At 72.5% G+C, this 55,827-nt stretch carries 53 protein-coding genes and 1 pseudogene (1 of these 54 running past the window's edge); 35 read left to right on the top strand and 19 right to left on the bottom strand.

What is annotated here, in order from left to right:
* On the bottom strand, positions 1 to 355 hold the 5' portion of the coding sequence (soxR, locus tag ACPCK6_RS04075) for a redox-sensitive transcriptional activator SoxR (RefSeq protein ID WP_269703510.1). The gene continues 98 nt to the left of window position 1, outside the view; 355 of the gene's 453 nt are visible here — the first part of the coding sequence; its start codon is at positions 353 to 355; the stop codon falls past the left edge of the window.
* Positions 356 to 401: 46 nt separating this feature from the next.
* On the opposite strand from soxR, the gene ACPCK6_RS04080 reads away from it, so the two are divergent.
* The gene (locus ACPCK6_RS04080; RefSeq protein WP_423480378.1) at positions 402 to 1,085 is read left to right on the top strand and encodes a thiamine pyrophosphate-binding protein; all 684 of its coding nucleotides are present in this window, start codon (positions 402 to 404) and stop codon (positions 1,083 to 1,085) included.
* A 14-nt stretch (positions 1,086 to 1,099) separates the two neighbouring features.
* Positions 1,100 to 1,975, top strand: coding sequence for a transketolase family protein (locus ACPCK6_RS04085; RefSeq protein WP_423480418.1), 876 nt, complete (start codon positions 1,100 to 1,102; stop codon positions 1,973 to 1,975).
* Between the two features lie 70 nt (positions 1,976 to 2,045).
* Here the strand turns inward: ACPCK6_RS04085 and ACPCK6_RS04090 are convergent, their stop codons facing one another.
* The 6 genes from ACPCK6_RS04090 to ACPCK6_RS04115 form a co-directional block, all read right to left on the bottom strand.
* Positions 2,046 to 2,756, bottom strand: coding sequence for a glycosyltransferase family 2 protein (locus ACPCK6_RS04090; RefSeq protein ID WP_135242490.1), 711 nt, complete (start codon positions 2,754 to 2,756; stop codon positions 2,046 to 2,048).
* 79 nt (positions 2,757 to 2,835) lie between these two features.
* Positions 2,836 to 3,423, bottom strand: coding sequence for a hypothetical protein (locus tag ACPCK6_RS04095; RefSeq protein ID WP_396881885.1), 588 nt, complete (start codon positions 3,421 to 3,423; stop codon positions 2,836 to 2,838).
* Between the two features lie 57 nt (positions 3,424 to 3,480).
* On the bottom strand, positions 3,481 to 4,923 hold the full coding sequence (locus ACPCK6_RS04100) for a sensor histidine kinase (RefSeq protein ID WP_423480419.1): 1,443 nt from the start codon (positions 4,921 to 4,923) through the stop codon (positions 3,481 to 3,483).
* Positions 4,924 to 4,939: 16 nt separating this feature from the next.
* On the bottom strand, positions 4,940 to 5,623 hold the full coding sequence (locus ACPCK6_RS04105; protein ID WP_030499376.1) for a response regulator transcription factor: 684 nt from the start codon (positions 5,621 to 5,623) through the stop codon (positions 4,940 to 4,942).
* A gap of 68 nt (positions 5,624 to 5,691) precedes the next feature.
* Complete coding sequence (locus tag ACPCK6_RS04110; protein WP_318336134.1) at positions 5,692 to 6,204, bottom strand: hypothetical protein; 513 nt, start codon at positions 6,202 to 6,204, stop codon at positions 5,692 to 5,694.
* Positions 6,205 to 6,312: 108 nt separating this feature from the next.
* Complete coding sequence (locus tag ACPCK6_RS04115) at positions 6,313 to 7,485, bottom strand: thiolase family protein (protein WP_396881884.1); 1,173 nt, start codon at positions 7,483 to 7,485, stop codon at positions 6,313 to 6,315.
* A 99-nt stretch (positions 7,486 to 7,584) separates the two neighbouring features.
* Here ACPCK6_RS04115 and ACPCK6_RS04120 point away from each other — a divergent pair, with 99 nt between their 5' ends.
* Positions 7,585 to 8,016: a PH domain-containing protein gene (locus ACPCK6_RS04120; RefSeq protein ID WP_396881883.1), complete on the top strand. Its 432-nt coding sequence runs from the start codon at positions 7,585 to 7,587 to the stop codon at positions 8,014 to 8,016.
* A 3-nt stretch (positions 8,017 to 8,019) separates the two neighbouring features.
* Here the strand turns inward: ACPCK6_RS04120 and ACPCK6_RS04125 are convergent, their stop codons facing one another.
* Both ACPCK6_RS04125 and ACPCK6_RS04130 read right to left on the bottom strand, forming a co-directional pair.
* On the bottom strand, positions 8,020 to 8,961 hold the full coding sequence (locus tag ACPCK6_RS04125) for a rhomboid family intramembrane serine protease (RefSeq protein ID WP_181726503.1): 942 nt from the start codon (positions 8,959 to 8,961) through the stop codon (positions 8,020 to 8,022).
* Between the two features lie 25 nt (positions 8,962 to 8,986).
* Positions 8,987 to 9,517: a peptidylprolyl isomerase gene (locus tag ACPCK6_RS04130; RefSeq protein WP_013289260.1), complete on the bottom strand. Its 531-nt coding sequence runs from the start codon at positions 9,515 to 9,517 to the stop codon at positions 8,987 to 8,989.
* Positions 9,518 to 9,601: 84 nt separating this feature from the next.
* Between ACPCK6_RS04130 and ACPCK6_RS04135 the strand changes: the two genes are divergently transcribed.
* Positions 9,602 to 10,441, top strand: a complete 840-nt coding sequence (locus ACPCK6_RS04135; protein ID WP_423480379.1) for a hypothetical protein — start codon at positions 9,602 to 9,604, stop codon at positions 10,439 to 10,441.
* A gap of 97 nt (positions 10,442 to 10,538) precedes the next feature.
* Here ACPCK6_RS04135 and corA read toward each other — a convergent pair whose 3' ends face one another.
* Both corA and ACPCK6_RS04145 read right to left on the bottom strand, forming a co-directional pair.
* Positions 10,539 to 11,687, bottom strand: coding sequence for a magnesium/cobalt transporter CorA (corA, locus tag ACPCK6_RS04140; protein WP_194800377.1), 1,149 nt, complete (start codon positions 11,685 to 11,687; stop codon positions 10,539 to 10,541).
* Positions 11,688 to 12,025: 338 nt separating this feature from the next.
* A complete protein-coding gene (locus ACPCK6_RS04145; RefSeq protein ID WP_262013000.1) occupies positions 12,026 to 13,120 on the bottom strand; it encodes an aminotransferase-like domain-containing protein in 1,095 nt (364 codons plus the stop codon).
* 198 nt (positions 13,121 to 13,318) lie between these two features.
* On the opposite strand from ACPCK6_RS04145, the gene ACPCK6_RS04150 reads away from it, so the two are divergent.
* Both ACPCK6_RS04150 and ACPCK6_RS04155 read left to right on the top strand, forming a co-directional pair.
* Positions 13,319 to 14,197: a 3'(2'),5'-bisphosphate nucleotidase CysQ gene (locus ACPCK6_RS04150; protein WP_423480380.1), complete on the top strand. Its 879-nt coding sequence runs from the start codon at positions 13,319 to 13,321 to the stop codon at positions 14,195 to 14,197.
* A gap of 101 nt (positions 14,198 to 14,298) precedes the next feature.
* Positions 14,299 to 15,873, top strand: a complete 1,575-nt coding sequence (locus ACPCK6_RS04155; RefSeq protein WP_423480381.1) for a hypothetical protein — start codon at positions 14,299 to 14,301, stop codon at positions 15,871 to 15,873.
* A gap of 58 nt (positions 15,874 to 15,931) precedes the next feature.
* Here ACPCK6_RS04155 and ACPCK6_RS04160 read toward each other — a convergent pair whose 3' ends face one another.
* Genes ACPCK6_RS04160 through ACPCK6_RS04175 form a run of 4 tightly spaced genes read right to left on the bottom strand, consistent with a single transcriptional unit; the run spans position 15,932 to position 18,889 of the window.
* A complete protein-coding gene (locus ACPCK6_RS04160; RefSeq protein ID WP_396881880.1) occupies positions 15,932 to 16,846 on the bottom strand; it encodes a glycosyltransferase family 2 protein in 915 nt (304 codons plus the stop codon).
* The gene (locus ACPCK6_RS04165; RefSeq protein WP_423480382.1) at positions 16,843 to 17,844 is read right to left on the bottom strand and encodes a sulfotransferase family protein; all 1,002 of its coding nucleotides are present in this window, start codon (positions 17,842 to 17,844) and stop codon (positions 16,843 to 16,845) included. Before ACPCK6_RS04165 ends, ACPCK6_RS04160 begins: the two co-directional genes overlap by 4 nt.
* Complete coding sequence (locus ACPCK6_RS04170; RefSeq protein ID WP_318336142.1) at positions 17,841 to 18,416, bottom strand: glycosyltransferase; 576 nt, start codon at positions 18,414 to 18,416, stop codon at positions 17,841 to 17,843. Before ACPCK6_RS04170 ends, ACPCK6_RS04165 begins: the two co-directional genes overlap by 4 nt.
* The gene (locus ACPCK6_RS04175) at positions 18,413 to 18,889 is read right to left on the bottom strand and encodes a glycosyltransferase family 28 protein (protein WP_013289269.1); all 477 of its coding nucleotides are present in this window, start codon (positions 18,887 to 18,889) and stop codon (positions 18,413 to 18,415) included. Before ACPCK6_RS04175 ends, ACPCK6_RS04170 begins: the two co-directional genes overlap by 4 nt.
* Before the next feature lie 499 nt (positions 18,890 to 19,388).
* Between ACPCK6_RS04175 and ACPCK6_RS04180 the strand changes: the two genes are divergently transcribed.
* From ACPCK6_RS04180 to ACPCK6_RS04220, 9 genes are all read left to right on the top strand, one after another.
* Positions 19,389 to 21,239, top strand: a complete 1,851-nt coding sequence (locus ACPCK6_RS04180; protein ID WP_396881877.1) for a Wzz/FepE/Etk N-terminal domain-containing protein — start codon at positions 19,389 to 19,391, stop codon at positions 21,237 to 21,239.
* Positions 21,236 to 22,243, top strand: a complete 1,008-nt coding sequence (locus ACPCK6_RS04185) for a DUF3048 domain-containing protein (protein WP_396881876.1) — start codon at positions 21,236 to 21,238, stop codon at positions 22,241 to 22,243. Before ACPCK6_RS04180 ends, ACPCK6_RS04185 begins: the two co-directional genes overlap by 4 nt.
* Positions 22,240 to 23,724: an O-antigen ligase family protein gene (locus tag ACPCK6_RS04190; protein WP_318336145.1), complete on the top strand. Its 1,485-nt coding sequence runs from the start codon at positions 22,240 to 22,242 to the stop codon at positions 23,722 to 23,724. The genes ACPCK6_RS04185 and ACPCK6_RS04190 overlap by 4 nt, the downstream gene beginning before the upstream one ends.
* The gene (locus tag ACPCK6_RS04195; RefSeq protein ID WP_423480383.1) at positions 23,724 to 24,929 is read left to right on the top strand and encodes a hypothetical protein; all 1,206 of its coding nucleotides are present in this window, start codon (positions 23,724 to 23,726) and stop codon (positions 24,927 to 24,929) included. Before ACPCK6_RS04190 ends, ACPCK6_RS04195 begins: the two co-directional genes overlap by 1 nt.
* 17 nt (positions 24,930 to 24,946) lie before the next feature.
* Complete coding sequence (locus tag ACPCK6_RS04200) at positions 24,947 to 25,810, top strand: sulfotransferase family protein (protein WP_013289274.1); 864 nt, start codon at positions 24,947 to 24,949, stop codon at positions 25,808 to 25,810.
* The gene (locus ACPCK6_RS04205) at positions 25,777 to 27,390 is read left to right on the top strand and encodes an oligosaccharide flippase family protein (RefSeq protein WP_396881874.1); all 1,614 of its coding nucleotides are present in this window, start codon (positions 25,777 to 25,779) and stop codon (positions 27,388 to 27,390) included. The genes ACPCK6_RS04200 and ACPCK6_RS04205 overlap by 34 nt, the downstream gene beginning before the upstream one ends.
* Before the next feature lie 28 nt (positions 27,391 to 27,418).
* Positions 27,419 to 28,348, top strand: a complete 930-nt coding sequence (locus ACPCK6_RS04210; RefSeq protein ID WP_423480384.1) for a sulfotransferase family protein — start codon at positions 27,419 to 27,421, stop codon at positions 28,346 to 28,348.
* 144 nt (positions 28,349 to 28,492) lie between these two features.
* The gene (locus ACPCK6_RS04215) at positions 28,493 to 29,536 is read left to right on the top strand and encodes a glycoside hydrolase family 26 protein (RefSeq protein ID WP_423480385.1); all 1,044 of its coding nucleotides are present in this window, start codon (positions 28,493 to 28,495) and stop codon (positions 29,534 to 29,536) included.
* Between the two features lie 218 nt (positions 29,537 to 29,754).
* Positions 29,755 to 32,811, top strand: a complete 3,057-nt coding sequence (locus tag ACPCK6_RS04220; protein WP_423480386.1) for a malectin domain-containing carbohydrate-binding protein — start codon at positions 29,755 to 29,757, stop codon at positions 32,809 to 32,811.
* 96 nt (positions 32,812 to 32,907) lie between these two features.
* Here ACPCK6_RS04220 and ACPCK6_RS04225 read toward each other — a convergent pair whose 3' ends face one another.
* Entirely contained in the window at positions 32,908 to 33,300 is a 393-nt protein-coding gene (locus ACPCK6_RS04225) for a CBS domain-containing protein (RefSeq protein WP_013289279.1), read from the bottom strand.
* A 112-nt stretch (positions 33,301 to 33,412) separates the two neighbouring features.
* Here ACPCK6_RS04225 and ACPCK6_RS04230 point away from each other — a divergent pair, with 112 nt between their 5' ends.
* The 4 genes from ACPCK6_RS04230 (at position 33,413) to ACPCK6_RS04245 (ending at position 36,422) form a co-directional block, all read left to right on the top strand.
* Positions 33,413 to 33,868 (top strand): NUDIX domain-containing protein, encoded by a 456-nt coding sequence (locus tag ACPCK6_RS04230; protein ID WP_262012989.1) that lies wholly within the window; start codon positions 33,413 to 33,415, stop codon positions 33,866 to 33,868.
* A gap of 70 nt (positions 33,869 to 33,938) precedes the next feature.
* Positions 33,939 to 34,670 carry a phosphocholine cytidylyltransferase family protein gene (locus tag ACPCK6_RS04235; protein WP_357210239.1) on the top strand — a complete coding sequence of 244 codons (732 nt, stop codon included), beginning with the start codon at positions 33,939 to 33,941 and terminating at the stop codon, positions 34,668 to 34,670.
* Positions 34,658 to 35,725, top strand: a complete 1,068-nt coding sequence (locus tag ACPCK6_RS04240) for an iron-containing alcohol dehydrogenase family protein (protein ID WP_396881871.1) — start codon at positions 34,658 to 34,660, stop codon at positions 35,723 to 35,725. Before ACPCK6_RS04235 ends, ACPCK6_RS04240 begins: the two co-directional genes overlap by 13 nt.
* Positions 35,700 to 36,422 carry a CDP-alcohol phosphatidyltransferase family protein gene (locus ACPCK6_RS04245; RefSeq protein ID WP_355508558.1) on the top strand — a complete coding sequence of 241 codons (723 nt, stop codon included), beginning with the start codon at positions 35,700 to 35,702 and terminating at the stop codon, positions 36,420 to 36,422. The genes ACPCK6_RS04240 and ACPCK6_RS04245 overlap by 26 nt, the downstream gene beginning before the upstream one ends.
* Before the next feature lie 58 nt (positions 36,423 to 36,480).
* On the opposite strand, the gene ACPCK6_RS04250 is transcribed toward ACPCK6_RS04245, so the two are convergent.
* Positions 36,481 to 37,749, bottom strand: a complete 1,269-nt coding sequence (locus tag ACPCK6_RS04250) for a glycosyltransferase family 4 protein (protein WP_423480387.1) — start codon at positions 37,747 to 37,749, stop codon at positions 36,481 to 36,483.
* Between the two features lie 24 nt (positions 37,750 to 37,773).
* Between ACPCK6_RS04250 and ACPCK6_RS04255 the strand changes: the two genes are divergently transcribed.
* The 7 genes from ACPCK6_RS04255 (at position 37,774) to ACPCK6_RS04285 (ending at position 45,469) form a co-directional block, all read left to right on the top strand.
* On the top strand, positions 37,774 to 38,634 hold the full coding sequence (locus ACPCK6_RS04255; protein WP_423480388.1) for an Fpg/Nei family DNA glycosylase: 861 nt from the start codon (positions 37,774 to 37,776) through the stop codon (positions 38,632 to 38,634).
* Positions 38,635 to 38,958: 324 nt separating this feature from the next.
* The gene (locus ACPCK6_RS04260) at positions 38,959 to 40,464 is read left to right on the top strand and encodes a sugar transferase (RefSeq protein ID WP_318336155.1); all 1,506 of its coding nucleotides are present in this window, start codon (positions 38,959 to 38,961) and stop codon (positions 40,462 to 40,464) included.
* A gap of 32 nt (positions 40,465 to 40,496) precedes the next feature.
* Positions 40,497 to 41,720 carry a sensor histidine kinase gene (locus ACPCK6_RS04265; protein WP_318336156.1) on the top strand — a complete coding sequence of 408 codons (1,224 nt, stop codon included), beginning with the start codon at positions 40,497 to 40,499 and terminating at the stop codon, positions 41,718 to 41,720.
* Complete coding sequence (locus tag ACPCK6_RS04270; protein ID WP_013289288.1) at positions 41,717 to 42,484, top strand: LytR/AlgR family response regulator transcription factor; 768 nt, start codon at positions 41,717 to 41,719, stop codon at positions 42,482 to 42,484. Before ACPCK6_RS04265 ends, ACPCK6_RS04270 begins: the two co-directional genes overlap by 4 nt.
* A gap of 66 nt (positions 42,485 to 42,550) precedes the next feature.
* Positions 42,551 to 43,213 carry a DUF5701 family protein gene (locus ACPCK6_RS04275; RefSeq protein WP_396881866.1) on the top strand — a complete coding sequence of 221 codons (663 nt, stop codon included), beginning with the start codon at positions 42,551 to 42,553 and terminating at the stop codon, positions 43,211 to 43,213.
* 265 nt (positions 43,214 to 43,478) lie between these two features.
* Entirely contained in the window at positions 43,479 to 43,829 is a 351-nt protein-coding gene (locus ACPCK6_RS04280) for a hypothetical protein (protein ID WP_396881944.1), read from the top strand.
* On the top strand, positions 43,829 to 45,469 hold the full coding sequence (locus tag ACPCK6_RS04285) for a sodium/solute symporter (protein ID WP_396881865.1): 1,641 nt from the start codon (positions 43,829 to 43,831) through the stop codon (positions 45,467 to 45,469). The genes ACPCK6_RS04280 and ACPCK6_RS04285 overlap by 1 nt, the downstream gene beginning before the upstream one ends.
* Positions 45,470 to 45,521: 52 nt before the next feature.
* On the opposite strand, the pseudogene ACPCK6_RS04290 reads toward ACPCK6_RS04285, so the two are convergent.
* Positions 45,522 to 45,695 (bottom strand): annotated as a pseudogene (locus tag ACPCK6_RS04290) (sigma factor); the annotation flags it as partial.
* A 151-nt stretch (positions 45,696 to 45,846) separates the two neighbouring features.
* Here ACPCK6_RS04290 and ACPCK6_RS04295 point away from each other — a divergent pair.
* From ACPCK6_RS04295 to ACPCK6_RS04305, 3 genes are read left to right on the top strand one after another with little or no spacing between them, the layout of a single operon-like run.
* On the top strand, positions 45,847 to 46,611 hold the full coding sequence (locus tag ACPCK6_RS04295; RefSeq protein WP_135242523.1) for an ABC transporter ATP-binding protein: 765 nt from the start codon (positions 45,847 to 45,849) through the stop codon (positions 46,609 to 46,611).
* Positions 46,596 to 48,290, top strand: a complete 1,695-nt coding sequence (locus ACPCK6_RS04300) for an ABC transporter permease (protein ID WP_423480389.1) — start codon at positions 46,596 to 46,598, stop codon at positions 48,288 to 48,290. Before ACPCK6_RS04295 ends, ACPCK6_RS04300 begins: the two co-directional genes overlap by 16 nt.
* On the top strand, positions 48,290 to 48,781 hold the full coding sequence (locus ACPCK6_RS04305) for an SRPBCC family protein (RefSeq protein WP_423480390.1): 492 nt from the start codon (positions 48,290 to 48,292) through the stop codon (positions 48,779 to 48,781). The genes ACPCK6_RS04300 and ACPCK6_RS04305 overlap by 1 nt, the downstream gene beginning before the upstream one ends.
* A gap of 21 nt (positions 48,782 to 48,802) precedes the next feature.
* Here the strand turns inward: ACPCK6_RS04305 and ACPCK6_RS04310 are convergent, their stop codons facing one another.
* Complete coding sequence (locus tag ACPCK6_RS04310) at positions 48,803 to 49,060, bottom strand: hypothetical protein (RefSeq protein WP_396881862.1); 258 nt, start codon at positions 49,058 to 49,060, stop codon at positions 48,803 to 48,805.
* Between ACPCK6_RS04310 and ACPCK6_RS04315 the strand changes: the two genes are divergently transcribed.
* The 6 genes from ACPCK6_RS04315 (at position 49,059) to ACPCK6_RS04340 (ending at position 55,719) form a co-directional block, all read left to right on the top strand.
* On the top strand, positions 49,059 to 49,646 hold the full coding sequence (locus ACPCK6_RS04315; protein ID WP_423480391.1) for a flavin reductase family protein: 588 nt from the start codon (positions 49,059 to 49,061) through the stop codon (positions 49,644 to 49,646). The two genes, ACPCK6_RS04310 and ACPCK6_RS04315, sit on opposite strands and share 2 nt — an antisense overlap.
* 268 nt (positions 49,647 to 49,914) lie before the next feature.
* Entirely contained in the window at positions 49,915 to 50,283 is a 369-nt protein-coding gene (locus ACPCK6_RS04320) for a DUF485 domain-containing protein (protein WP_396881860.1), read from the top strand.
* On the top strand, positions 50,261 to 51,934 hold the full coding sequence (locus tag ACPCK6_RS04325) for a monocarboxylic acid transporter (RefSeq protein WP_120572582.1): 1,674 nt from the start codon (positions 50,261 to 50,263) through the stop codon (positions 51,932 to 51,934). Before ACPCK6_RS04320 ends, ACPCK6_RS04325 begins: the two co-directional genes overlap by 23 nt.
* 67 nt (positions 51,935 to 52,001) lie before the next feature.
* Positions 52,002 to 52,979, top strand: a complete 978-nt coding sequence (locus ACPCK6_RS04330) for an NAD-dependent epimerase/dehydratase family protein (protein ID WP_318336164.1) — start codon at positions 52,002 to 52,004, stop codon at positions 52,977 to 52,979.
* A 74-nt stretch (positions 52,980 to 53,053) separates the two neighbouring features.
* Positions 53,054 to 54,301 carry an LCP family protein gene (locus ACPCK6_RS04335; protein ID WP_396881858.1) on the top strand — a complete coding sequence of 416 codons (1,248 nt, stop codon included), beginning with the start codon at positions 53,054 to 53,056 and terminating at the stop codon, positions 54,299 to 54,301.
* A gap of 203 nt (positions 54,302 to 54,504) precedes the next feature.
* Positions 54,505 to 55,719: an LCP family protein gene (locus ACPCK6_RS04340; RefSeq protein ID WP_396881857.1), complete on the top strand. Its 1,215-nt coding sequence runs from the start codon at positions 54,505 to 54,507 to the stop codon at positions 55,717 to 55,719.
* Positions 55,720 to 55,827 lie beyond the last annotated feature (108 nt).

Genomic DNA, 55,827 nt, shown 5'->3' on the forward strand with positions numbered 1-55,827 from the left:
GGCAGCCGCAGCCGATACAGCCGTCCAGGTCGTCGCGGAGCTTGCCGAGCAGCCGGATCCGCTCGTCCAGCCGGTCCCGCCAGGCGCGGGACAGCGCGGCCCAATCGTCGGGCGTGGGGGTACGCCCCGACGGCAGCGAGTCGAGCGCCGCCCGGATCTCCTCCAGCGAGACGCCGACCTGCTGGGAGATCCGGATGAACGCGACCCGGCGCAGCTCGGTGCGGGCGTAGCGGCGCTGGTTCCCGCCGGTGCGGGCGGCGTGGATCAGGCCGAGCCGCTCGTAGTAGCGCAGCGCCGAGGGGGCGACGCCGCTGCGGTCGGCGAGTTGCCCGATGGTCAGTGTTGCTTCGTGCATCACACGGCCTTGAGTTGAAGTTCGCTTCAAGTCCGAGGCTATCGGTATGACGACGACCACCGCCACCGACCTGGGCGCGTTCCTGGACCGGGTGCGCGCCGGCCGCGAGTTCGGCGCCAACGTGTACTCGACGCTCGACGTGCTCCAGGTGCTCTACGACCGGGTGCTCCGGATCACCCCGGCCACCCTGGACGACCCGGACCGCGACCGCTTCCTGCTCTCCAAGGGTCACGCGGTCGCCGGGTACTACGCGCTGCTCGCCGCCCGCGGCTTCGTACCGCCCGAGTGGCTGGACGACCAGGGTGGCCCGGAGAGCCGGCTCGGCGACCACCCGGACCGCACGCTCGTGCCGGGCGTGGAGATCGGTTCCGGTTCGCTGGGCCACGGGCTCGGGCTGGGCGTGGGCACCGCGCTCGGGCTGCGGGTCCAGGGCCGCACCGAACCCCGGGTGTACGTGCTGCTCGGCGACGCCGAACTGGACGAGGGCTCCAACCACGAGGCGATCGCGTACGCGGGCGCGACCGGACTGGGCAACCTCACCGCGATCGTGGTGGACAACCGCTCGGCCACGTACGGCTGGCCGGGCGGCGCGGCGAACCGGTTCACGGTGAACGGGTGGAGCGCCGCAACAGTGGACGGGCGCGACCACGACGCCCTGCACACCGCCCTCACCGGGCACGACGATCACCGGCCGCACGTCGTCGTCGCGGTCGTCACGGACGGGGAGTGAGAATGAGCAGCACCATGCGGGACGCGTTCGTCACCAGCACCGAGGAGGTGCTCGCCGATCCGCGGACGACAGTAGTGCTCGCCGACATCTCCGCCGCCGCGTTCGAGCCGGCCGCCGCCCGCTATCCGGACCGGGTCGTGAACGTCGGCATCCGGGAGCAGCTGATGATCGGGGTGGCAGGTGGGCTGGCGCTGACCGGGCAGCGGCCGATCGTGCACAGCTACGCCCCGTTCCTGGTCGAGCGGGCGTACGAGCAGATCAAGCTGGACCTCGACCACCAGGACGTCGGCGCGGTGCTCGTCGGCATCGGCGGCTCATACGACCGCGCGTCAGCGGGACGCACCCACCTCGGGCCGGCGGACGTGGCGTTGCTGGACACGCTCGACGGCTGGACAGTGCACGTGCCGGGGCACCCGGACGAGGTCCGGCCGCTGCTGCGCGACGTGGTGTGCGGGCAGGACTCGGCGTACCTGCGGCTGTCCATCCAGGCCAACGCGCAGGCGTACCCGCAGGCGGGTGACCTGCACGTGGTGCGCGACGCCGGACCGGGCGCGCCGCTGCTGGTGGCCGTCGGTCCGGTGCTCGACGCGGCGGTGGCGGCGACGGCCGACCGGCCGGTCACCGTGGCGTACACCCACCGGCCCCGGCCGTTGGACACCTCCGGGCTGCGGGCGCTCGCCGGGACCGAGGTGATAGTGGTCGAGCCGTACCTGGCGGGAACCTCGACGCGGGTGGTGTCGGAGGCGCTCGCCGACCGGCCGCACCGGCTGCTCGCCCTCGGAGTGGGCCGCAAGGACCTGCGCCGCTACGGCAGCGCCGAGGACCACGAACGCTGGCACGGCCTGGACGCCGCCGGGCTGCGCCGCTCGGTCGACGCGTTCCTCACCTGAGCGTCCCGGACACGGCGGAACCCCGCGACCTCGGCTCGTGCCGGGCTCGCGGGGTTCCGTCGACGCTGGCTCAGTGCGCGGCGGCGGGACCGGCCGGACGGCGGCGGGCGCGCTCGCGGGCCAGGATCCAGATCGCCTCGACGCCGTCCTTCCAGGTGATCTTCTTGCCCTCCTCGCGGCCCCGGGCGCGGTAGCTGATCGGCACCTCGTACGGGCGGATGCGGCGGCGCAGCAGCTTGCCGGTGACCTCCGCCTCCATGCCGAAGCCGCGGGAGCGGACCTGCAGCGAGCGGTACAGCTCCAGCGGCATCAGCTTGAAGCAGGTCTCCAGGTCGCCGATGTAGGAGTTGTAGAGCACGTTCGCGGCGAGCGTGACGCCCTTGTTGCCCATCACGTACCAGAAGCTGTACGAGCTGTGGCTGCCGAAGGTCCGATTGCCGTAGACGACAGTCGCCCGGCCGTCGAGCACCGGCTCCAGCAGGCGCGGGATGTCCTGCGGGTCGTACTCCAGGTCGGCGTCGAGGATGACCATGTACTCGCCCTCGGCGCTGTCGACGGCGGTCTTGATGGCCGCGCCCTTGCCGGCGTTGCGCTGGTGGGTGATCACCCGCAGGCGGGCGTCGTCCACGCGGCCGAGAACCTCGCCGGTGCCGTCCCGGCTGCCGTCGTCCACGACGACGAGCTCGATCTCGCAGGGGTAGTCCACCGCCAATGCCTGCTTGAGGGCATCCGCGATACGTTCTTCCTCGTTGTAGACCGGCATGAGGATCGAGAGCTTCACGGAATCTCCACGGAGGCGATGGCAGGTCGGGGCATAGCGTAGCCTGGCACATTGCTCAGGTCACGACAGCCCGGGCACCCTATTCCTGGCGAAGCGGTACGACCACGAGCCGGGCCACGCTCCGGTCGCCGTCCTTCGCGCCGGCCACCCCGACCGTCGTACCGATCTTGATGTCGCTCGATCGGATCGTGGTCCGGCGCTCGACCACCCGCAGCTTCTCGCCGAACGTCCACGTCACGGTGAAGCCGTCGGTGGACTTGACGGTCATCGTCCTGTCGTCGATCGCCGTCACCTCGCCGCGCTGGACCGTGACGGTCTTCGTGCCGCCGTCCCTGGTCTTCACCACTGCCTCGCCGTGCAGCGTGTTGCGCCGCAGCAGCACCCGGGCCCGGTGCCGCTGGTGTCCCTGCTTCGCCCGCTCGCCCTCGCCGCCCGGCCCGGCCTTCGGGCTGCCGGAGGGCGCCGGCGCGGCCAGCGGATCCACGTCCAGTTCCCCGGCGTCGACGCCGAGCGCGGCGAGCGCCTGACCCTCGGTACCCAGGGCCGCGCTCACCTCGACCGCGTCGTCCGGTGCCGCGCCGGGCCGGGCCGCGCCGCACCCGGCGAGCCCGAGCGCGGCCGCGGCGAGCAGTGCGGTGGCGCCGGTGACGATTCGCTGACGTGCCATCAGTGGTCCTCTCTCGCGGTGACGACCCGAGCGTTCCGCACCGATGCGAGGAGACGGTCAAGCCGATGTTCGAGCCGCGTAAGGATCCGGCGGCACCCGGACGGTGAAGGCGGCCCCGCCCTCCGGGGCGTGCCCGGCGGCGATGTCCCCGCCGAGCCGGCGGACCAGCCCGGCGGCGAGCGCCAGGCCGAGTCCGCTGCCCACCTTGCGCACCCCGCGGTACCGCTCGTGCAGCGCGCCGCGCTCGAACGCCACCCGCAGGTCGTCGTCGGTGAAGCCGGGCCCGCCGTCCCGGACCTCCAGCACCCCGCCGCCCGCCGGACCGTCGGCGCGGACCGCGAGCACCACCGGCGCCCCCGGCGGTACGACCCGCAGCGCGTTCTCCAGCAGCCCGTCCACCACCTGCCGGATCCGGCCCGGATCGGTGTACGCCGGCACCGGCGCACCCGGCGTCTCCAGCCGGAACGGCACCCCGAGCGCCGCGCACCGGCCGGACCAGGCGCGCTCCGCGTCGGCGGCAAGCCCGGTCAGGTCGACCGGCACCGGTTCCAGGGGGAAGTCGACCGCCTCCAGCCGGGCCAGCGCCAGCAGGTCGCGGACCAGCCGGTCGAGGTGTTCGGCCTCGGCGAGCACGGTCCGGCCGGTCGCCGGCACCGCGTCGGCCTCGATCACCCCGTCGGCCAGCGCCTCGGCGTAGCCACGGATGGCGGTGAGCGGGGTCCGCAACTCGTGCGAGACGGAGAGCAGGAACTCCCGCTGCCGCCCCTCGCTCGTGGCGAGCGCGGCGGCCAGGCCGTTCAGCGCGTACGCCAGGTCGGCCACCTCGTCGGGCGACTCGACCGGTACGCGGACCGCCCGGTCCCCGGCACGCAGCCGCGCGGCGGCGGTGGCTGCGGTACGGATCGGCCGGGCCAACCGGCGGGCGAGCAGCAGTCCGGCGGCCGCCCCGGCGGCGAGCCCGGCGAGCAGCGGCAACCATAGTCCCCGCAGCACCTGCCGCCAGGGCGCGGCGCTGCGGGCCCGGGTCAGCACCACACCGTCCCCGCCGGGCAGCGCCCGCGCCTCGACGAGCCGGCGTTCCCCGTCGACCAGCCGCCGCCCGGAGACGTTCTCGCCGCCGGCCACCCGCGTCACGAGCGGTCGGGGCAGGCCCGGCCGGTCGGCCCGGCCGTCCCGGATCACGTACACGTCGATCTGCTGCTGGCGCAGTTGCCGGATGAGCCGGTCCCCGGCGCCGTCGCGCTGACGTACCGGCCGTACCCGGAGCACGTCGGCGGCGAGCCGGGCCTGGGCGGCGAGCGCCTCCTGGTCCCGGCGTTCCGCGCCGCGTACCGCGAGGGGCACCGCGACGAGCGCGGTGACGAGCACCGACACCAGCGCCACCGCGCAGGTGGCGAGCACGGCGCGGGCGGTGAGCGTCCGCCCGGGACGCCGGCCGGGCCGGACCGGACCGGTGGGCGGCGTCGGCACCGTGGGCTGCGTCGGCGCTGTGGTCGGCATCGGCACCGTGGGCGGCTCAGGCATCGGCGGCGTACCCGACGCCCCGATGGGTGCGGATCACGCTGTCCGGGCCGAGCTTGGCCCGCACCTGCGCCACGTGCACGTCGACGGTCCGGGTGCCGGCGTGCGCCGCGTACCCCCACACGCCGGCCAGCAGTTCCTCCCTGGTGAACACCCGGCCGGGCCGCGCCATCAGGTGGGCCAGCAGGTCGAACTCGGTGGAGGTGAGCTGCACCGGCGTACCGGCGGCGGTCACCGTGCGGCGGGCCGGGTCGAGTGTGACGGCGCCGAGCGTGCGGGGCTGCTCGGCGGGCGTGCCGGCGGTGCGGCGCAGCACGGCCCGCAGCCGGGCGAGCAGTTCGCGCGGGCTGAACGGCTTGGTGACGTAGTCGTCGGCGCCCAGTTCCAGCCCGACGACGCGGTCCACCTCGTCGTCGCGGGCGGTGAGGAAGATGACAGGCGTCCAGTCGCCGGCCGCGCGCAGCCGGCGGCAGATCTCGGTGCCGGCCAGGCCGGGCAACGCGATGTCGAGCACGCAGGCCACCGGGCGCAGGCGCCGCGCGGCGGCCAGCCCGGCCTCGCCGTCACGTTCCAGGTGTACGCCGAACCCGTCCCGGGTCAGGTAGAGCCGGACCAGGTCGGCGATGGCCGGCTCGTCCTCCACCACGAGGACGAGCCCGGGCGGGGCGGCGGTGGTCACCGGCCCATGATGACCGACCGGCGACCGCCCGGCCGGTCAGGGAATGTTCGGGTCAGGTAAGGAGGACGTCAGCGGGCCGGGGCGGGCCGCAGCACCGTCGGGCGGGCGGCCGCCGGCGACTCACCGATGGTCGCCACCACCCGCTCGGCCGGCGTACGGAGGCGGGTGCGGAAGGCGTGGTTGAGCAGCGCGTCGAGCTGCCACACCTGCTTCGGGTGGTGGGTACGCAGGACGAAGCGCTCGCGCACCCCGTCGATCGCGGTGGCCGCCAGCTCCACGCTGTGCGCGCGGGCGTCGGGGCTCCACGTCACGTGGCTCAGCTCGCGCAGTTCGGTGTTGAGGTGCAGGCGCAGCCGGTGCAGCACCCGGGTCTGCCGGGTGACCACCAGCCGCCGGTGGGTGAGGAGCATCAGGTAGTCGCCGCCCACCGGGTCGTCCGGGCGGCTGCACCGGGTGACCAGGATGGTCGCGTCGCCGGAGCCGACGCACCGGCGGAACACCGGCATGTGCCGGGTGACGGTCTGGGTCGCCAGGCCGGTCTCGGCGGCGGCCGGGAGGAACGTTCGCGAGAACACGTCCATGCCCGGTCCAACGAGCCGATGACCAGGGGTGATATGGGTCACGCCCGATTTCTGGAACTTCCACACGTGCAAGTCGCACCCGCGGTGCGACTTCGGCGGCCGATCGGGTCAGAGCAGCTCGACGATCGTGGCGTTGGCCATGCCGCCGCCCTCGCACATGGTCTGGAGGCCGTAGCGGATGCCGTTGTCCCGCATGTGCTGGAGCATCGTGGTCATGATCCGCGCACCGGACCCGCCGAGCGGGTGACCGAGCGCGATCGCCCCGCCCCGGGGGTTGAGCCGCTCCGGGTCCGCCTCGGTCTCGGCCAGCCAGGCCAGCGGCACCGGGGCGAACGCCTCGTTCACCTCGTACACCCCGATCTCCTCGATGCCCAGCCCCGCGCGGCGCAGCGCCTTCGCGGTAGCCGGGATCGGCGCGGTGAGCATGGTGACCGGGTCGTCGGCGGCGACCACGGCGGTGTGCACCCGGGCCAGCGGGCGCAGGCCGTGCCGGCTGGCCCACTCGGCGGTGGTGACCGCGAGCGCGGCGGCGCCGTCGGAGATCTGCGACGCGGACCCGGCGGTGACCACGCCGTCGGCGCGGAACGGGGTGGCCAGCTCGCCCAGCTTCGCCAGCGAGGTGTCGCGGCGGATGCCCTCGTCGGCGGAGAACTTGCCGCCGTCGGCGAGCGCCACCGGGGCGAGTTCGGCCTCGAACGCGCCCGCGTCCTGCGCGGCGGCGGCCTTCTCGTGGCTGGCGAGCGCGAACTCGTCGAGCTGGGTACGCGAGAAGCGCCACCGCTGCGCGATCAGCTCGGCCCCGACGCCCTGGTTGAACGGCAACGGGGAGTCCTCCGCGACGCCCTCGACGCCGCGGTAGCGCTCCAGGATCGCCGCGCTGAACGGCATGCCACCGGCGACGCTGGCACCCATCGGCACCCGGGTCATCGACTCGACGCCACCGGCCACGACCAGGTCGGCCTGGCCGGAAAGGACCGTCGCGGCGGCGAAGTGCAGCGCCTGCTGGCTGGACCCGCACTGGCGGTCGAGCGTGGTGCCGGGGACCGACTCCGGCCAGCCGGCGGCGAGCACCGCGTTGCGGGCCACGTTCCAGGACTGCTCGCCGACCTGCGACACACAGCCCCACACGACGTCGTCGACCTGGCCCGGGTCGATGCCGGTGCGCTCGGCGAGCGCGCGCAGCACGTGCGCCGAGAGGTCGACCGGGTGCACTCCGGCGAGGCTGCCCTTGCGCCGCCCGACCGGGGTCCGTACCGCGCCGACGATGACCGCGTCACTCATGTCTACTCCCCGGTAACCTCGCTTGCCCTGATCCTACGTGCTGATCCGACCGGTCGTCCTCCCCCGGCGTGCGGCAGGTGCGGCTGGCATGCTGGGCGGATGGATCCACAGTCGCCGCCGGTCCGGCAGTGGCGGGTGCCGCGCGAGGTGCCGGTGCTCAAGGCGGTGGGCGCGCTCGCGCTCGTCGCCCTGGGGCTCGTGTTCGCCGGCGGTGACCCGGTCCGGCCGGCGCTCGCCGGGCTGGCCGCCGCCGGTCTGCTCGCCTGGGCGCTGCGCGACGTGGTCGCGCCGGTCCGCCTCGCCGTCGACAGGGACGGGCTCACCGTGCTGCGGGGGTTCGCCGGGCGGCGCCGGCTGCCGTGGGACGCCGTGGAGGCGATCCGCCTGGACCGGCGCAGCCGGCGCGGGATCACCGCCGAGACGCTGGAGATCGACGCCGGGGAGTCGCTGCACCTGTTCGGCCGCCGTGACCTGGACGCCCCGCTGGACGAGGTGGCCGCGGCGCTGGACGAGGCCCGCCCCGCGCGCTGAGGCTCAGCCGAGCAGCGCGGCGGTGCGGACCAGCGTCAGGCCGATCAGCGCGACCAGCACGATCGCGCAACCCGCCACCTGGAACACGGTGCGCCGCGACCGGGGCGCGTACGCCAGGACCAGCGCCACCAGCGCGCCCGCCACGAGACCGCCGAGGTGCCCGGCCACCGAGATGCTCGGCACGGTGAACGTGAAGATCAGGTTGATCACCAGGATCGGCACGATCGCCGAGGTGTCCCGGCCGAGCCGCCGCATGATCACGAAGACGGCGGCGAACAGGCCGAAGACGGCGGTCGAGGCGCCGGCCGTGAACCGGTTCGGCTCGGTGAAGACGTACGCGGCGACGTTGCCGCCGAGCCCGGCGAGCAGATAGAGCGCCAGGAAGCGCAGCGGCCCGAGCACCGCCTCCAGCGTCCGGCCGAGCACCCAGAGCGCCCACATGTTCAGCAGCAGGTGCAGCACGCCGTAGTGCAGGAACATGGCGGTGACCAGCCGGTACCACTCGCCGTCGGCCACCCCGCCGACGTGGCCGTCGGGGAAGCGCGCCAGGCCGAGCACCGCACCCCACTCGGTGAGCGGCGTCCCGTTGCCCATCAGGCCGCCCAGGCCACCGCCGGCCACCGCGGTCCCGCTGCGGGCCGAGAGGATGGACAGCAGCATCATCACCACGTTCAGCGCGATCAGCGCCTTCGTGACGTTGCCCTGGCGGCCGGCGGCACCGCCACCGAAGGCGGTACGCGCCGGCCGCACGCTGCGGCGGCCCTCGGCGACGCACTCCGGGCACTGGTGACCGACGGAGGCGTCCCGCATGCACTCGGTGCAGATCGGCCGGTCGCACCGGGTGCACCGGATGTATGTCTCCCGGCCGGGGTGCCGGTAGCAGACCGGAGTGGTCGGCACCGGACCCCCGGTGGCGTCGCCTGGCTGGCCGGAGCGCTCAGTCATGCGAGCAAAGGTACCCGCGTACCGCTCAGGACTGCTTGTGCTCGATCTCGACCCGCTCGATCACCACGTCCTGGATCGGCCGGTCGCTCGGGCCGGTCGGGGTGTTGGCGATCGAGTCGACCACCTTCGCGGACTGCTCGTCGGCCACCTGACCGAAGATGGTGTGCCGGTTGTTCAGGTGTGGCGTGGGCGACACCGTGATGAAGAACTGCGAGCCGTTGGTGCCCGGCCCGGCGTTCGCCATCGCCAGCAGGTACGGCCGGTCGAAGCGCAGCTCGGGGTGGAACTCGTCGGCGAACTTGTAGCCCGGGCCACCGCGGCCGGTGCCGGTCGGGTCGCCCATCTGAATCATGAAACCGCTGATCACGCGGTGCGAGACGGTGCCGTCGTAGTACGGCCCGCTGCCCGGCTGACCGGTACGCGGGTCGATGTACTCCCGGGTGCCCTCGGCCAGTTCCACGAAGTTGCGGACGGTCTTCGGCGCGTGGTTCGGGAAGAGCTCCAGCCGGATCGGGCCGGCGTTGGTGTGCAAGGTGGCGTAGACAGCCTCGGCCACGGGTACTCCTCACTCGTAGTTCAGTTCCTTGCGGATCCTCCCATGTGCCCGATCTGGCCATGCGGAGGCATTCGAAGGTGGAGGATGACGAAGGAACAACTCCCAGGAGGTGGGACCGTGTTTGGAATCGGGCGGCGAAAGACCCAGGGCCAGCTCGCGAAGGTCGAGTTGAACCAGGGCATCGGTCACCTGAGGCAGGCCGCCACGCACGCGGCGAAGGGTGCCGGCGCCACTGTCGGCCCGCGGGTCCAGGCAGCCCGGGTCGCCGTCGCGCCGACCGCGGTCCTGGTCCGGGACCGCGCGTCCAGCGGGTTCGCGTCGACCGCCGCGGCGCTCGCGCCGGTTCTGCTGGCCGTACGCAACGCCCGGGTCGAGGCCGCCGGCAAGGCGTCGGACGGCCGCAAGGTGATGGCCAAGAAGCAGGCCGCGATGACCAAGAAGGCGAAGAACATGAAGGCCGGAAAGAAGAAGCAGCGCAGGTCGCGGGGCATGACCGCGGGCCTGCTGGTGGCCGGCACCGTCGCCGGCCTGGCCGGTGCGATGGCCATGCGCCGCCGCCGCGAGCAGCAGGAGTGGGCCGAGTACGACCCGACCGGCACGCTCGGCGCGACGGGCACGCTCGGCGCGACCGGTCGCGACAAGCTGGAGCCGATGCGGGAGGACGTGGACACGATCGTGGTGGAGACCCCGGACGCGAGCGCGAAGGTGACGCAGGCCGGCCCGACCGGTGCCGGCTCCTCGGCGGTGGCCAAGGGCAGCAGCGCGTCGACCGCCACCTCCGGCAGCCAGCCGGTGATCCACCCGAACGACCAGGTCCCCTCCGTCGCCGAGGGTGCCCGGGACGTCTCCGGCCGCCCGGCCGACGACATCACCAAGGCCGTCCAGGCCGGCAAGAACGCCGCGAAGGCCGGCGGCCGCCGCTGACCTCGTACCGTCGGATCAGCGCCGGCACGCGGGGCGACCCGCGTGGCCGGCGCTTCCGCGTGTACGGGCGGCGCGGCGACCCGCCGTGGCGCGGCGGTTACAGCCAGCCGTTGCGGCGGAACAGACGGTAGAGCGTGAAGGACGCCACGAGCATCAGCGCCCAGACGCCCGGATAGCCGTACGTCCATTTCAGCTCGGGCATGTTGTCGAAGTTCATGCCGTAGATGCCGGCGATCGCCGTCCACACCGCACCGATCGCGGCCCAGGCGGCGATCTTGCGCATGTCGTTGTTCTGGTCGACGGTGACCTGGGCCAGCCGGGCCTGGAGGATCGAGTTGAGCAGGTCGTCGTAGGAGTTCACCTGCTCGACGGTGCGGCTGAGGTGGTCCTGCACGTCGCGGAAGTAACGCCGTACCTCCTGCGGCACCGCGCGGTTGACCTGCGAGGTGAGCGTGATCAGCGGGCGCTGCAACGGCACCACCGCCCGCTTGAACTCGACCAGTTCCCGCTTCATCTGGTAGATCCGCTGGATCCGGCCGCTGCTCTGCCTGTCGAAGACGTCCGCCTCCAGCACGTCGAGGTCGTCCTCCAGCCGGTCGGCCACCTCCAGGTAGAGGTCCACCACGCGGTCGGTGATCGCGTACGCGACCGCCCACGGGCCGTGCCGCAGCAGGTCCCGCTTCGCCTCCAGGTCGGCGCGCACCGGCGCCAGCCGGCAGGCGTCGCCGTGCCGCACGCTGATCACGAAGTGCGGCCCGATGAAGAGCATCACCTGGCCGGTCTCCACCACCTCGGAGTTCTCGGTCAGCTCGGCGTGCTCGCAGTAGCGGGCGGTACGCAGCACCAGGAAGACGATCTCGCCGAAGTGTTCCAGCTTCGGGCGCTGCTGGGCCTTGACCGCGTCCTCCACCGCCAGCTCGTGCAGACCGAAGGTGGCGGCGATCTCGGTCATCTCGGTCAGGTCCGGCTCGTGCAGGCCGAGCCAGACGAAGCCGTCCCGCTCCTGCCGGGCGGCGGCCAGGGCCTCGGCGTACCCGGGGCGGCCGGGGCGGCGCTCGCCGTCGACGTACAGCCCGCAGTCGACGATGCCGCTGCGCTCCGGGCCGGCCGGCCGGGGCGTACGCGGGGAGCCGTCCGCGTTGAGGATGCGGGACATCGCGCGTACCGGGGCCGACCAGGCGCGGGGGCGCAGGGCCCGGCTGCCGTCGGTGCCGGCGGTTCGGTCGCGTGCCACCCGGTCCGTCATCTCTCGCCCCCTTCCCCTGAAGCTGCGGCTTGCAGGTTACGCCGACCGGCGGGAAGCGCAGCGCGGGCGCGGGGGACTGGTGGTTGCGACGGGCGCCACGCGGCGGCGCCGGGCGGGCCGGGCCGCGTCAGGGGGGTGAGGGGCGACACGGCCCACCCGGCACCCCTTGGGGGCGGGAGTGATGCTGGGCGTGCCGCCGGCCCGGCCGGTCGTCCGGCGTGCGGGCTGGTCACCGGCAGAAGGTGAGCGGCACTCGCAGCATTGTGGGGGTGCCGGCCGGTCCGGCGGGAGTGCCGAACCGGCCAGCGGGGCCCTTTTGTCAGAAACCCGACAGAAAATCAGCCGCGAACGGCGGCCATCGCCTCCGCGAGACGCCGCACACCCTCGTCGATCCGGTCCGCCGTCACCGCCGAGTACGCCAGGCGCAGCGCGTGCCGGCCGCCGTCGACCATGAAGTCGCTGCCCTTCACCACCGCCACGCCGCGCTCGGCGGCAGCCGGGGCGAGCCGGTCGACGTCGACGTCCTCGGGCAGCTCCACCCAGAGGAAGTAGCCGCCGTCCGGCTCCACGAACCGGGCCTCCGGGATGTGCCGGCGCAGCGACTCGGCCAGCACCGCCGACCGCTCGCCGAGCGCCGAACGGACCGTCCGGATCGACTCGTCGATCGCGCCGGAGACGCAGAACTGGTGCACGATCGCCTGCGCCACCATGCCGGGCGAGATGTAGAGGTTTGTGGCCCGCTTGGCGATCGCCGCGATCAGCTCGGCCGGGCCGACCAGGTAGCCGACCCGGACGCCCGGGCAGACCGTCTTGGTGAAGCTGGAGGCGTGCACCACCACGCCCCGGCTGTCCATCGACAGCATCGAGGGCAGCGGCTCGCCCCGGAACCGGATGTCCGCGTACGGGTCGTCCTCGAAGATCGTGAACTCGTACTCGGCGGCCAGGTCCAGCAGCTCACGGCGCTTCTCCAGGGAGAGCGTCACGCCGGCCGGGTTCTGGTAGTTGGGGATCACGTGGGCCAGCCGCGGCCGTACCCCGGACTCCAGCAGCTTGCGCAGCTCGGCGGTGTCCAGACCGTCCGGCTGGATCGTCACGCCGTGCACCTCGCCGCCCATCTGCTTCAGGTTGAGCAGCGTGCGGTCGTACGTCGGGCGCTCGACCACCACCGCGTCGCCCCGGCGGACCAGGTGGTCGAAGAGGAATGCGTCGGCCTGCAACGAGCCGTTGGTGATCAGCACCTGGTCGGCCTCGACACCGTGCTTCTCGGCGATCCACTTCCGCAAGGGCGGGTAGCCGACGGAGGTGCCGTACGCGGTGACCCCGGCGGGGTCGGCGTCGAAAGCGCGGACGGCGGCGGCCTTGAGCCCCTCGACATCGACGATGTCCAGCGAAGGCGCGCCACGGGCGAACGAGATCAGCTGCTCGGCGGTCATGCGCAGAGCCTAGGGCCTGGCCCGGCGGGTCCGACCGCGATACACGCGAAGTTCAACATGCGGGCGGCCGGCCGGGTCACCGGTGCGTCCGGGGGATCCGAGACCGCCTCGCGACTGTCTACGATCCGACGGACGCTGGCGCCGGTCCGACCGGACGCCGAAGGATGACGGGTCGCGGCAGACCCGGGAGAACAAGGGATGAGGCTCGTGACCGAGGACGAGGCGGGACGGCTCGACGACCAGCGGTTCGCGCAGTGGCTGGCGACCGAGGCCGGCAAGGCGCTCACCGCGCTGCGGGACCGGCAGGGCTTCGCCGACCCGAAGGCGCTCAAGGACGCCGGCGACCGCGCGTCGCACGAGCTGATGACGGCGGCGCTGGCCCGGCTGCGGCCGGCCGACGCGGTGCTCTCCGAGGAGGAGGCCGACGCGCGCCGCGCGTGGGCGGACGGCGAGCGCGCGCCCCGGCACGAGGCGGACCGGGTCTGGATCATCGACCCGCTGGACGGCACGCGCGAGTTCTCCGAGGAGGGCCGGGACGACTGGGCGGTGCACGTGGCGCTCTGGCAGCGCTCCGCCGCCCCGGACGGCGCCCTGGTCGCCGGCGCGGTGGGCATGCCGGCCCGGACCACGGTGGACGGTACGCCGCTCGTGCTCGGCACCACCTGCCCGCAGCCGAAGGCGTCCGACGGGCCGATCCGGATCGCGGTGAGCCGCAGCCGCCCGCCGGCGTTCGTGGGCGAACTGGTCGAGATGCTCGGCGCCACCGCGGTGCCGATGGGCTCGGCCGGTGTGAAGGTCTGCGCGGTGGTGACCGGCGAGGTCGACGCGTACGTCCACGCGGGCGGTCAGTACGAGTGGGACAGTGCCGCACCGGTCGCCGTGGCGCTGGGCGCGGGCATGCACGCGTCCCGGATCGACGGTTCACCGCTGCGCTACAACCGGGCCGACCCGCGGCTGCCCGATCTGCTGGTCTGCCGGCCCGAACTGGCCGACCAGTTGCTCGACGCGATCGCCCGGACCGGGGTCGAGATGCCCGCTTCGACCGTCACCGGTGAGCAGGGTAAGGCGTTCGGCTGAGTGTCACGGTACGTACGGCCAGGTGGATGAGGGTTATCGTCGGGCAGGTATGCGTGGCGATCTGAGCCCCGACCACGGGCCGCCGACAGCCAGGGAGGGTCATGCCGGCCGACCGAGAGCCGCACAATGCCTTCGGGCAGCCGACCGGCCTGTGGCCGGGTCAGGACATTCCACGCCAGGTGGGCGGCCCTTCGCTGCCCTGGCCGGAGGCCGAGAGCGCGCCACCGCCACCACCGGCCCGACCTGGCGGTGACCTGCCCTGGCCCGAGCGTGACCGGCCCGACGCCGGTCACCACGACGGGCCCGGGCACGACCCGGCCGGTTGGGACGCCGCTCCCGGGACGGCGAACGGCTGGGCACCGCAGCACGGGTCTGCGGGCCACGGCGGTGACGCCGCCTGGCCGCAGGGCGAGCCGCACGACGACGCCTGGGCCACTCAGGCCGGTCCGGCGGGTGAGGCGGGCTGGGGTGCGGGCACCACGGCGACCGCCACGCTGACCGGACCGCCCCCGGTGGACGTTCCGCACGGACCCGTTCCGCACGGACCGGCCACCGGCGGGCCGGGCCAGCCGCCCGCGCCGCCGCTCGCCCCGGCCTCCGTGCCGTCGTCCGGCGGCTCCCGTCGTCGCTGGCGGGTCGCCCTTGCGGCGGCACTGGTCGTGGCCGTGGCCGGCAGCGGGGTCGCGGTGGCCACGCTGCGACCCGACGCGGCGGAACGGCAGGCCGGCGGGACGCCCGGCTCGGTCGGGCCGGCCACCTCGATGGGCCCGGGCACGCCCGGCACCCCGAGCGCGTCGCCGAGCGCCGACCAGGGTCTCGGCGGCAAGCCCTCGGCGCGCCCGTCGGCCTCCGCGGACGCCGGGCCGGCCTTCAGCGGTACGCGACTGACGCTGCCCGGCGCCTCGATCGGTGTGCAGAGCGGGGAGACGTTCGGCCAGGCGCTGGCCCGGTCCGACCAGACCTTCGGCAAGCTGCGGATGGCCCGGATCTTCTTCCCCGGCCTGCCGCCGGCGTGGTCCGGCAGCCGGGCCGACGTGGTCGACCGGACCGTCGTGGTGTCCTTCAAGGCGTCGCCGCAGGAGGTGAACACCGGCAAGTTCGACTCCCGCCTGACCTCTTGGTTCTCCTCGATCCCGCGCGAGCACAACGTCTACTGGTCGTACTTCCACGAGCCGGAGGACGACGTCGAGCGCGGCGCGTTCAGCACGACGGCGTACCGGACGGCGTGGAAGCGGATCGCCGGCCTGGCCGACCGGACCGGCAACCCGAAGCTGATCAACACGCTGATCCTGATGTGCTGGACGCTCGACCCGAAGTCCGGGCGCAGCTTCGACGCGTTCTACCCCGGTGGCGACGTGATCGAGGCGCTCGGCTGGGACTGCTACAACTGGGGCAAGAAGTGGAAGCGGTACGCCTCGCCGCAGGAGATCTACGGCCCCATGATCAGCAAGTCGAAGGCGCTGGGTAAGCCGTGGGGCGTCGCCGAGACCGGCAGCGACCTGGTGCCCGGTGACGGGGGCACCGGCCGGGCGGCCTGGATCCGGTCGATGACCAGCTTCCTCAACGGCCAGCGGCCGGAGTTCGTGGCGTACTACAACCAGACGGTCAGCCAGGGTGACTTCCGGCTGCTCGACCAGCCGAGCATCCAGGCGTGGAAGTCCTTCTGCACGGCCTGATCGCAGCGGAACGAGAACGGGCGGGCGACCTCGGTCGCCCGCCCGTCTCGCGTACGGCTCAGATGCCCCGGCCGCGCTTGTGCAGCGTGCGCAGCACCCGGTCGGCCTGCACGGCCCGGCTCGCCACCGCCAGCGCCAGGTAGGCGCGCGGCTCCTTCGGGTTGCGGGCCAGCGTGCGCCGGGCCCAGCGGACCGCGTCGCGCCGGTTGCCCATCGCGGCCTGCGCGAAGGCGATCTGCCCGGCCACCCGCGCCTCGCCGTGCGGCACGGTGGCGAACTCCGGGTAGCGGCGCAGCAGCCACTGCAACGCGGTCGAGATGGTCTCCCAGCGCTGCGCGAAGTAGGACCGCTTGTGCCAGCGGACCAGCACGTACGGGCTCTCCACGTTCACCAGCGGGGCGTACCGGGCGGCGCGGAGCAGGAACTCGTAGTCCTCCGCGTAGCTGCCCGGGATCTGCTCGTCCACCAGGCCGATCGCGTCGAGCAGCGCGGCGCGGCGGATCAGGAACGTGGACGGGTGCAGCTCGGTGAGCCGATCGCGCAGCAGCGCCTCCAGCGAGATCCGGGCCCGGTCCAGCGAACGGTCCACCGTACGGTCGTCGTAGCTGACCCGGATGCCGCAGCTCACCAGCGCGCCGTCCGGGTGCGTGTCGAGCGCCCCGAACTGGGCGGCCAGCTTGCCGGGCAGCCACTCGTCGTCGTCGTCGCAGAACGCCACCCAGTCGCCGGTGGCCGCCTCGATGCCGGTGTTGCGCGCGCCGGCCAGCCCGGCGGTACGGGTATTCGTGATCACCCGGATCCGCCGGTCACCCCGGTCGGTCTCCAGCGACCGGTCCGGCTCGGACTGGTCGTAGACGACGATCGCCTCGATCAGGCCCGGGTGGGCCTGGCTGAGGATCGCGTCGAGCGCCGCACGCAGCAGCTCCGGACGGTCCCGCGTCGGTACGACGACCGAGATGCTCGGCCCACTCATGCTCTCTCCACGGACTCGTCGGATCCCCGCTGGCCCAGATAGCCGTAGCGGACCCGCAGGGGAAGCGTGGCCAGGCTGACCACGGCACGGCTGCGGCGCGGCAGGCGGTCCCGCCACGCCTCGTCCCGGCGCACCGTCAACGGCCCGCCGCTGAACCGCAGCGGGTTGCCGGCGACGCTGTGCGCCCGGAACGGCGCGGCCGGCTCGGGCGCCGCGCCGGTGTCGCCGGCCCCGGCCAGGATGCGCAGCGCCGCCGGGTCGTCCGGCAGGCCGGCGAAGTCCCGCACCCGGCGTAGGGTGCCGGCCGGGTCGGCGGTGAAGTCCTCGTAGCGCAGCCGCAGCACCTTCGCCCGGGACGCCAGCAGGTGGAACGCGGCGTTCTGCGCGGTCCACAGCTTGCTCACCTCGAACGGCGAGAAGGTCGGCATGAAGTCCTCGCCGTCGACCACCTCGGGGCGGCGCACCTGCTTGCCCCACGAGTACGCCACCGCCCGGCTGTCCCGGACCAGGTGCAGCACCCGCAGGTCGAGCCCTTCGGCCCAGCGCAGGGCGAAGGCGAGCGAGGCGTGCTTGCTGGAGTCCACCACCACGCGGGCGCCGGTCACCGACAGCGCGGCCCGGTAGATCCGGGTGTACAGGTCGGCGTAGCGGCGTACGTCGGCCAGCTGCTCCGCCGGGAGCGCGTCCTTCGCCAGCCGGGGGATGTGCCGGGTCCGGTCGACGCGGTCCTTCAGTGCCAGCACGTCGTCCCGGTCGACAGCGGCCCAGCCGCCGAACGCCTGGTCGCCGACCTGACGCCAGAACGGGCAGGCGGTGAACCGCTCACCGCAGCCGCACCGCTCGTCGGCGCCGAGCGCCCGCTCCCACAGGTGCACCACCTCGCCGACGGCGCACACGTCGGCGCTCTGCGCCAGCAGCAGCTCCAGCAGCGTGGACCCGCTGCGGCCGAGGCCGCCGACGAAGAGGACCCGCGGCGGCGCCGGATCCGGGGCGCTCATCCGCGACGCCCGACGGCTCGTCGCCGTACCCGGCGGGCCACCAGCTCGTCGATCACCGCGCCGACCCGGGCGACCGCCTCGGCGCGCGGGTCCGGGCGGTTCGGGTCGGCGGCCAGCACGAACCGGTTCGGGTCGGCCAGGCCCTCGTCCAGCGCGGCGAGCAGCTCGGCCTCGGACTCGCACAGCCGCACCATGCCGGCCGCGCCGAGACGGCGGGAGAACAGCTGCTGGTGGTTGTCGACGTGCTCGTCGTGCGACGGGTCGCGGGGCACCACGATCGGCAGGTGGCCGTTGCGCCGCGCCTCGGTGATGGTGGCCGGGCCGCCGTGGCTGACCACGAGCGTCGCCTCCGCCATCGCCCGCTGGAGTTCCTCGTGGCCGAGGAACGGGGTGGCCTCGGGCAGGGCCGGGGTGCGGCTGTGGCCGTACTGGAGGACCAGCCGGACCTCGGGCCGCGCCGCGTGCCAGCGCTCCAGCCAGCCGACCAGCCGGTCGAAGCGGTGCACGTCGGTGCCGACGACGACAAGCACGTACGGCGCCGCGGAGCGCCGGTCCCGCTGCCGGGGGATCACAGGAGGTTCCCCACGACGGTCGCCTCCGGGTACATCCGGCGCTGCTCGTCCCACTGCACGAGCATCGCGGAGAGGAAGGGACGGCAGAGCCGGGCGGTGAGCGTCGCGCTGTCGATCCGGTCGTACACCTCGATGTAGACCGTCGGGATCTTGCGCATCCGGGCCGCCACCACGAACGGCAGGGCGACCCCGGCGCCGGTGGTGACCACCGCGTCGACCTGACGCCGGCGGATCACCTTCAGCGCGAGGAACGCGTTGCGTACCAGGTTCTTGACGTTGCGTGTGGTGGGGTGGTGCGCCCAGACCACGTCCTCACCGGCGAGCAGCGATCGCGCGTCGGGGGTGTCGAACGTTACCCATGCGCGGCGCCGATCCCGGTACCACGGTTCCAGGGCCAGGAGCTGGGCCAGGTGCCCGCCACTGGAACCCACCAGCAGGACCTGCCCCGAGTCCTCGGTTGACCCGCTCACCACAGAGTTCCTCCCGTACGCGGATGACGCGTCCGGATTTTGTGAAAGCCCCTCGGACGCGTCCTGACAACCTACTGGCGCGCCCCTGGGCAACTGAAGGGGCCATTGGACGGATCCTGGCGCGCCGGTCGGCTCACCTCTCGATTCCCGTCGCTGGGATGCCCACCCGCCGGTCACCGTCCAGGTCAGCCCGGTTCGCCCCGCGCCGCCGGGGCGGGCCACCGGAAGAAAGTGAGATGTGTCAGGATTCCGTCACCGCTCCGCACGAGAGCCGTCGGCGACGCCGGCTTATCCGGGGACAGGTCGGGCCCGACACCGGGAAACCCGCCGAATGGTCAGCGCCGATCGGCCATTTCTACGCGGGCTGCCCACACCCGGGCAGGCTTACCGGAACGTGAGCAGACTTTCCCTCGTCGTTCGGATCGGGGACACTCAAGGCCACGGTCAGGTCCAGCTGTGCCGTGGACTGCCCGGCTCGGTCGAAAGGGAGCGACAGACTCTGATGCCCTCACCCCATTTGGCCGAGAGCGACGCCGACGGTCTTGCCCTGATGGCCTACCTGGGCTGGCTGCGCCGCCGCTGGTGGATCCTGCTGCTCGCCGCGGCCCTCGGTCTCGGTGGTGGGCTGGCGCTCAACCAGATCCAGGAGGCGCGCTACACCTCGACCACCTCGCTGCTGGTGCGCCCGCTCGGCTCGGGCGCGGAGAGCAACCCCAACGCCAAGGTCAACCTCGACACCGAGGCCCAGGTGGTCCGCTCGCTGGTCGTGGCCGAGCGGGCCAAGGCGCTGATGAAGGTCGACACCGGTGCCGACCAGCTGGTCAAGTCGGTGACGGTCAAGGTGCCGCCGAACAGCCAGATCCTCCAGGTGGCGTACGAGGGGAACAGCCCCGAGGGCGCCCAGTCGGGCTCGCACGCGTTCGCCCAGGCGTATCTGGACCTGCGCAAGGCCACCGCGCAGAAGGCGCTGGAGAACGAGACGACCGCGCTCAAGCAGCAGATCGCCGAGCTGCAGAAGCAGCTCAGTGCCGTCGCCGGGCGGATTGCGGCGTCGCCGTCGAACTCGCCCGAGCGGGAGCGGGCCGAGGCCGAACGGAGCCTTCTCACCAGCCAGATCACCGGCCTGAACAACCGGCTCAGCCCGCTGGTCTCGGCCGGCTCCGACCCCGGCGAGATCATCTCCGACGCCCGTCTCCCCGACTCGCCCAGCTCACCGAACCGCACGCTCAACCTCGCCAGCGGCATGGGCGCGGGCCTGCTGCTCGGCATCGTGCTGGCGCTGGTGCTGGACCGGCTCGACACCCGGATCCGGCGCGGTCGCGACATCTCCGACCGGGTCGGCCTGCCGCTGCTGCTGGAACTGCCGGTGCGCGCGCCGTCGCTGGCCGTCCTGCCGGCCACCCACCGGGTCTCCCGCGAGCTGGGCCGGCTGCGCAACGTGCTGCTGTCCGCCGTGCCCGAACCGGCGCAGGGCGGGCGCGGTCGCCAGTTGCTGATCTGCGACGCCTCGGCCGGCACCGCCGCCGGATTCGTCGCCGCCAACCTCGCCGCCGCGTACGCCCGTACCGGCCAGCAGGTCGCGCTGATCACCACCAAGCCCGACTCGACGGTGGGCGCCATCACCGGCGTGGCCGAGGGCCGGCACAACCTGGCCTCGGTACTGCGCCGCGACGTACCCCCGCTCAAGGCGCTCGCGCCGGTCCCGGGGCTGGGCCAGCTCCGGGTGCTGGTGCCGGGCGACCTGGACGCGGAGGTCGAGCTGCCGGTCGCCGGTCTGCTGGAGATCCTGCACGAGCTGTCCGCGCGCTTCGACCACGTGATCATCGAGACCGCGCAGCCCACGTTCGCCGTGGAGGCCCAGGCCCTGGGCCGGTACGTCGACGCCGTGATCATGGTGGCCGAGGCGGGCAAGACCCGCAGCGGCGAGATCACCGCCGCCCTGCAGCAGTTCGAGCAGGTGAACGCACCGGTGATCGGTGCCGTGCTGGCCCCGCGCCTGGCCGCCCCGGCGGCCGGCACCGCCCGGCCGGCGTCCTCGGGCGGTTCGGGCACGTCGGGCGGTTCGGGCACGTCGGGCACGCCGAGCACCCCGGTGGCACCGGCGAACCGGCCCAAGCCCCGGCCGAGCCCCGGCCCGTCCGCCGAGTCGACGATGGTGCTGCCGCGCATGCAGTCGTCCCGCCCCGCCCCGGCGAAGCCGGCACCGGGCAAGGCCACCCCGCCGCCGAGCCCCGGCAACCAGGGCATGCCGGGCAAGCCGGTACCGCTCAACGGCACCGGCGGCACGTACCGCTCCCGGGGTGACGGCGACGGCCGCAGCTACGCCCTCGACTCCGGCGAGGACCTGGGGTGAACCGCCGGCAGATGCTCCGCGCCGCCATCGCCCCCGCCGTCGTCCTCGGCGTCGGTACCGGGTGCAGCGAGCCCGAGCCCAAGCCGGGCAAGGTCCAGGTGGTGGACCCGGGCGACGTCACCGCCTCGCCGTCATCGGCCAGTGCCTCGCCGACCCTGCCCACCGGCCCGCTCACCGGTGCGCCGGTGAGCACCCCGGCCGCTGCCACCCGCCAGGCGGTCGCCGTGCCGCTGCGGGTGAGCCCCGCGACCACCCCGGCCGGCCTGGACGCCGCCGACCTGGTCTACGCCGAGTTCGCCGAGTCCGACACGCTGCACCTGACCGCCGTGTTCCACTCCAAGGACGCCGCCAAGATCGGCCCGGTCACCGAGATCCGGCCGGTCGACATCCGGTCGCTCGCCGTGCTGCGCCCGTTCGTCGGCTACGACGGCGGCCCCACCGGCTTCCTCACCCAGTTCGAGAACTCCGACCTCGACGGCGTGACGCCCGACGACGACAGCAAGGTCTTCTCCGGCGACTACACGTCGACCGCCGCACTACTCAAGGCCGCCCCGAAGGGTGGCCAGCCGCCCACCCCGCCGATCGACCACGCCGGCGAGGGCGACGCGCTCGCCATCCGCGACCTCGCGCCGGCCACCGAACTCACCGTCACCGTCTCCGGTGGCCCGCCGATGGTCTGGCGGTACGACCAGGCCAAGTCCGTCTGGGCCACCAAGGTCGGCAAGGTCACCGTGACCGCCGCCTCCGTCATCGTGCTGACGATGGAGTACCGCACGCTGGACGTCCGCAACCCGTCTCCGCGCTCGCTGCCCTCGGCAAACGTCTTCGGTGAGGGCGCGGTGCTGGCGGTCTCCGGGCCGAACAGCGCGAAGGGCCGGTGGCGCAAGCCCGGCCTCAGCATGGTCTGCACGCTCGCCGACACCGGCGGCGATCTCCTGCACCCCCAGCCCGGCAACGCGTGGGTGATCTACGCGCCGACCACCGCCAAGGTCACCGTGAGATGAGCACCGCCACCCCGCCCCGCACCGCGCGCGGGACGGTTCCGGTCGGGGCGGTGTCACCGCCGGACGGGAACCGCCTGCGGCCGGTGACGGTACGGCCGGAGAGCTGGTCGTGGCGGCTGCCGACGGCATGGCCGCTGATCTCGGTCTTCCTGCTGTACCCGCTGTGGTGGGTGCTCGGCGTGTCGAGCTTCGTCTTCGTCATCTTCGCGGTGCCGATGGTGGTGCAGATGCGCAAGCGGGGCCCGATCCGGGTGCCGCCCGGCTTCGGGATCTGGATGGTCCTGCTGCTCTGGGTGTTCCTGTCCGTGCTCACCCTCGACCTCACCGCGCCGAACACGCTGCCCCCCGGTGGCAGCGGCAAGTACATCGGCTGGGGCATCCGGCTCGCCAACTACGTCGCCATGACCGTGACGATGCTCTACGTCTACAACCTGCGGGAGCGGGAACTGTCCCAGCGCCGGATGGTCCGCCTGTTCGGGTTCATGGGCGTGGTCGTGGTGCTCGGCGGCTGGATCGGCTCGCTGTACCCGAACCTCACGTTCGTCGCGCCGCTGCGATTCGTCCTGCCCCAGTCGATCGCCGGTCACCCGTACGTCACCTCGCTCATGGAGATCAAGTTCGCCCAGGTGCAGCAGGTGATCGAGGGGGAGGCCAGCTCGCCCCGCCCGTCCGCGCCGTTCACCTACACGAACTCGTGGGGCCAGAACACCGCCATCCTGCTGGTCTGGCTGATCGTCGGCTGGGTCGTGCTGGGCAAGCCGATGCGCCGGACCGCCGGCGTGGCGATCGCCCTCGCGGCGATCTTCCCGATCGTCTACTCGCTGAACCGGGGCCTCTGGATCGGTCTCGGCATCGCCGCCGCGTACGTCGCGCTGCGGCTCGCGCTGCGCGGCCGGATGGTGGTGCTCGGCGGGCTCGCCCTGGCGGTCGGGCTGATCGGGGTGCTGATCGTCGCCACACCGCTCGGCCGCACCTTCGACGAACGCCTCCAGAACGGCCACAGCGACGACATCCGGACCACCCTGTCCCAGGGCGCGGTCACCGCGGCGAACCATTCGCCGATCCTCGGGTACGGCGGCAACCGGGCGCTGATCGGCAGCAACCGGTCCATCGCCATCGGCAAGTCCGAGGACTGCAAACAGTGCGGCAACCGGGAACTCGGCAGCAACGGCCAGGTCTGGGCGCTGCTCGTCGGGCAGGGCTGGGTCGGCGCGATCTGCTACAACGCCTTCTTCATCTACTGCATCTGGCGCTACCGCCGCGACCACAGCGCGGTCGGCATCGCCGGCACGCTCGTGCTCATCCTCATGCTCTTCTTCCAGTTCACCTACGGTGCGATGGAAGCGACACTCGCCTACGCCCTGATCACTGTCGCCCTGCTGGCCCGCAACGACCGGATACGCCGGTCGCTCGCGCCGGCGCCACCCCAGGGCACGATCGCCGGGCTACGGGCCCGACTGGAAAAGACCGGTGACAGCTGATGGTGTTCCGCGTACCCCCGGACGGCGACGGCCGCGCCGCGTACCTCGGTGAACTGGCCGGGCTGATCTGGCCCGCACCGGCCGAGCCCAGCCTGCGCCGCGGCGGCGCCGGCTGGGTGGTGGTGCCCTCGGCGTCCCGCCCCCGGCTGCTCGTGCCGACCGGCTCGGGCCGGGCGGCGGCGAGCGCGGTCCGGCACTCCACCGAGGCGGTCGGCCGCAAGGCCAAGCTGGTCCGGCAGGGTCTGTCCACCGCGTTCCGGCTCGGGCTGGGCCCGCTGGTGTTCCGCGACCGGCTGGTGGTCGACGGCGGCGGGCTGGACGCGTACCTGACCGAGGTGCTCGGCGAGCCAGCGCTGGTGAGCCTGCACATCGGGCCGGCCCGGGCGAACCGCAAGCCGGTGCTGCAACTGCTCGCCCCGGACGGCCGGGCCCTCGGGTACGCCAAGCTCGGCGTCGACCCGCTGACTCGCGCGCTGGTGCACGCCGAGGCGGACGCGCTGCGCCGCCTCGCCGAGGTGCCGCTCGGCCCGGTGGTGCTGGCCGGGGTACGCCATCACGGCGACTGGCACGGCCACGCGCTGCTCGTGCAGGAGGCGCTGCCGGTGCGGCTGCCCCGGGCCGCCCCGGCCGCCGCGGAGGCGGCCGAACGCGCCGCGATGGTGGCGGTCGCGGGCTGTCTCGGCGTACGCCGGCAGTCGTGGGCGGCAAGCGGGCACGCGGCCCGGCTCACCGCCGCGGTGGACGCGCTCGGGCCCCGGCCGGAGGCCGGGCGGCTGCGCGCGGCGCTGAAGTCCGTCGCGGACGCCGACCCGGTGGTGGCCTTCGGCGCCTGGCACGGGGACTGGAACGGCGGCAACAGCGCGGTGCTGGCCGACGGCCGGGTGTTGGTCTGGGACTGGGAACGGTTCGAGGCGGACGTGCCGGCCGGGTACGACGCGCTGCACCTGGCGGTGCAGGGCGCGATGAGCCACGACGGGGTGGAGCCGGTCGAGGCGGCCCGCGCGCTGATCGCCGGCGCCGGGGCCACCCTGGCGCCGTTCGACCAGACCGGTGGGGGCGCCGATCTGGTCGCCGTGCTCTACCTGGTGGAGCTGGCGGCGCGCTACCTGCGGGACCGGCAGGCGGAGGCGGGTGCGCGACTGGGGCATGTCGACACCTGGCTGCTGCCCGCCGTCGAGGAACACCTGGCCCGCCGGGCCGGGTGAGAGTGAGGAGTGGGGACGTGACGCTGGCCAAGGAGCAGGCGCTCCGCGCGGTGAAGTCGGTGAGCCGGACGGTCGGCCGGCTGACCGCCGGTTCGCGGATGGTGCCGGGATTCCTGATCGTGGGGGCGCAGCGCTGCGGCACCACCTCGCTGTTCAAGACGCTGTCGCAGCATCCCGGTGTGCTGCCGCCCGCGTACCACAAGGGCGTGCACTACTTCGACATGGACTACCACCGGGGGATGAGCTGGTATCTCGGGCACTTCCCCACCACCGGCAAGGCCGAGGCGGTGAAGGCCCAGATCGGGGTACGCGGGATCACCGGCGAGTCCAGCCCGTACTACATGTTCCACCCGCTGGCCGGGCAGCGCATCGCCCGCGACCTGCCCTCGGTGAAGCTGCTCGTGCTGCTGCGTGACCCGGTGGAGCGCGCCTACTCCGCGCACTCGCACGAGCTGGCCCGCGGCTACGAGACCGAGACGGACTTCGAGCGGGCGCTCGCGCTGGAGGAGTCCCGTACGGCGGGCGAGCGGGAGCGGATGATCAGCTCCGCGTCGTACGCCAGCGAGCACCTCCAGCACAACGCGTACCTGGCCCGGGGCCGCTACATCGAGCAGCTGGAGCGCCTGGAGGCGCTGGTCGGCCGGGACCGCATGCACGTCATCGACAGCGACGACTTCTTCGCCGACCCGCGCCCCTCCTTCGACGCGGTCTGCGACTTCCTCGGGCTGCCCCGCTGGGCGGACATCGCGTTCGGCAAGCACAACTCCCGGTCCCGTTCGCCCATGTCGGCGGAGCTGCGGACCCGGCTGGAGGACCACTTCGCGCCGTACGACGAGCGGCTGGCGACGTGGTGGGGACGCGTGCCGTCGTGGCGGCGGTGACGCGGGCGGACGCCGGCGGCACCCCGACGCTCACCGCACCGCCCCCCGGTCCGGGCGCGGGGCTGGGCGGCGCGGCCCGGCAGGGCTTCGCCAACCTGGTCGGGGTCGGGCTTGCCGCCGTCGCCGGCTTCGGCCTGAACATCGTCATCGCCCGCGGCTGGTCGGTCCGCGAGGCGGGCATGTTCTTCGCCGCCACCAGCGCGTTCATGATCGCCGCGTCGGCGGCGCGGCTCGGCACCGACGTCGGCACCGTCTACTTCGTCAGCCGCCAGCGCACGCTCGACCGCCGCGACCAGATCCGGGGCACCATCCTGGTCGGGTTGCTGCCGGTGCTCGTGGTCGGCACGCTGCTCGGGCTGGCCGGCTGGCTGGCCGCGCCGGCCCTGGCCCGGGCCACCATGCCGGAGGCCGGGCCGGAGGCGGTGACCGCGCTGCGCATCCTGCTGGCGTTCGTGCCGCTGGCCGCGCTCAACGACTACGCGCTCGCCGCCTGCCGCGGCTTCGGCCAGATGCGCCCGCTGCTGACTGTGGAGCGGCTCGGCCGCACGCTGGTGCAGTTCCTGGCCGTGGCGGTGGCCGCCTGGCTCGGGCTGTCCGCCACCGTCGCGCTGCCGCTGGCCTGGGTGGTGCCGTACCTGATCGCCGCGGTGGTCGCGCTGTTCTGGCTGAGCCGGCTGGTCGGCCGGGCCGGGCGGCAGGTGACCCGGCCGGTGCCGGCGCGTGAGCTGGCCGGGCCGTTCTGGCGGTTCACCGGGCCCCGTGCGGTCAGCAGCCTGGCCGCGATCGTGGTGCAGCGCCTGGACATCGTGCTGCTCAGCGCGTTGCGCGGACCGGCGGACGCGGCGATCTACACGGCCGCGACCCGGTTCCTGGCGCTGGGTCAGCTCTCCAGCGTCGCGCTGTCCAGCTCGGTGCAGCACCGGCTGGCCGCCGCGTTCGCCCGTAACGACCGGGCCGAGGCGGGTCAGCTCTACCAGGTCGCCACCGGCTGGCTCGTGATCCTCTCCTGGCCCGCGTACCTGATCTTCGCGGCGTTCGCCACGCCGATGCTGGCACTGTTCGGGGCCGGCTACGCCGACGGCCGCCGGGTCGTGGTGCTGCTGGCGCTGACCATGCTGCTGGCCACCGGGTGCGGCATGGTCGACATGGTGCTCAACATGGCCGGGCGCACCGCGTGGACGTTCTACAACGCGATGACCGGCACCGTGCTCAACGTGGTCGGCAACCTGGTGCTCATCCCGCGTTACGGCATCCTCGGCGCGGCCCTGGCCTGGACCGTCTCGATCCTGGTCACCAACCTGGTGCCGCTGACCCAGCTCTGGTGGTCGATGCGGCTGCACCCGTTCGGCGCCGGCACCCGGGCCGCGATGGCGCTGGCGGTGGTCACGCTGGGCCTGCCGCTCGGCGTGGCGACGTTGCTCGGCGCCGGTTCGCTCGTGCTCGCGCTGGTCACGGCCGCCGGGCTGGTCGCGTACGCGGCGGGTGTCTGGCGCTGGCGGCGCACCCTGAACCTCGACGCGCTGCGGTCCCTGCGCCGTGGCCGTAACCGGGCCGGGGCGGACCCGGCCGCCCAGTCCTGACCGATCCTGCGCACCGATGGGACCTTCGATGACAAGCGACTCCCCCGCCCCGCACTCCGGCCTGTCCACCGTGAAGGCCGCGAAGCTCGCCGCGGTCGGTCTGCTGGCGGACCGCAAGGAACGCCGCGAGCTGGAGCGGCCGGTCGAGGGGGGCGGCCGCCGGCTCACCCTGAAGGTGGAGCGTCCGATCTTCATCCTGGGCGCCCCGCGCTCCGGCACCACGTTCCTCGGCAGTTGCGTCGGCGCGCTGCCGGACGTGTCGTACCACTTCGAACCGCGCCTGACCAAGGCCGTCGCCCGCTGTGTCTACGAGGGAAGCTGGACGCCGCAGCGGGCGGCCCGCTACTTCCGCGGGTACTACGGCGCGCTGCTCGCCGCCTCCGGGCACGGCGGGCTGCGGTTCGCCGAGAAGGACCCGGAGAACTGCTTCATCGTGCCGTTCCTGACCGAGGTCTTCCCGGACGCGGTCTTCCTGCACGTCTACCGGGACGGGCGGGACGTGGCGGTGTCGCACGCCGAGCAGCCCTGGCTGAACGCCGCGTCCACCGGTACCGGCCGCAGCGGCCGGGGCGGTACGCCGTGGGGCGCCGCGCCCCGGTTCTGGGTGGAGCCGGAGCGGCGCGAGGAGTTCACGCAGGTCTCCGACCTGGGCCGGTCGGCCTGGATGTGGCGGCGGTTCACCAGCAGCGCGCTGACCCAGCTCGCCGAGCTGCCCGCGGAGCGGGTGCGGCACCTGCGGTACGAGGACATCGTCACCCGCCCGGCCGAGGCGGCCGAGGTCGTGGCCGACTTCCTGGAGGTCGGTGATCCGGCCGGGCGGGAGGCGCTGCACGCCCGCTTCGCCAAGGCGCGGCCGGGTTCGGTGGGCCGCTGGCGGCAGCGACTGACCGAAAAGGATCTGGACGATGTGATGGCTCAGGCCGGGCCGCTGCTGACGCGACTCGGCTACCCCGCCTGAGCGCCGCGTCACAGGTAGAGTGCCAGAGGTCGCCCGCCCGGCCCGGCGTGCCTCTCCGCCCACGCGGATCCGTCAGGGCCCCCATACCGTGGCCGGCGACCGTCCTGGGGAGAGGTTGCGGTGGTACGACGGTTACGACTGACGATGGCTGCCGTGCTGGGCCTGGCCTTTCTGGCCCCGGCCGTGGCGGCCTGTGACATCGGCTCGGAGCGATCCGACGAGACGGCGACGGCGGTGCCGCCCCCGCCGACCGTGACACCGCGGACCGCTCCGGTCCGCACCACCGGGTGGGGGCCGGAGCCGCCGGAGAAGGGGGCCTGGCTCGGCACCTGGGTCAAGCCGCAGTACCACAACGCCAGCGGGCGGGCCGCCGCGTTCGACGCGTTCAACCAGGCGGCCGGCGGCAAGCTCGCCATCGCGCACATGTTCCACGAGTGGAACGAGCCGTTCCCGAGCGCCACCGAGAAGTTGTTCCAGTCCCGGGGCAAGCTCCAGATGATCTCGTGGCAGGGCACCGACACCCGGTCCACAGTCAGCGGCGTCTACGACGCGCTGATCCGGGAACGCGCGAAGGACGTCAAGGAGTTCGGCGTTCCGGTGCTGCTGCGCTACCGGTGGGAGATGGACCGGCCGAACCTGGCCGCGAGCATGCACTCGCCGGAGGACTACGTCGCCGCCTGGAAGCACGTCCGCGGCATCTTCGCCGAGATGGGCGTCACCAACGCCGGGTGGGTGTGGTGCCCGCACGCGGACGGGTTCGCCGAGCCGCAGCGCCGGGCCGCCGCCTACTACCCGGGCGACGACCAGGTCGACTGGCTCTGCGCGGACGTCTATCCCAGTCCGGAGTGGAACAGCTTCTCCAACCGGATGGACCACTTCATGGCGTTCGCCAAGAAGCACCCGCGACCGGTCATCATCGGCGAGTACGGCCTGACCCAGGAGGGGCGGCCGGGCCAGCGGGCCGAGTGGATGCGCGAGGTCGGGCCGTACCTGAAGAAGCACCCGCAGATCAAGGCGGCGGTCTACTTCGCGGCCCGGCAGACGGAGAAGCCCATCTACGACAGCACGTTCGGCAACGACCCGGAGAGCGAGCAGGTCTTCCGGGAGATGGCGACCGATCCGTACTTCCAGCCACCGATGCCCGACCTGAGCGTTTCCTCAGGAACACCCTCCGTGTCCGAGGACTGATCGTCGCTCGTCTTTTCGTGTGACCCGGGCCCTTTCCTCGGTCAAAAAGGCCGAACCCGGGTGGACGGGCGACGGCCGAATGCGAGAAGGTATTGCTCTCACGTCTGCGGTCGGTCGAGTGACGCCCCGCCTCATGTCGGCACCGACCACGATCGCAGCGCCTCCGACGTTTCCCCCCGGAGTAGCCTGTGGCTTCCTCGATCCTGAGACACCGCTCGGTGTCCGCATTCGGCGCTGCCGTGCTCGGCATCGCCACCTTGTTCACACCGGTGCCGGCGCTGGCCGCACCGGCTGCGGCGCCCGCGCCCGACCACAGCACGCTGGTCGGCGAGGTGCCGTCGGACAAGACGCCGAACATCAACGACGGCAACGTCGTGGCCATCCACGACGCCGGCAGCAAGGTGATCGTCGGCGGCTCGTTCACCAACGCGCAGAACCGGGGCTCCTCACCCACCCCGGTCGACCGCCGCGGACTGCTCGCCTTCGACAAGGCGACCGGCAAGATCGACAACGCGTTCGCGCCGGTGCTGGACAACGACGTCACCGCGATCATCGCCGGGCCGACCCCCGGCACGGTGTACGTCGCCGGCAAGTTCAACAAGGTCGGCGACAAGAACTTCCGCAAGCTGGTGCTGCTGAACGTCGCCGACGGCACCCCCGTCGAGGGGTTCAAGGGCCCGGCGTTCAACGGCACGGTGAACGACATCGCGCTCGTCGACGGTCACCTGCTTGTCGGCGGCATCTTCACCACGGCGACCGCGACGATCAACCGCAACGGGCTGGCCTCGCTGAACCCGACCACCGGCGCGGTGGACGAATACCTCACCGTGGCGCTGACCGAGAACCACAACTGGACCCCGACCAACAACGGCGCCTCGGCCGGTGTCGGCGTGGAGAAGCTCTCCGTCTCCCCCGACGGCAAGCACCTCGTGGTGATCGGCAACTTCAAGAAGGCCGACGGCGTCGTGCACGACCAGATCGTGCGGATCAACCTCGGTGAGAGCTCCGCGACCGTCTCCGACTGGAACACCGACGGCTACTCCGCGGCCTGCAAGTACACCGCGTTCGACTCGTGGGTGCGCGACGTCCAGTTCTCCCCGGACAGCAAGTACTTCGTGGTGGTCACCACCGGCGCGTCGTACCCGGGCACGCTCTGCGACTCCGCCGCCCGCTGGGAGACCTCCGCCACCGGCGCCGGCCAGAAGCCGACCTGGACGAACTTCAGCGGCGGCGACACGTTCCTCTCGGTCGGCATCAGCGAGAAGGCCATCTACGTCGGCGGTCACTTCCGCTGGTCGAACAACCCGCTCGCCCGTGACAAGGCCGGACCGGGCGCGGTGCCGCGGGCCAGCATCGCCGCGCTCGACCCGGTGAGCGGCCTGCCGCTGTCCTGGAACCCGGGCCGCCACCCGCGCGGCTACGGCGTCACCGAGATGCTGGTGACGCAGGAGGGCCTCTGGCTCGGCAGCGACCAGGAGTACATCGGCAACTTCGACTACCAGCGCAAGCGGATCGCCTTCTTCCCGCTGGACGGGGGCAACACCCCGCACTCGACCAGCACCAAGGGCCTTCCCGGCAACGTCTACCAGGCCGGTCGTGCGGCGCAGACCGAGGTGCTCTACCGGGTCAACGCCGGTGGCCCGGCCATCCCGGCGACCGACGGCGGGCCGGACTGGGCCGCCGACAGCGCCACCGAGCCCAGCCCGTACCACAACACGGGCAACCAGGTCACCAGCTACACCACGAACGCGACGTTCGACCCCACCGTGCCGGCGAGCACGCCGGCCACGCTGTTCAACACCGAGCGGTGGGACGAGGCGACCGCGCCGGACATGCAGTGGGACATCCCGGTCGCCGCAGGCACCCGGGTCGACGTCCGCATCTATATGGCCAACCGCTGGTCCGGCACGAGCAAGCCGGGCGCCCGCAAGTTCGACGTCAGCATCGACGGCGTCCTCAAGCTGAACGACTTCGACCCGGTCGTCGCCGCCGGCGGAACCGACCGCGGCACCATGCAGTCCATCTCGGTGGTCAGCGACGGCGTCGTCGACATCGACTTCGGCCGGGTGCTGCAGAACCCGCTGCTGCACGGCATCGAGATCGTCAAGACCGCGCCCACGCCGGACGCCTCCGACGTGCTCTACCGGGTCAACGCGGGCGGCGACCAGCTCGCCGCGCCGAGCGGCCCGGCCTGGGCCGCGGACACCGCCGCCGCGCCGAGCACCTACCACAACGCCGGCAACCAGGTGACCAGCTACACCACGAACGCCACGCTCGACGGCACGGTGCCGTCGGGTACGCCGGTCGAGTTGTTCAACGCGGAGCGGTGGGACGAGTCGCCCGCGCCGGACATGCAGTGGGACTTCCCGGTCCCGGCCGGCACGCCGGTGCAGGTGCGCCTCTACCTGGCCAACCGCTGGTCGGGCACCGCCACCGCCGGCAAGCGCAAGTTCAACGTGTCGATCGACGGCGTGGTCAAGCTGAGCAACTTCGACCCGATCGCCGCGATCGGCGCCACCAACCGGGGCACCATGCGCGCGTTCCCGGTCACCAGTGACGGCAACATCGACATCGACTTCGGTCGCGTCCTGGAGAACCCGCTGGTGCAGGGCATCGAGATCGTCAAGCTGCCCCCGGTGCCGCCGGCCACCACCGTCGACAGCATCACCAAGCGGACGTACGACGGCGCCACCTCGGTCGGCAACGCGATGTCGGTGCCGAACGGCGACAACACCGGCTGGTCGAACATCAAGGGCGCGTTCTGGGTCGGCGGTGACCTGTTCTACGGCGTCGGCGGCGACCTCTACAAGCGCTCGTTCGACGGCAACGAGTTCGGCACCCCGAAGAAGCTGGACCCGTACCACGACGCCAAGTGGGACCTGGTCGTCACCGGCTCCGCGCCGGAGGGCTCCACCTACGCCGGCATGACCGGCAACTTCTCCGCGGAACTGCCGAACGTGACCGCGATGTTCTACTCCAGCGGCCGGATCTACTACTCGCTGGCCGGTCAGAGCACGCTGTTCTGGCGCGGCTTCACGCCGGACACCGGCACCGTCGGCGCCGAGCGCAACACGGTCACCGGCACCACCGCCTTCGCCGACGCGGGCGGCCTGTTCCTGGACGGCGACACGCTCTACGTCGTCTCCCGGAGCACCGGCACCCTGTCCACGATGGCGTGGTCCGACGGCGTGCCGACCGGCTCCGCCACGGTGCGCAGCGGTCCGAGCGTCGACGACGTGGACTGGCGCGGCACCTCGGTCTTCGTCGGCCCCTGACGGGCGGCACGACCGAAACGGAACAGATACGACGATGGCCCGGCCGATATCGGCCGGGCCATCGCCCTTTCTCCGGCGTCGTACGCGCCGGGTGGATCAGGTACGGGTCGGTGCGTGCTCACCCGCCCAGACCCGCATCAGGTCCCGTACCGAGATCACTCCCGCCACCTCCCGGCCGTCGAGCACGACCAGGTGACGGAACCCGCCGCGGGCCATCGCCGCGGCTGCCTCCTCGACCGTCCAGTCCGGGCCGGCGTAGACGACGTCCCAGGTCAGGTGTGCCCCGGTGCGCTCGACATCCGGGTCGAGCCCGGCGCCGATCGCCTTCAGCACATCGCGTTCGGTCATGATCCCCACTCCCTCGGAGTCCGGGTCGATCACGACCGCCGACCCGACACCGCGGGCCGACATCATCCGGGCCGCCTGCCGGAGCGTGTGCTCCGGCCCGACCACCAGTACCTCGCTGGACATCGCTTCCCGTACCTGCATCACACATCACCCCTGTGGGACGGCGACTGAGTACGGACATGGTGGGCCATCGATGCGTACCGGGACAAGAACGGGCATCGCCGGAGACGGCCCGGATGGCTACTGTCGGAGGGTGCCCACCGAGCCCCTCCGCTGCGCCGGCGCGCTGATCGTCGACGACGACGGCCGCATCTTCATCCAACGCCGATCCCCCGACCGACGCCTCTTCCCGAACTGCTGGGACATCGTCGGCGGCCATCTCGAACCGGGCGAGGAGATCGACGACGCGCTGCGCCGGGAGGTCACCGAGGAGACCGGCTGGGCCGTGTCGCACGTGCTCGGCCTGGTCGGCGAATACCGATACACCGCCGACGACGGGCTGACCCGGGTGGAGACCGACTTCCTGATCCGGGTGGACGGCGACCTGAGCCGGCCCCGGCTGGAGGCCGGCAAGCACACCGAGTTCCGCTGGCTGGCGGAGTCGGAGATCGCGCTGCTCGACGAGCACCGGGACGTCAACGACGGGCTGATCCGGAGGATCGCGGAGGACGGCTTCGCGGCGCTGCGCTCGATCGGTCTGACGGGCTGAACCACTGCCGCTCCGCGCCCGGCGATATCCTCGCCGGGTGGAATCCGGTCGAGAAGAGGAGCGTGTCGGCATGATCGGGATGGTGCTCGCCGCGGGAGCGGGGCGCCGGCTGCGGCCGTACACCGACACCCTGCCCAAGGCCCTGGTGCCGGTCGACGGGGAGACCACCATCCTCGACATCGCGCTGCGCAACCTCGCCGAGGTGGGGCTGAACGAGGTCGTGATCGTGGTCGGCTACGCGGCCGACGCGGTGCGGCAGCGCCAGGCCGCCCTGGAGGAGAAGTACGGCGTCACGATCACGCTGGTCCACAACGACAAGGCCGAGGAGTGGAACAACGCGTACTCGCTCTGGCTGGCGCGGGAGCACTTCTCCCGTGGCGTGCTGCTCGTCAACGGCGACACCGTGCATCCGGTCAGCGTGGAGAAGACGCTGCTGGCCGAGCGCGGCCCGGGCATCCTGCTCGCCGTGGACACGCTCAAGCCGCTGGCCGAGGAGGAGATGAAGACCACCTTCGACGCCGCCGGTCAGCTCACCCGCATCACCAAGCTGATGGACCCGGGCGAGGCGTACGGCGAGTACATCGGCGCGACGCTGATCGAGCCGCAGGTGGCGGTGCCGCTCGCGGACGCGCTGGAGGCGACCTGGCGGCGCGACCCCAACCTCTACTACGAGGACGGCTACCAGGAGTTCGCCGAGCGCGGCGGCGAGGTGCGGGCGGCCCCGATCGGTGACGTCTCCTGGGTCGAGGTCGACAACCACGCCGATCTGGCCCGGGCGCGGGAGATCGCGTGCCGCTACTAGCCCGCAGCGTCCTCACCCCGCTGCACATCGACGTGCGGCGGGGCGCGGTGGCCGACCTGGCGGCGATCCTCTCCGACGGGCGGATCTCCGCCGGTGGCGACGTCGCCGTGGTGGTCGGGCCGGGTCAGGGCGAGCGGATCGCCGAGCTGATCCGCCCGTCGCTGCGCTCGGCTGACGTGTTCACGGTGGCCGGGGGCACGCTCGACGCCGCCGACGACCTGGGGGCGAAGCTGCGCACCCGGTCGTACGACGCGGTGGTCGGCATCGGCGGCGGCAAGACGATCGACGTGGCCAAGTACGCCGCGACCCGGCGTGGGCTGCCGATGGTCTCGGTGGCCACGAGCCTCGCCAACGACGGCATCGCCTCCCCGGTGGCGAGCCTGATCACCGAGGGCCTGAAGGGGTCCTACGGGGTGCACATCCCGATCGCCGTGATCGTCGACCTGGACTTCGTGGAGGCCGGGCCGGAGCGGCACAACCGGGCCGGCATCGGCGACGTGGTCAGCAACATCAGCGCCCTGGCGGACTGGGAACTGGCCCGGCGGGTCCGCGGTGAGCGGGTCGACGGGCTGGCCGCCTCGCTGTCGCGCGCAGGCGCCGAGGCGGTGCTCAACCACCCGGGTGACATGAACGACGACGGCTTCGTCACGGTGCTCGCCGACGCGCTGATCTCCAGTGGCCTGGCGATGGCGATCGAGGGCACCAGCCGGCCGTGCAGCGGCGGCTGCCACGAGATCATGCACGCGATCGACGCGCTGTTCCCCGGCACCGCCTCGCACGGCGAGCTGGCCGGGCTCGGCGCGCTGTTCTGCACGTTCCTGCGCGGCGACGAGCGCCGGTTCGCCGAGATGGCGGCCTGCCTGACCCGGCACGGGCTGCCCCGGCTGCCCGCCGAGGTGGAGCTGACCGACGACCAGTTCGTCGAGGCGGTGCAGTTCGCGCCGGCCACCCGGCCGGACCGCTACACCATCCTCGAACACCTCGCGATGTCCGCTACCGAGACGCGGGAGCGGCTGGCAGACTACGCCGGTGCCCTCCGCGACCACATTGGCTGAGCCCCGTCCCACCGTCGCCGACTTCCACCGGGTCAACCGGGGAGGCGGCCTGTTCAGCGAGTCGATCAGCCAGTGGATCGGGGCGGCCTTCGCACTCGCCGCCCAGCGTCTGGGGCTGCGCCCGACCGCGCTGACGCTGACCAACCTGGTGCTGGGGCTGGCCGCCTCGGTCACCGTGGTGACGCTCGCCGACGACGTGGCCGCCGGCACCGTACCGGCCTGGGCGGTCGGGCTGTTCGCGCTGGTCGCGTGGCAGATCGCGTACGCGCTGGACTGCGCCGACGGGCAGCTCGCCCGGGTGACCGGTCAGGGCAGCGCGGCCGGCGCCCGGATCGACGTGCTCTGCGACGTGGCCGCCCAGATCGCGCTGGTGGCCGCCATCGGCGCGACAGCCGTGGCGCAGCGCCCGTCCACGCCGGTGTGGCTGGTGGCGGTGTTCGCCGGCACCTGGATGGTCAACCTGGTGACGTCGGTGATGCAGTCCGGGCCGAACGCGGCGAGCATGGTCACCTCGACCTCGCTCCCGGTGCGCCTGGTGAAGCTGGTCCGCGACTACGGCGCGGTGATCTTCGTGGCCGGCCTGGTGCTGGCCTTCGCGCCCGCGCTGGCGTTCTGGGTGATGGTCGCGTTCACCGTCGTGAACGGCGGCTTCCTACTGGCGAGCATCGCCTTCTCCGCCCGCGCCTCCCTGCGGTAAGGAAGGGCCCCTTCTTAACGCCTCGTGCATTGAAAGGGGCCCTTCCTAACACCTGGGGTCAGCGCGCGGCACGGCCTCCGGCCAGGCCGGCGTAGATGTCGATCAGGCGCTTGGTGATCACGTCGGGGTGGAAGGTGCGCTCGTAGCGGGACCGGGCCGGACCGGCGAGCGTCCCCGCCTCGGCGGCGGCCAGCGGCAGCGCGGCGGCCAGCGCCTCGACCTCCGGCGCCACCACCCAACCCGCCTCGCCGCGCTGCACCCCGGACGGCAACGCGACAGGCCCGTCGCCCGGCGCGGCGGTGGCCACCTCGGCCGGGCCGGTGCCGGCGGGCTCACGCGGGCCGTCCGCGCCCACCAGGTACGGGATGCCGCCGAGCGCGGTGCCGAGCACCGGCCGCCCGGACGCCAGCGCCTCGATGATCACGGTGGGCAGCACGTCGTGCCAGGTGGAGGTGGCCAGCACCACGGAGCTGTCGGCCAGCGCCGCGCGTACCCCGGGGCGGTCGAGCTGGCCCAGGTAGAGCACGTCGGGCCGTTCGGCGGCGGCCGCCTCGGCGAGCGGACGCAGCTCGCCGTCACCGGCGATGCGCAGCGGGCCGAGCGCGCCCACCGGGTGCCGCCGCCACGCCGCGAGCAGCAGGTCAAGGCCCTTCTCCGGGCTGAGCCGCCCCATGAAGAGGAAGCCGTTCCCGGCCGGCGCCGGGGTGCCCGGATCGGGCACCGCGTTCGGCTTGACCACGATCCGCTCGTCCGGGATGCCGTAGTCGCGCAGATGATCAGCCACAGCCGTGGTGAGCGCGATGTACCGGTCCACCGACTTCCAGGTGGGGCGGTGCACGGCGAGCGTGGTCGCCATCAGCGCGCTCTGCGCCCGCGAGTTGCGGTAACAGCGGTGCACGATCGCCGGCACGCCCAGCGCCCGGCCCCGGCAGTCCTGGCAGATCACGCCGTCGCGGAAGTACAGGCCCGAGGAGCAGACCTGCCGGTAGTTGTGCACGGTCTGCACCACCGGCACCCCGCGCTTGTGCGCGGTCCGCACCACCCAGGGCGAGAGCAGAGGGTACGGGTTGTGCAGGTGCAACACGTCCGGCCGGTGCTCGGTCAGCAGGCGGTCGAGGTCGTGCTGGGCCTTGGGTGCCCAGATCGGCGAGATCGGCAGCAGCGCCTTGGCCGGCTTGGACATCGACGGGATCTCGTCCGAGCTGCGCAGGAACGGCAGCACCTCCACGCCGGCGGCGGTGAGCTGGGCGATCTCCGCGTCGACGATGGTGTTCTCGCCGGAGGGCTGGGCTTCCCGGTACCGGTTGTGCGCCACCACGATTCTCACGGGAAAGAAGGCTACCGTTGGACCGTGCCCGAACTTCCGGAGGTGGAAGCGCTCGCCGGTTACCTGCGCGAGCGTGCGGTGGGCCGCCGCGTCGAGCGGTTCGAGGTCGCCGCGATCAGCGCGCTGAAGACGTACGACCCGCCGCCGAGCGCGGTCGCCGCCCGTACCGTCACCGGCGCGGGCCGGTACGGCAAGTTCCTGGACGTCCGGTTCGACGAGGGACTGCACCTGGTGGTCCACCTGGCCCGGGCGGGCTGGCTGCACTACCGGGAGGCGTTCCCGTCGGCGGCCCCGCTGCGGCCCGGCAAGGGCCCGATCGCGGTGCGCGTACGCCTCGACGACGGCTCCGGTTTCGACCTGACCGAGGCCGGCACCCAGAAGAAGCTGGCCGCCTACCTGGTCACCGACCCGGCGCAGGTGCCGGGTGTGGCGAAGCTCGGGCCGGACGCGCTGGAGGCGGATCTCCCGACCTTCGCCGAGCGGCTGCGTAGCCGTAAGGGCCAGGTGAAGGGCGTACTGACCGACCAGTCGGTGCTGGCCGGGGTCGGTAACGCGTACTCCGACGAGATCCTGCACGCGGCGCGGCTCTCGCCGTTCGCGATCACCGACCGGCTCACCGACGACCAGCTCGCCGGCCTGCACGCGGCGACGCGCACGGTCCTCGGCGACGCGGTGCGCCGGTCGATGGGGCAACGGGCCGCGGAGCTGAAGGGCGAGAAACGCTCGGGCCTCAAGGTGCACGCCCGGAAAGGGCTGCCGTGTCCGGTCTGCGGCGACACGGTGCGGGAGGTGTCGTTCGCCGATTCGAGCCTCCAGTACTGCCCCACCTGTCAGACCGGCGGCAAGCCGCTGGCTGACCGAAGGTTGTCCCGGCTCGTACGGTGAGTAACCGGATTCGCCGGTTACCGAGCGGAATCGACCGGCGATCGCTGAAGGTCCGGTCCGCCCCTCTACCTGAGCCGTCATCCATCGGTATAGTGGCTCGGTCCCCGGCTTCACAACTGATTCGGAGCCGGCCAGATCTCACCGAGCACCAGCGGAACGGCTTCCTCGCGGGGGCCGGTCCGGGCCGGGCCCGCGTGGGAGACTGGGACGGTGAGCGACCCGGGCCCTCACGCCGAGTGAGGACGCGGGTCATGCGGGAGGACATGGGTTGAGGTGACGACAAGCCTCCAGCGCCCGGTAACCGACAGAGGCCGGAGCAAGAGCGTGCGGCACGTCGACAGCTTTGAGATCCAGCCGCCGACTCCGCCGTCGCACAACGGCGTACCGCGGTCGGCGTGGGCCCGCGCCCGCCGGCGGGTGTCCCGGTGGCACCGGCCCTACATCGCCCTCCTGCTGCTGCTCGACTTCGGTGCGGCCGCCCTGGCCAGCTTCCTGGCCGTGCAGATCTTCGAGCAGGCCGCCTCCGGCTTCCGGGACGCGCCCGAGGCGTGGTTCTACACCGTGGCGTTCGTGCTCCTACCGCTCGGCTGGGTGCTCATCCTCTGGGGCAACCGGGCCTACGACCGCCGCTACCTCGGTCTCGGCCCGGACGAGTACAAGCGGGTGATCCGGGCCGGCGTGGCGGTCGCCGCGACGGTCTCCTTCCTCGCCTTCGCCACGAAGACCACCCTGTCCCGGTGGACGGTCGGCTTCGCGCTGCTCGGCGCCCTGCTGCTGATCCTGCTCGTCCGCATGATCGCCCGGGCCTGCCTGCACGCGCTGCGCCGCCGCGCCGGCCACGCCGGGCACCGGATGGTGCTCGTCGGCACGCTGCCGGAGTGCCTGGAGGTCTACTCCACAGTCACCCGGAACCCGTCCGTCGGCCTGGTGCCGGTGGCCATCCACCTCACCGACGGGTACGCCGCCGCGCGCGGCCTGGAGACCCCGGTGCCGGTGTACGCGGGCCGGGACGTCCTCGCCCTGGTGCGTGAGGTCGGCGGCGACACCATCGCGGTCTGCGGCTCGGCCAGCGCCGAGCCGGGCGAGTTGCGCCGCCTGGCCTGGCAGCTGGAGGGCTCCGGCGTCGACCTGGTGGTCGCACCCCAGCTCACCGACATCGCCGGTCCCCGGGTGCACATCCGCCCGATCGAGGGCCTGCCGCTGCTGCACGTCGAGGAGCCGACCCTGTCCGGGCCGGCGCTGCTGGCCAAGAACCTGATGGACCGGGTCGCCGCCGGGCTCGGCCTGCTGCTGCTGGTCCCGCTCTTCGTGGCCGTCGCCGTCGCCATCCGGATCTCCGACCCCGGGCCGGTCTTCTTCCGCCAGCCCCGGGTGGGGCACGAGGGGCGGACGTTCCGGGTCTGGAAGTTCCGGACCATGTACGTGGACGCCGAGGAGCGGCTGGCCGGCCTGGTCGACCGCAACGAGACCGACGGCATGCTGTTCAAGATGAAGCAGGACCCCCGGGTCTTCCCGGTGGGCCGCTTCCTGCGCGCCACGTCGCTGGACGAACTGCCCCAGCTGATCAACGTGTTGTGGGGCGAGATGTCGCTCGTGGGCCCGCGTCCGCTGCCCGCCGACGACGGCGACTTCCTCGGCGACGTCCGCCGCCGGCTGCTGGTCCGGCCGGGCATGACCGGTCTGTGGCAGGTGTCCGGCCGCTCCGACCTGTCCTGGGACGAGGCGGTCCGGCTCGACCTCTACTACGTCGACAACTGGTCGCTGGCGTACGACCTGAGCATTCTGTGGCGGACCGTCGGCGTGGTGCTGGCCCGCAAGGGCGCGTACTAGCGCTACCGGGCCGCACCCGGCAGGATCGCTGCGTGGGTGGCAACCTCTCCGCCGTCTTCGCCGTCGTCTCGCTGGTCACCGCGTTGGCCGCGGCGCTCTGGGCGGTGCTGCGGCTGCGCGGGCGGCGGGGCATCGCCACCGCCACGCAGCGGGCCACGTACGAGGTGCTGCACACCGCGGGGCTCGCCGCCGAGCCGCTGCGCGCCGGTCTGACCGCGGCGGACGCGGCGAAGGCCGTACGCCATCTGCGGGCCCTGGTCGGCGCGGCCGGGCTGGCGCTGACGGACCGGGACGCGTTGCTCGCGATCGACGGGCAGGGCGCGCACCACGGTGACCAGCTGGTCGCGGCGGCCCGGCGGGCGGCCGAGGGCGGGCGCTCGACCGTGCTGGGCGAGTCGGAGCTGCGCTGCGACCTGGTCGACTGCCCGGTACGCGGCGCGGTGGTGGCGCCGCTGCGCGCGGACGGGCGGGTGGTCGGCGCGCTGGTGGCGGTGGCCGACGAGCGTCCGGCCCCGGGTCTGGTGCAGGCGACGCTGGAGACCGCGCACTGGGCCGGTGACCAGCTCGCGCTGGCCGAGCTGGAGTCGTCGCGGGAGCGGCTGGCGCGGGCCGAGGTACGCGCGCTGCGCGCCCAGATCAGCCCGCACTTCATCTACAACGCGCTGACCGCGATCGGTTCGTTCGTGCGGACCGACCCGGAGCGGGCGCGGGAGCTGATCCTGGAGTTCGCCGAGTTCACTCGCTACTCGTTCCGGGCGCACGGCGAGTTCACCACGCTCGCGGAGGAACTGCGCTCGATCGACCGCTACCTGACCATCGAGCGGGCGCGCTTCGGCGAGCGGCTCCAGGTGCGCCTCCAGATCGCACCGGAGGTGCTGCCGGTGACGTTGCCGTTCCTCTGCCTCCAGCCGCTCGTGGAGAACGCGGTCCGCCACGGGTTGTCCCGCAAGCCGGGCACCGGCATGGTGAGCATCGAGGCCCGGGACGCGGGCGCGGAGTGTCACATCACGGTGGAGGACGACGGGGTGGGGATGGATCCGACGACGCTTACCGCCGGCATCGCCGAGGTGTCCGGCGCGGCCGGGGACCCGGCCGACGACCCGGGGCAGCACGTCGGCCTCTCGAACGTCGACGAACGGCTCCGGTCGGTCTTCGGGGACGGGTTCGGCCTGGTCGTGGAGACGGGCCTGGGTTCGGGTACGAAGGTCAGCATGCGCGTGCCGAAGTTCCACCCCGGCGTCCGGGCGTCGTCGTGACAGTCACCGGCACCGGTTTCCTCCGGGTGCTGGCGGTGGACGACGAGCCGCCCGCACTCGACGAGCTGGCGTACCACCTGCGCGCCGACCCCCGGGTAGCCCGGCTGCACACGGCCGGGGACGCGACCGAGGCGCTGCGGGTGCTGCGCGACGACGACGTGGACGTGGTGTTCCTGGACATCCGGATGCCTGGGCTGGACGGCATGGAGCTGGCCCGGGTGCTGCGCCGCTTCGCCCGGCCCCCGGCGATCGTGTTCGTCACCGCGTACGACGACGGCGCGGTGGACGCGTTCGACCTGGGCGCCACCGACTACGTGCGCAAGCCGGTACGCGCCGAGCGGCTGGCCGAGTCGCTGCGCCGGGTGATCGGCTCCCGGGTGGTGCCGTCGCATCCGGCCGCGCTGGCCCGGGCGGAGGAGGATCCGACCATCCCGATCGAGCTGGCAGGTACCACCCGGATGCTGCCCCGCTCGGCGGTGCGGTGGGTGGAGGCGCAGGGCGACTACGCGCGGCTGCACACGGCGGAGGGGTCGCACCTGGTCCGGGTCTCGCTGGCGACGCTGGCCGAACGCTGGGCGGACGCCGGGTTCGTCCGAATCCACCGGTCGTATCTGGTGCAGTTGCGGCTCATCGCCGAGCTGCGGCTGGTCAACTCCGGTTACGTGGTGGTGATCGACGGATCCGAGCTGCCGGTGAGCCGCCGGCACACCCGGGAGCTGAAGGACAAGCTGGTGCGTGCCGCGAAGCAGGACTGGAGTCGCTGAGGGAGGGGCCACCGCAAACCCTGGCGTACAATGTACGGCAGACCGTACGACAGGGTGGGGGACCGCATGTCCGACGACCGCTTCGACGCCGCTACCGAATTCGACAGCCAGCTCGACCGCCTCGTGCAGCTCGGCTACCCGGCACTGGCCGGGCAGACCGAGGAGGAGTTCCGGACGCTGCTCACCCCGCTGCGGGACGCGGCGGTCACCGGTGCCGCCGGCCTGGCCGGGCCCACCGACGCGCGGGTGCCGTTCCTGCTGGTGACCACGCGGGAACTGGTGCCGGTGCCGGAGCGCATCGCGCTCACCACGCTGGCCGGCAAGCGCAAGACCGGCGTCCTCGACCGCAACTTCCCCGCCGACGACCTGCCCACCTTCCACCCGATCAAGGAGTTGGAGGTGCCCGCCGGGCCCGCGTACCTGCTGTTCGACGTGGACCGGGGCGAGGAGTACCGCAACGTGCCGCCGTCGGCAGCGCTGGAGGACATGACCGCGAAGGACCGGCTGCCGATCACCATCGACGAGGGTCTGGCGTTCGTCACGCTGCACCCGCAGGCACTGGCGAGCAACAGGTGCTTCTCGCTCGTGGGGTCGCGCTGCGGCGACCGGCGGGTGCCCGCGCTGTGGATCAGTCAGGGCGCGCCGAAGCTCGGCTGGTGCTGGTTCGGCAACCCGCACACCTGGCTCGGCTCGGCGACCGCGAACCCGGTACGGGTGGGCCTGGGCTGAGGTCGTCCACAACGACTCCACGCCATCCACCGGGTTATCCACAACCGTGAAGCGTTATCCACAGGTTGTGCACAGGGCTCGGAACCGTGCTCTTGACATTCCCGCTGAGCGGGCGAGACTGCCGGAGGTGACCGGAGCCGAGGAACAGCATCTGACGGGGCGGCCCACCGAGGCCGCCCCGGTTCCCGGTCCCCGCGCGTCCCCGCCCGGCCGCCACGAGCCGGGCAGCGGGCCGCAGCCGGCCGCCGCGCCGAAGCGGACCCGGATCGTGCTGGCCGAGGTCTCCCGGGCCGGCAATCCGGCCGACCGCACCCGCTCCGAACTGACCCAGCAGACCCCGGTCGGCGAGACGCTCGTGCAGGGGCTGATGCGCGCCCAGCTCTCCCTCGCGCTGCGGCTCAGCCTGCTGGTGCTGATCGGACTCGGCGGCCTGCCCTGGCTGTTCGCCATCGCGCCCACTGTCGGCCGGGTCACGGTGCTCGGGGTCAACCTGCCGTGGCTGCTCCTCGGCGTCGTGTCCTTCCCGTTCCTGATCGTCGTCGGCTGGGCGTACGTGCGGCTGGCCGAACGCAACGAGCAGGACTTCGTCGACCTGATCCGACGGCCGGAACGCTGATGTCCAACGACTACGTGGTCCCGGCGATCGTCGCCGTCACCCTGGTCACCGTCGGTATCGGCTTCTACGGGCTGCGGCTGGCCCGCACCACCTCGGACTTCCTGGTCGCGTCCCGGGCGGTCAGCCCGACCTGGAACGCCGCCGCGATCGGCGGGGAGTACCTGTCGGCGGCGAGCTTCCTCGGCGTCGCCGGGCTGATCCTCAAGTACGGCGTGGACGTGCTCTGGTACCCGGTCGGCTTCGCCGCCGGATACCTGGCGCTGCTGCTGTTCGTGGCCGCGCCGCTGCGCCGCTCCGGCGCGTTCACGCTGCCCGACTTCTGCGAGGTGCGGCTCGGTTCCCGCCGGCTGCGCACGCTCGCCACCGTCTTCGTGATCTTCATCGGCTGGCTCTACCTGGTGCCGCAGTTGCAGGGCGCCGGGCTGACGCTGGCCACGCTCACCGGCTCGCCGTACCCGCTCGGCGCGCTGCTCGTCGCCGTGGTGGTGACGGCGAACGTGGCGCTGGGCGGCATGCGGGCGATCACGTTCGTGCAGGCGTTCCAGTACTGGCTGAAGCTCACCGCGCTCGCCGTACCCGCGATCTTCCTGGCGTTGCAGTGGCAGGCCGACGCCCGCCCGGCGGTCACCCCGCCCGACGGGCCGACGTTCCGGACCGCGACCACCGTCGTGGTCGAGCACCGCGCGACGCTCACGCTGCCCGACGGCGACATCCGGGAGGTACGCCCCGGCGACCGCCTCGAATTCGCCGCCGGTGACCCGGTGCCGGAGGTGTCCGGCGCGGCGACCGGCCCCACCGAGTGGCTGCTGCCGGACACGGCGGGGGAGAACGACAGAGGGTTGTTCGCCACGTACTCGCTGATCCTGGCCACGTTCCTCGGCACGATGGGCCTGCCGCACGTGCTGGTCCGCTTCTACACCAACCCCGACGGTGCCGCCGCCCGCCGGACCACGCTCGTGGTGCTGGCTCTGGTCGGCGTCTTCTATCTGCTGCCGACGGTCTACGGCGTGCTGGGTCGCATCTACACCCCGCAACTGCTGGTGAGCGGCCAGACCGACGCGGTGGTGGTGCTGCTGCCCGGTGCGGCGCTCGGCGACGGCACCACCGGCCGGCTGCTCGCGGCGCTGGTCGCGGCCGGCGCGTTCGCGGCGTTCCTGTCCACCTCGTCCGGCCTGCTCACCAGCGTGGCCGGGGTGATCTCGACGGACGTGCTGGGCCGCGGCTCGGTACGCGGGTTCCGGCTCGCCACGGTGATCGCCGGTGGGGTGCCGGCGGTGCTCTCGCTGAACGTGTCCGGGCTGGACGTGTCGCAGGTGGTCGGGCTGGCGTTCGCGGTGGCCGCGTCGAGTTTCTGCCCGCTGCTGGTGCTCGGCATCTGGTGGCGCGGCCTGACCGACCTGGGCGCCGCCGCCGGGGTGCTGGTCGGCGGCGGCGCGGCGGTCGGCGCGGTGCTGCTCACCGTGCTCGGCCCGCCGCTGACCGGGTGGCCGGCGACGCTCACCACCCAGCCGGCGGCGTGGACGGTGCCGCTGGCGTTCACCGTCATGGTGGTCGTGTCGATGGCGAGCCGGCGGCGACTGCCCCGCGACGTCGGCGCCACCATGCTCCGCCTGCACACGCCGGAGTCGCTGCGCCTGTGAGGGGCCCGCCCGCACCGGGCCCCGCGCCGCACACCGGGCACCGGTCAGCAGACGCCTCCGGGTCGTCGTACTCGCTGACCTGCGACCAGCGCTGCCAGGCCCGCGCGTACGCCTCCTGGGCGGCGTCCTGCGCCTCGGCCCGGTCACCGCCGAGCGCGTACAGCACCGTCACCACGCGTTGTCTGCTGCTCCGGTAGAACTCCTCGAACGCACTGTCCGCATCCATGTCTCTCCCCGCTGCCGTCCCTGGGACTGACACCCACCGCCCGGGTCGCCGGTTGCAGGCCGTCGGCAATGCGACTCGTACCTCTCAGGGATGACGCGAGATCATCCTGCCGCCCGAGCGGCCGCTGGCCGGAGCCCGATACGGTCGGACCATGACCGATCAGCACCCGGCACTGTCCCTTCGTGGCCTGGCCAAGCGCTTCGACACCAAGGTCGCGGTGGCGGGCGTCGACCTCGCGGTGCCGACCGGCTCGTTCTACGGGCTGCTCGGCCCGAACGGCGCGGGCAAGACCACGACCCTCTCCATGGCCGTCGGCCTGCTGCGGCCCGACGCCGGTGAGGCGCGGGTGCTGGGGTACGACGTCTGGGCCGACCCGGTACGCGCCAAGAGCCTGCTCGGTGTGATGCCGGACGGCGTACGCCTCTTCGACCGGCTGAGCGGGGCGGAGCTGCTGGCGTACCACGGTCTGCTGCGCGGCATGGACCCGGCGGTGGTCGACCAGCGGGCGGCGGAGCTGCTCGACGTGCTGGCGCTCTCCGACGCCGGCCGCACGCTCGTGGTCGACTACTCGGCGGGCATGAAGAAGAAGATCGGGCTGGCCTGCGCGCTGCTGCACGGTCCGCGCCTGCTGGTGCTGGACGAGCCGTTCGAGGCGGTCGACCCGGTCTCGGCGGCGCTGATCCGCGACATCCTGCACCGGTACGTCGGCGGCGGCGGCACGGTGATCTTCTCCAGCCACGTGATGGAGGTGGTCGAGCGGCTCTGCTCCCACGTGGCGATCCTGGCCGAGGGCCGGATCAAGCGGGTGGGCACGCTGACCGAGGTGCGCGGCGACCGGTCGCTGGAGGACGTCTTCGTGGAGGTGGTCGGCGGCCGGACCGCGACCGGCGAGGAGCTGTCGTGGCTGTCCCGGTGACCGTGCCCGAGCGCCCGGCCCGGCGGGTGTCGCCCTGGCACTTCGTCCGGCTCAAGCTGCGGGTGCTCGGCAACAACTTCCGGGGCCAGACCTGGCGGGTCGCGCTGTTCGTCCTCGGCCTGCTGCTCGGGCTCTGGTTCGCCGCCGTCGGGTTCTTCCTGCTGGCCGCACCGGGCCTGGCGGGTGAGTCCCGGTACGCGCTGATGATCGCCGCCTTCGGCGGTGGCCTGCTCACGCTCGGCTGGCTGCTCCTGCCGCTCGTCTTCTTCGGCGTGGACGAGACGCTCGACCCGGCCCGGTTCGCGCTGCTGCCGCTGTCCCGCCGCACCCTGGTCACCGGCCTGCTCGCCGCCGCCCTGGTCAGCGTGCCGGCGCTGGCGACGGCGATCACGGCGGCCGGGCTCGTGGTCACCGCCGGCGCGCTCGGTGGATGGACGGCCGCCCTGGTCGGCGCGCTCGGCGTGGTCGTCGGGCTACTCGTCTGCCTGGCCGGTGCCCGCGCGCTGACCAGTGCGTTCGCGACGATGCTGCGCTCCCGCCGGGTCCGTGACCTGGCCGCCGTGCTGCTCGCGGTGCTGGCCGCACTGCTCGGGCCGTTGCAGTTGCTGGTGCTCGCCGCAGTACGGCAGACCGACTGGGACCGGCTGGACGGTGTGGCAAGGGTGGTCGGCTGGACGCCGTTCGGCGCACCGTGGACCGCCGGTCTGGACGTGGCCCAGGGCCGGGCCGGCGCGGCGGTGGTGAAGCTGCTGATCGCGCTCGCCACGCTCGGCGTACTCCTGTTCTGGTGGTCCCGGTCGCTGGAGACGGCGATGGTGGGCGCGGCGAGCAGCGGCCCCGCGCGGACGCCGCGCGCGGTGGCCGGCGGCGCGGTCGCGCAGCTCTTCCCCCGCGCGGTGGGCTGGGCCCGGCGGGACCGGTTCGGCGCGATCGTCGCCCGGGAGTGCCGCTACTGGTGGCGGGACGCCCGCCGCCGGGCCAACCTGATCACCGTCGCCGTGGTCGGCGTGTTCGTGCCGCTGATGGTCAACCTGGGCGGCCCCGCGTTCCTGTCCGAGGGCGGCGCCGCGTTCGACCAGGCCACAGCCGATTCCTCACCGGCGATGGTCAGCCTCACCATGATCTTCGTGGGCGCGCTCGCGTCGTTGACGCTCGCCAACCAGTTCGGCTTCGACGGCAGCTCGTACGCGGCGAACGTGGTCGCCGGTGTGCCGGGGCGGGTGGAGCTGCGGGCCCGGATGGCCGCGTTCTCGATCTACGTGGTGCCGATGCTCGTGGTGATCGCGGTGGCGCTGGCGGTCGTCCTCGGCCGGCCCGAATGGCTCGGCGTGATGGGTGGCGCGTTGTTCGCCGCGTACGGCTGCGGGCTCGCGATCAACGCGTTCGTCTCCGTGCTCGGCGCGTACTCGCTGCCCGAGTCGAGCAACCCGTTCGCCCTGAACAGCGGCGCGGGCTTCACCAAGGGTCTGCTCACCCTGGTCTCCATGGTCGGCTCGGCGGTGGTGGCGGTGCCGTTCGTGGTGGCCGCCGCGTTGCTCGGCGACGTGTGGCTCTGGCTCGCGCTGCCGCTCGGCCTGGCGTACGGCGGGGGCGCGGCGCTGCTCGGCGCGTACATGGCCGGGGACACGCTCGACCACCGGCAGCCGGAGCTGCTGGCGAATGTCACCCCGAGGCGCTGATGCCCGTCGTCGAAGCGGTCGTCACCGTCCCGGTCCCCCCGGAGCTGGCGTTCGCCGTCTCCCAGACCACCGCCCCGGTGCGGTACCGCTGGGATCCGTTCGTCCGGGTACAGCACTTCGTCGACGGTGCGACGCGGCCCGGCCGGGGCGTGCGGACGTTCACCCGCTCCCGGCACGGCCTGGTCATGGTCAGCGAGTACGTCTCCTGGTCGCCGCCGACGAACGTCGGCATGAAGATGGTGCGCGGACCGTGGTTCTTCGAACGGTTCGGCGGCGGCTGGCGGTTCGCGCCCGGCCCGGATCCCGGCACCACGATCGCGACGTGGCGGTACAACTTCCGCTGCCGCCCGGCGTTCCTGCGCCCGGCCGCCGAGCGGATCGGGGAGTGGTTGCTCGGGCGCGACATCCGGCGCCGGATCGCCGGGTACGCGGACGGCTGCGCCGACCCGGAGGTGCTGGCCGCCGCCCGCCGGTTGCTCGCCGACGACTGATCCGCGCGTCTCGGCCCGCCGTCAGGCGGTGCGGCGCATCGCCGCGTAGACGTGGTGGCCGTCGCCGACGCTGAGCACGTTCACCAGGTCCCAGCCGTAGTTCGACAGGTGCTCGACCGCCGCCATGAGCGGCGGGAATCCGCTGCTGCCCCATTTGTGCCGGGCGATGACCATCAGGTGCCGGTACGGGTAGGTACGGAGATCGACCTGACCACCGAGAACGGCGTCGGCGCTGACCATCCGGTCCTGGGCGAGCTTCTGCGGTGGGACGAGAGCCATGCCCGGCAGGGTAGGGCGTTCCGTCGAACCTCGCCCGCCGGCGGGCGGCACAATGTTTCACGTGAATCCAGAGCCGGGCGCGCAGATCCACTCCACCGACCCGTTCGCGGCACCGGCCGCGCAACGCTCGCCGGTACGCCGGCTGCGCGGACGGCTGGCCGCACCGGTGACGCTCTGGACCGCGCCCGGCCCGGCCGGGCTGACCGTCTCCTCCACGCTGGTCGCCGAGGGCGAGCCGGACCGGCTGCTCGGCCTGGTCGACGCGGAGTCGGACCTGTGGGCGGCGATCGAGGAGGCGGGACGGTTCGCGGTGGCCCCGCTGGGTCCGCAGCACCGGCAACTCGCCGACCGCTTCGCCGGACTGTTCCCGTCGCCCGGTGGCTTGTTCGCGCTGGACGCCTGGACCGAGACGCCGTACGGCCCGATGCCCGCGGACGCCGGCGGGTGGGCGGGCTGCCGTCTGGACACCGCCCGCGAGTACGGCTGGGGCCTGCTGGTCGAGGCCACCATCGAATCGGTGGACCTGCCCCGTGACACACCCCCGTTGCTGCACTACCGGGGCCGCTACCACGACCTCCCCGGCTGACCCCTCCGCTCCGCCCCGCTCCCCTCTGCTCCCCTCTGCTCCGTCGATCATGAGGTTGGCCGCGTTCCGCGTCCGATTTGTCGCCGTCAACCTCATGATCGACGGGGTGGGGGTGACCGGTTAGCGGAGTGACGTGGGTCACTGGGCGCAGTGGGGGTGCCGTTCGGCGCAAGCGTCGACCGGCCCTCGGCGGAGCCTTCCCGGGCCGGAAGCGCGCTCTCTACCGTGCGCGAAACTCCCCACGCCTTGCGAAGGTGGTGATCCACAGATGTCCACGGACACACCCGCGTCCGCACCCGCCGAGTCGGCGGCGGAACGGTACCTCGCCGTCCAGCGGTCGGACGAGTTCGCCGGGTTGCGGCGCACGCTGCGCGGCTTCGTCTTCCCGATGACCGTCGCGTTCTTCCTGTGGTACGCGCTCTACGTCATCCTCTCCGCGTACGCGCGGGGATTCATGGGCACGAAGCTGATCGGCAACATCAACGTCGCCCTGGTCTTCGGCCTGCTCCAGTTCGTCTCCACGTTCCTCATCGCCTGGTTCTACTCGCGGTTCGCCAGCCGCCGGGTCGACCCGGTCGCCGACCGGATCCGCGACGAGATGGGGGAGGTGACCCATGAACACGGTCCTCGCGGCTGAGGCGGGCAGCACCACCGCCCGGAACCTCACCATCACGCTGTTCCTGGTCTTCGTGGCGATCACGCTGGCGATCACCGTCTGGGCCAGCCGGCAGACAAAGACCGCCACCGACTTCTACGCCGGCGGCCGGTCCTTCTCCGGCTTCCAGAACGGCATGGCGATCGGCGGCGACTACATGTCGGCGGCGTCCTTCCTGGGCATCGCCGGCATCATCGCGCTCTACGGCTACGACGGCTTCCTCTACTCCATCGGCTTCCTGGTCGCCTGGCTGGTGGCGCTGCTGCTCGTGGCCGAGCTGCTGCGCAACTCCGGCCGGTACACGATGGCGGACGTCCTGGCGTTCCGGATGCGGCAGCGGCCGGTCCGGACCGCGGCGGCGGTCTCCACCATCACCGTGTCGATCTTCTACCTGCTGGCCCAGATGGTCGGCGCCGGCGCGCTCGTCGCCCTGCTGCTCGGCATCAAGCCGGGCACCACGTTCCTCGGCATGGACGCCGACACCGCCAAGGTCGCCACCATCATCATGGTCGGCGCCCTGATGATCATCTACGTGACCGTCGGTGGGATGAAGGGCACCACGTACGTTCAGATCGTCAAGGCGTTCCTGCTGATGGGCGGCGCGCTGGCGATGACGCTGCTGGTGCTCGCCAAGTACAAGTTCAACCTGTCCTCGCTGCTCGGCGACGCGGCCAGCGCCTCGGGCAAGGGAGCGGCGTTCCTCGAACCCGGGCTGCGCTACGGCGTGGAGACACCCGGCGACGCGCTGAAGACGTTCTACAGCAAGATGGACCTGCTCTCGCTGGGCATCGCGCTGGTCCTCGGCACGGCCGGCCTGCCGCACATCCTGATCCGCTTCTACACCGTGCCGACCGCGCGGGCGGCCCGTAAGAGCGTGCTCTGGGCGATCGGCATCATCGGCACGTTCTACCTGCTCACCCTGGCGCTGGGCTTCGGCGCGGCGGCGATCGTCGGCGGGCAGGCGATCACCGAGCAGGACAAGGCGGGCAACACGGCGGCACCCCAGCTCGCCGAGGCACTGGGTGTGGACTTCCTCGGCGGGAACCTGGGCGGTGCCACACTGCTGGCGATCATCGCGGCGGTCGCGTTCGCCACGATCCTCGCGGTGGTCGCCGGACTCACCCTGGCGTCGTCGTCAAGCCTGGCGCACGACTTCTACGCCAACGTGATGAAGAACGGGCAGGCGTCGGAGCGGCAGGAGGTGAACGTCGCCCGGATCTCCGCGCTGGTGATCGGCGCGGTGTCGATCGTCCTGTCGATCTACGCGCAGAACCTGAACGTGGCGTTCCTGGTCGCACTGGCGTTCGCGGTCGCCGCGTCGGGCAACCTGCCGGCCATCCTCTACAGCCTGTTCTGGAAGCGGTTCAACACCTCGGGCGCGGTCTGGGCCATCTACGGCGGCCTGCTCGCCGCCGTGGTGCTCGTCTTCTTCTCGCCGGTCGTCTCCGGCGCGCCGACGGCGATGTTCCCCGACCACGACTGGCAGTGGTTCCCGCTGTCGAACCCGGGCATCATCTCGATCCCGTTCGGCTTCCTGTGCGGCTGGCTCGGCACGATCCTGTCCAAGGAGAGCGACGAGGAGAAGTACGCGGAGCTGGAGGTGCGCTCGCTCACCGGAGCCGGCGCCCACTGAGCACCACAGTCGAGCGGGGCCCCTGCCTTACGCGGGGGCCCCGCCTCGCGTGTATAGGCTGACCGCCATGAAGGTCGCTCCCCGCTTCGGTACCGGTCACCGCATCCTCGTCACCGGCGGCGCCGGTTTCGTCCCGTCCCACCTGGTCGACCGGCTCGTCGAGCGCGGCTGCACCGTCGTGGTGCTGGACAACTTCGTCACCGGGTCCAAGGACAACGTCGCCCACCTGCTGGACGAGCCGACCTTCACGCTCGTCGAGGCGGACATCTCCGACGGCCTGCCGCAGCACCCGGCGATGACCGAGCGGTTCGACGCGATCCTGCACATGGCGTCCCCGGCCAGCCCGACCGACTTCGAGAAGCTGCCGGTGGAGATCCTCCGGGTCGGCTCGGTGGCGACGCTGGCGCTGCTGGAGCGGGCCACCGACGACGGCGCGCGGTTCCTGATGGCCTCCACCTCCGAGGCGTACGGCGACCCGAAGGAGCACCCGCAGCGCGAGACGTACTGGGGCAACGTCAACCCGATCGGCATCCGGAGCGTCTACGACGAGGCGAAGCGCTTCTCCGAGGCGGCCACCATGGCCTACCACCGCAGCCGGGGCACGGACACCGCGATCGTGCGGATCTTCAACACGTACGGCCCGCGGATGCGCCCCGACGACGGCCGCGCCATCCCGACGTTCATCTCCCAGGCGCTGCGCGGCGAGCCGATCACCGTGCACGGCACCGGCAACCAGACCCGTTCGATCTGCTACGTCGACGATCTGGTGCGCGGCATCCTGCTGCTGCTCGACTCGACCCAGACCGGGCCGATCAACTGCGGCACCGAGCACGAGATGTCGATGCGGCAACTGGCCGAGACGATCGTGTCACTCACCGGAAGCACGTCCGAGGTGAGCTACATCACTCGTGCTTCCGATGACCCGGAGATGCGCCGTCCGGACCTGACCCTCGCCCGCGAACTGCTGGGATACGAGCCGAGCGTCACGCCCGAAGACGGCCTCCGACGCACGATCGAGTACTTCCGCGGGCGTCTCGGGTACTGAGCCCGCCGGGGACGCGGCTGACATCGGCGCGCGTACGAGGGCGTCGGTGGCCCGGCCGACCTACCCTCGATTACATGTCAGCGACCTCGTCTGCCGGCGCCCCGATCCCCCGACACCTCAGCCGGGGCGCGGGCCGCGCCTCGGTTCCCGGCTCCGGCCGCGCCGCCACCGGGCGCGCCCGGCCCTCGGAAACCAGGTGGTACCCCGCACACGACGAGGTGCCCCGCTCCGGCGGTCCCGGGGGCCCGGCCGGGCCGACCGGACCCGGCGGTCCGGGCGGTGGCGGTCCGGGCGGATCCGGGCGGCGTGGCCCCCGGCCGCGCTGGGGGCGCATCGGCCTGGTGGCGGGTGTCGCGGTGCTCGTGCTGGCGCTGCTCGGCGGCCTCGGCGCGTGGTTCTACGCCCGCAACCTGGACGACGACCTGGCGCGCACCGACCCGTTCGCCGGGATCACCGGCGGCCGGCCGGCCAAGCAGGTCGAGGGCGCCTTCAACATCCTGCTCGTGGGCAGCGACTCGCGGGATCCGGACGCCCCTGTCGACGGCTCCGGCAAGTGGCGCGCGGACACCGTGATCGTCATGCACATCCCGGCCGACCACAAGAGCGCCTACCTGGTCTCGGTGCCGCGTGACCTGTACGTCCCGATCCCGGAGAGCGCCGGCGCGTCCTGCGACTCGGGCTCGCGCAACAAGATCAACGCGGCGTTCGCGTTCGGCGGCCTGCCGCTCGCGGTGAAGACCGTGGAGTGCTTCACCGACGTACGGATCGACCACGTCATGGCCATCGACTTCGGCGGTTTCAAGGAGGTCACGGACGCGCTGGGCGGGGTCGACCTCAAGGTGGAGCGGACCATCACCTCGATCCACAAGCCGTACCGGACGTTCACCAAGGGCGTGAACCACATGAACGGCGCCGAGGCGCTGGACTGGGTCCGGCAGCGCAAGCAGTTCCCGGACGGCGACTTCGCCCGGATGCGGCACCAGCAGGAGTTCCTGAAGGCGCTGATGGACAAGGCGGCCAGCACCGGGACGCTCACCAACCCGAAGAAGCTGAACGACTTCCTCAAGGCGGTCACCGCCGCCGTCACGGTTGACCAGGGATTCTCGTTGACCGACATGGCAGTGCAGTTCCGCAGCCTGCGGGGCGAGAACCTGACGTTCGTCACCAGCCCGCACCTGGGCGGCCAGACCATCGACGGCCAGTCGGTGGTGGTCTCCGACCGGGAGAAGGCGCTGGCGATGTACAAGGCGATCGCCGCGGACCGGATGGCCGAGTGGATGCAGGCCAACCAGAAGGGTTCGGGCGACAACGCGGGCGGCTGACGCCGGCACGACATGACCGGTAACGAGCGCTAGGGCCTCGCCACCACGGAGGCCAACCGCCGACCGGCTCCTTACCCCTGCCCGTTCGGCCACAACCCGAGGATGTAGGCCGGTATTGACGGGAATTGCGAGCCTACGAGGTCGCGAATACGGGAACAGATACGTAAAGTGGTCCCGCCCCCGATCACCGAGCTGGAGCACGCATGTCGGTCCAGACCAGCCGTCGCCCGCAGTCACCGGCACCCGGATCATCCGGGCGGGTCCCTCCGGTCATCCCCACACAGCCCGGTTCCGGCGGTCGCGGTCCCGGCGGTGGCAAGAAGAAGCGCACCAAGCGCAAGGACCCGCTCTGGGCGAAGCTCACGCTGGTGCTCGGCGCCGTGCTGATGGTGACCAGTGGCGTCGCGATCGTCGGCAGCAAGGCGGTCATCGGCCAGGCCACCGACAACATCGCCCAGCGCAACCTGCTCGGCGGAGCGGGCAAGAGCGAGGCCGAGGGCGGCAACAGCCTCGAAGGCCCGATCGACATGCTGCTGCTCGGTGTGGACGCCCGCGAGCGCTGGGCCGCCGATGACGTACGGTCGGACACGATCATCATCCTGCACATCCCGGCCAGCCACGACCAGGCGTACCTGATCTCGATCCCCCGGGACACCGAGGCGCGTATCCCGGCGTTCGAGAAGAGCGGCTACAGGGGCGGCACCGACAAGATCAACGCGGCCTTCTTCCACGGCGCCCAGAACGGCGGCGGCTGGGAGGGCGGCGCTCAACTGATGGCCAAGACGATCAAGTCGATGACCGGAATCGGCTTCGACGGCGCCGCGATCATCAACTTCGGCGGCTTCAAGAGCGTGATCGACGCGCTCGGCTCGGTGCGGATCTGCGTCAGCCACGAGGTCAAGTCGCACCACATGTCGTACGTCGACGGCAAGCCGATGTGGAACGCCGACGCGAAGAAGACCGGCAAGCCGTACAAGGCAGTGGTGCACAAGAAGGGCTGCCGGGAGATGGAGGGCTGGGAGGCGCTCGACTACTCCCGCCAGCGCTACGGCCTGCCGAACAGCGACTACGACAGGCAGCAGAACCAGCAGCAGCTGATCAAGGCGATGGCCAAGAAGGCCACCGAGGGCGGCATGCTGACCAACCCGCTGAAGCTGAACTCGCTGATGAAGGCCGCGGGCAAGGCGTTCGTCCTGGACACCGGCGGCGTGCCGATCGCCGACTTCATCTTCACGCTCAAGAACCTCAACGGGAACGACCTGGTCACCCTGCGGACCAACGGCGGCACGTTCGCCGGCAACAACAACGGCCGGGAGACGTTCAACGAGACGACGATGGACATGTTCCAGGCGGTCAAGAACGACAAGCTGGCCGACTTCGTGGTGAACAACCCGGACGTCCTCTCCACCCGTAAATGACCTGCTGACCTGCGCGAAAGCGATACCGGTCGGCCGATCCCCCCGTAGCCTGACGTGAGCGGGTCTCATGTCGCGGCTACGGGGGGATCGTCACGTCCAGGCCAGCAC

Origin of the sequence: Micromonospora sp. AB353 (assembly GCF_049538395.1) — a bacterium.
GTDB lineage: Bacteria > Actinomycetota > Actinomycetes > Mycobacteriales > Micromonosporaceae > Micromonospora > Micromonospora aurantiaca.

What these genes read in the sequence shown, in the direction of transcription:
- ACPCK6_RS04305 (WP_423480390.1), top strand. Translation starts at nt 48,290, where the DNA reads ATGCCCGTCGTCGAAGCGGTCGTCACCGTCCCGGTCCCCCCGGAGCTG.
- ACPCK6_RS04100 (WP_423480419.1), bottom strand. Translation starts at nt 4,923, where the DNA reads ATGCCGACCACAGCGCCGACGCAGCCCACGGTGCCGACGCCGCCCACC.
- ACPCK6_RS04120 (WP_396881883.1), top strand. Translation starts at nt 7,585, where the DNA reads ATGGATCCACAGTCGCCGCCGGTCCGGCAGTGGCGGGTGCCGCGCGAG.
- ACPCK6_RS04225 (WP_013289279.1), bottom strand. Translation starts at nt 33,300, where the DNA reads ATGCAGGTACGGGAAGCGATGTCCAGCGAGGTACTGGTGGTCGGGCCG.
- ACPCK6_RS04320 (WP_396881860.1), top strand. Translation starts at nt 49,915, where the DNA reads ATGTCCACGGACACACCCGCGTCCGCACCCGCCGAGTCGGCGGCGGAA.
- ACPCK6_RS04215 (WP_423480385.1), top strand. Translation starts at nt 28,493, where the DNA reads ATGGCTGCCGTGCTGGGCCTGGCCTTTCTGGCCCCGGCCGTGGCGGCC.
- ACPCK6_RS04115 (WP_396881884.1), bottom strand. Translation starts at nt 7,485, where the DNA reads ATGAGTGACGCGGTCATCGTCGGCGCGGTACGGACCCCGGTCGGGCGG.
- ACPCK6_RS04235 (WP_357210239.1), top strand. Translation starts at nt 33,939, where the DNA reads ATGATCGGGATGGTGCTCGCCGCGGGAGCGGGGCGCCGGCTGCGGCCG.
- ACPCK6_RS04160 (WP_396881880.1), bottom strand. Translation starts at nt 16,846, where the DNA reads ATGAGTGGGCCGAGCATCTCGGTCGTCGTACCGACGCGGGACCGTCCG.
- ACPCK6_RS04295 (WP_135242523.1), top strand. Translation starts at nt 45,847, where the DNA reads ATGACCGATCAGCACCCGGCACTGTCCCTTCGTGGCCTGGCCAAGCGC.
- ACPCK6_RS04125 (WP_181726503.1), bottom strand. Translation starts at nt 8,961, where the DNA reads ATGACTGAGCGCTCCGGCCAGCCAGGCGACGCCACCGGGGGTCCGGTG.
- ACPCK6_RS04285 (WP_396881865.1), top strand. Translation starts at nt 43,829, where the DNA reads ATGTCCAACGACTACGTGGTCCCGGCGATCGTCGCCGTCACCCTGGTC.
- ACPCK6_RS04195 (WP_423480383.1), top strand. Translation starts at nt 23,724, where the DNA reads ATGGTGTTCCGCGTACCCCCGGACGGCGACGGCCGCGCCGCGTACCTC.
- ACPCK6_RS04155 (WP_423480381.1), top strand. Translation starts at nt 14,299, where the DNA reads ATGCCGGCCGACCGAGAGCCGCACAATGCCTTCGGGCAGCCGACCGGC.
- ACPCK6_RS04145 (WP_262013000.1), bottom strand. Translation starts at nt 13,120, where the DNA reads ATGACCGCCGAGCAGCTGATCTCGTTCGCCCGTGGCGCGCCTTCGCTG.
- ACPCK6_RS04325 (WP_120572582.1), top strand. Translation starts at nt 50,261, where the DNA reads ATGAACACGGTCCTCGCGGCTGAGGCGGGCAGCACCACCGCCCGGAAC.
- ACPCK6_RS04190 (WP_318336145.1), top strand. Translation starts at nt 22,240, where the DNA reads ATGAGCACCGCCACCCCGCCCCGCACCGCGCGCGGGACGGTTCCGGTC.
- ACPCK6_RS04095 (WP_396881885.1), bottom strand. Translation starts at nt 3,423, where the DNA reads ATGGCACGTCAGCGAATCGTCACCGGCGCCACCGCACTGCTCGCCGCG.
- ACPCK6_RS04165 (WP_423480382.1), bottom strand. Translation starts at nt 17,844, where the DNA reads ATGAGCGCCCCGGATCCGGCGCCGCCGCGGGTCCTCTTCGTCGGCGGC.
- ACPCK6_RS04110 (WP_318336134.1), bottom strand. Translation starts at nt 6,204, where the DNA reads ATGGACGTGTTCTCGCGAACGTTCCTCCCGGCCGCCGCCGAGACCGGC.
- corA (WP_194800377.1), bottom strand. Translation starts at nt 11,687, where the DNA reads ATGACGGACCGGGTGGCACGCGACCGAACCGCCGGCACCGACGGCAGC.
- ACPCK6_RS04340 (WP_396881857.1), top strand. Translation starts at nt 54,505, where the DNA reads ATGTCGGTCCAGACCAGCCGTCGCCCGCAGTCACCGGCACCCGGATCA.
- ACPCK6_RS04315 (WP_423480391.1), top strand. Translation starts at nt 49,059, where the DNA reads ATGCCCGGCAGGGTAGGGCGTTCCGTCGAACCTCGCCCGCCGGCGGGC.
- ACPCK6_RS04150 (WP_423480380.1), top strand. Translation starts at nt 13,319, where the DNA reads ATGAGGCTCGTGACCGAGGACGAGGCGGGACGGCTCGACGACCAGCGG.
- ACPCK6_RS04310 (WP_396881862.1), bottom strand. Translation starts at nt 49,060, where the DNA reads ATGGCTCTCGTCCCACCGCAGAAGCTCGCCCAGGACCGGATGGTCAGC.
- ACPCK6_RS04085 (WP_423480418.1), top strand. Translation starts at nt 1,100, where the DNA reads ATGCGGGACGCGTTCGTCACCAGCACCGAGGAGGTGCTCGCCGATCCG.
- ACPCK6_RS04180 (WP_396881877.1), top strand. Translation starts at nt 19,389, where the DNA reads ATGCCCTCACCCCATTTGGCCGAGAGCGACGCCGACGGTCTTGCCCTG.
- ACPCK6_RS04335 (WP_396881858.1), top strand. Translation starts at nt 53,054, where the DNA reads ATGTCAGCGACCTCGTCTGCCGGCGCCCCGATCCCCCGACACCTCAGC.
- ACPCK6_RS04210 (WP_423480384.1), top strand. Translation starts at nt 27,419, where the DNA reads ATGACAAGCGACTCCCCCGCCCCGCACTCCGGCCTGTCCACCGTGAAG.
- ACPCK6_RS04135 (WP_423480379.1), top strand. Translation starts at nt 9,602, where the DNA reads ATGACGAAGGAACAACTCCCAGGAGGTGGGACCGTGTTTGGAATCGGG.
- ACPCK6_RS04330 (WP_318336164.1), top strand. Translation starts at nt 52,002, where the DNA reads ATGAAGGTCGCTCCCCGCTTCGGTACCGGTCACCGCATCCTCGTCACC.
- ACPCK6_RS04275 (WP_396881866.1), top strand. Translation starts at nt 42,551, where the DNA reads ATGTCCGACGACCGCTTCGACGCCGCTACCGAATTCGACAGCCAGCTC.
- ACPCK6_RS04080 (WP_423480378.1), top strand. Translation starts at nt 402, where the DNA reads ATGACGACGACCACCGCCACCGACCTGGGCGCGTTCCTGGACCGGGTG.